This is a genomic window from Nocardia sp. NPDC050378, from assembly GCF_040655675.1.
Taxonomy (GTDB): Bacteria; Actinomycetota; Actinomycetes; order Mycobacteriales; family Mycobacteriaceae; genus Nocardia; species Nocardia coubleae.
Map to the genome: position 1 here is coordinate 56,189 of NZ_JBFAKI010000019.1, position 51,316 is coordinate 107,504.

The following is a 51,316-nucleotide window of genomic DNA, read 5'->3' on the forward strand; positions in this document are numbered from 1 at the left end:
TTCGGCTATGTGTGGTTCGGTTTCGCGGGCGCCTTGATCGCCACCGTCACGGTGTTCGTCATCGGGACGACGGGACGGGGCGGGCCGACCCCGGTGACTCTCGCGCTGGCCGGCGCCGCCGTCAGCTACCTGCTGCAAGGACTGATCTCGGCAGTGGTGCTGTTCGACACCGACGTCACCGATATCTACCGTTTCTGGAAGGCCGGGTCGCTGGCCGGAACCAGCCTCGACTTACTCGGTAAGGCAACACCTTTCGTCGTCGCCGGGATCGTGCTCGCGCTGGCCAACACCTCCGCGCTCAACGCGCTCGGCCTGGGTGAGGACACCGCCCGCGCGCTCGGCCATCGCGTCACCCTGGCCCGCACCGTCGGCATCGGCTCGATCGTGCTGCTCACCGGCGCGGTGGTGGCGATCGCCGGCCCGCTCGGGTTCGTCGGACTCGTTGTTCCGCACCTCGCGCGCGGCATCACCGGACCCGACTACCGCTGGCTGGTTCCGGTCGCCGGGCTGCTCGGCGTGATCCTGGTGCTGGTCGCCGACATCGCGGGGCGAGTGGTGCTGGACAAGGGCGAACTGCCCGCGGGCATCATGCTCGCCTTCGTCGGCGTGCCGTTCTTCATCGTGCTGGTCCGTCGCCGGAAGCTGGTGACCGTATGAGTACCGTGCGGGCGGTCCGGCTGGGGCCGGTGTCCTGGCAGTTGCGGTTGCGCACCACGGCGGTCCTGTTGCTCGGCGTGGCGGTGCTCGGTGTCACCAGTTGTGTCGCGCTCGCACTCGGCACCTACACGATGCCCGACGGCGGCCCGGTCACGCCGCTGGATGTGCTCGCGGTGCTCACCGGTGGTGGCGACGACGGGCTGGCATACGTGGTGTGGGATCTGCGACTGCCGAGGATTCTCACCGGTGCGCTGGTCGGCGCGGCGCTCGCGTTGTCCGGTGCGATCACCCAGGGCATCGCGCGAAACCCGTTGTCCAGTCCCGATATTCTCGGTGTCACCGCGGGCGCGAGCGTCGCCGCGGTCGCGGTGATCGCGCTGTCGGGCAGCCGTGGGCAGGTCAGCGGCGCGGTGGCCGAGATCGGGGTGCCGGTGGCGTCCATGCTCGGCGGACTACTCGCCGCGCTGGGAGTTTTCGTGCTGGCCTGGCGCGGCGGGATCGAAGGCTATCGACTCGTACTCGTCGGCCTCGGCGCCGGTTCGCTGCTGTCCAGCGTGACGTTCTGGCTGCTCAGCGTCGGGGAAGTCGATGTCGCGACGCGGGCGGTGACCTGGCTGACCGGCAGCCTCAACGGCAGCGGCTGGATCCAGGTGACACCGGTCGCGATCGCCTTGGCCGTCCTGGTGCCGGTGGTCCTCGCGGGCACCCACCTGCTCGGCGCCCTGCACTTCGGTGACGACACCGCCCGCTCGCTCGGCATCCGGCTCAACACCGCCCGCCTGACGCTGCTGGTGCTGGCGGTACTGCTCGCCGGGGTCGCGACCGCCTCGGCGGGGGCTGTCATCTTCATCGCCCTCGCGGTGCCGCAGGTGGCGCTGCGGCTCACCGGTTCGGCCCAGCCACCGCTGCTCACCTCGGCGATGCTCGGCGCGGCCTTCACCGTCGGGGCCGATCTCGTCGCCCGCACGCTGCTGCCCTCGGGCGAGCTGCCCGTGGGGGTGGTCACCGCCGTGCTCGGCGCCCCCTATCTGATCTATCTGTTGATGCGGCGCAATCGTGCCGGGAAAGCGGGCGCGTGATGACCGTTCGGCTCCAGGCCGACGCCTTGACCCTCGGCTACGGGACGACCACCGTCGTCGACGGGCTGGATCTCGAGGTCACCGGTGGCACGATCACCGCGGTGATCGGACCAAACGGTTGCGGAAAATCCACGCTCCTGCGCGCGATGGCCCGGCTCCTTCGGCCCACCGGTGGTCATGTGCACCTCGACGGCAAACGCATCGACCGGATGTCGACCAGGGACGTGGCGCGCGTACTCGGCATCCTGCCCCAATCCCCGCTCGCCCCGGACGGTCTCACCGTCGCCGACCTCGTCGCGCGGGGCAGGCATCCGCACCAGCGGTGGTATCGCCAATGGTCCCAGGACGACGAGTCCGCCGTCACCGAGGCGCTCACCTGGACCGATATGGTCGAGTTCGCCGACCGCTCGCTCGACGAGCTGTCCGGCGGGCAACGCCAGCGCGCCTGGATCTCGATGGCGCTGGCCCAGAACACCGACCTGCTGCTGCTCGACGAACCGACCACCTTCCTCGACCTCGCCCACCAGATCGAGGTGCTCGACCTGGTCCGGCGACTGCACGCCGAGGCGAACCGCACGGTGGTGATGGTGCTGCACGACCTCAATCTCGCCGCCCGCTATGCCCATCGGCTGGTCGCGATGCGGGCCGGACGCGTAGTTGCGGCGGGCACGCCCGCCGAAGTGCTAACCGAGGACGTGGTGGCGCAGGTGTTCGGGCTGCGCGCGAAGGTGATCGAGGATCCGGTCACCGGCACCCCGCTGGTGGTCCCGATCGGACCCGTCGAGGCCGCCACCTCGTAGGGTCGTGGGGTGACATCTGGGCGCACTCGGCACAATTACACCGGCACTTCGGTCGCCGAGCGACAGGTCGAGCGTCGTGCGCTGTTCATCGAGGCGGGCCTGACCGTCTTCGCCGAGAAGTCGTACGCCAACAGTTCGCTCACCGATGTGTGCGCGGCGGCGGGGCTGTCCCGGCGGCAGTTCTACGAGCAGTTCGCCGGTCGCGAGGAACTGCTCGTCGCGGTGTACGACGTGGTGCAGGGCAGGGCGCGCGAGGCCGTGATCGCGGCGCTCGCGGCGGTCGGCACCGACGATCTGCGCACCCTCATCGAAGCCGCGCTGCGGGCTTACACGACAGCCATCACCGACGATATCCGGGCGGCCAAGGTGGCGTTCGTCGAGATCGTCGGGGTGAGCGCCTCGGTCGAGGAACACCGGGCTCGGGTCCGGGATCAGTGGGGCGAGGTGGTCGCCACCGTCGCGTCCGCCCGCGACGGTGTGCGCACGCCGCCGGGCGGTTGGCGGATGGCGATGGCGGCCTTCATCGGCGCCGTCAACGGCGCCGTGCACCAGTGGAGTCTCGACGACCCCCGACCCCCCGTCGACGACCTCGTCGATGTCTTCACCACCTTGCTCAACGCCCTGACCTCGCCTGCCTGACCCGCGGCCGATTGCGATCCACACCACACTCGTGCCATAGTAGCCGCCATTGAGACGAAGGCGTCTCAATTCCTGTGAGGACTGTGCACGATGAGATCTCCCCTGATTCCGCGCTGGCTCGCCCTGGCTACCAGCGTGCTCGCGGCGGCAACGGTGGTGGCGGCCGGTCCGGTCGCAGCCGAGCCGGCGGCGATCCCGCCCGCCCCGGTGATTCCGCTGCCACCCGAGCTCGACCCGGGTTTCTACCTCCCGCCCGCCGATGTGGTGGCGGCGACCGAACCCGGCGCGATCATCGCGGCCAGGCAGGTCACCATCGCCGACTTCGGCGTGCTGCCGGTCGACGTCGACGCGTGGCAGGTGTCCTACCGCTCCAACAACAGCCGCGACGAAGCGATCCCGGCCGTGGCCACGCTGATCAAGCCACGCGGACAGGCGATCTCACCGCGCAAGCTGCTCTCGGTCCAGCTGGCCGAGGACTCGACCGCGGGCTATTGCGCGCCGTCCTATGCGCTGCAACATCTTTCGGTCGCCCCGGTGGCCGGACAGATCGTGGTGCCCGCCGAATTCCTGTTCGCGCAGGCGGCGCTGGCGCAGGGCTGGGCGGTCGTCGTGCCCGACCATCAGGGTCCGTACTCGGCCTATGCCGCCGGACCGCTGGCGGGTCGGATCACCCTCGACGGCATTCGCGCCGCGACCGGATTCGCGCCGCTCGAGGTGGGGTCCGACGCACCGGTCGGCCTCTACGGGTACTCCGGCGGGTCGATCGCGACCGGTCACGCCGCCGAGCTGCACGCGAGTTACGCACCCGAACTGAACATCGTCGGCGCGGCCGAGGGTGGGGTCGGCGCGGATCTGGGCGCCGCCCTCACCATGGCGAACAACCAGCTCACCTCCGGCCTTGTCTTCGCCGCTGTCCTGGGCCTGACCCGCGAATACCCTGAATTCGCAACCTATCTCGATCAACGACTGAACCCGCTCGGCAGGGGGCTGATGGCGGTCAAGTCGCCGTTGTGCGTGCAGTACCAGTCGGCGCTGCTGCCGTTCCTCGACCTCACCGGCATGATCGGTTCCGACGGCAACCCGCTCGACGATCCGCCCGTGGCGGCCATGCTCGACGACACCCGCATGGGCGAGTCAGTCCCCGATATGCCGCTGTTCCTGTGGCACTCCGCGTGGGACGAGATCCTGCCCCTCGCCGCGACCGACGCCCTGGTCGACACCTACTGCCGCGACCCGAACACCTCCCTGACCTACACCCGCGACCACGCCAGCGAACACATCGTCGCCGAGGTCGTCGGCGGCCCCGCCGCCCTGCTCTGGCTGCGCGACCGGCTCGACGGCATCCCCGCCGCGCAGGGCTGCACCACCTCCGACGCAGGCACCATGGCCGCCACACCCGGCGCCCTGTCCTTCCTCGGCGACACCCTGTCCGCCAAGTTCGCCACCTTCTTCGGAGCCCCGCTGGGCAGCCGCTGAGGCATCGGATGTCGTGGCGGCGTGTGCTACACCGCGCCGCGCGACGCCCGTGCGCACCGCTCCGCCGACCCTGCTCAGCCGACTTCCCGGTGGCGAGGCAGGGCACGGTGCTGCAGGACCTGTTCGAAGAGTGCCACGTCGAGGGTGATGCGCCGAAGTCCAGCGCAACCGTGGTCGCGGTCTTCTCGGCATGGCGGCCGGGGTTGTCGACCCCCGAGCAGCACGAGCACCAGCACCAGCGACACCGCGAGTATCCGGGCGAAAGTCAGGTGTCGACTTGCACTGCCCCGGGTGCGCGGTCAATCCGGGACAGCGTGAGAACGGAATTCGTGCATTGATCTCGACATGCCGGAAATCAATGGGGCTTTCTATGTCGGAAAGCTCACCGCTCACACCGTAATTCGGTGACGGCGCCGAAACCCTGATGCGGAAAGGAATTTCGCTCCCCGGACCGCTTCAAGTGGCGGATCGACACTTATTCCCCGGCGAGAATACCGAGGACCTGGTCGGAGTAGTAGAAGGGTTCGAGGCGTTCGCGCAGGAGTTGGGCGAGGACACCGTTGCGCTTGGCCGCTTCGATGACGGCCGGGCCGTAGCGCAAAATTTCGGTGCTGATGTCGTCGGCGTTCAGGCCGAGTTCGGGGAGCATCGAGGAGAGGGTGTGGTCGGCGTAGCGGGTGTAGAACACCTCGACGCATTCGCGGACCAGCAGGCCGAAGTATTCCTTCTCCCTCGTGGTGACCGCGATTTCGTAGCAGATCTGGACCAGTTCGTTGAGATCCTTCTGGGTGAGGTATTCGCGCAGGCCCGCCACCGGTTCGTCGGCGTGCAGGTCCCAGAATTCCATCGCCGCCGAGTGCACGGGGGCGTCGCGCAGCATGTCGCGAATGGCGTTGTTGGTGCGCTTGAGCGCGAACAGCGCGCCCTTGCCCGCGAGGTCACCGACGAAGGTGCTGTCGGCGGCGACCTTCTTGGCGCGGTTGGCCGCGGACTGACCGAGCGACATCAGCGAGGACACACCCGGAATCTTCTCCGCGCGTTCCCGATTGGCCTGCATGAAATCGCCGATCAACTTGTCGACGAAACGCGACGCGACAGTCGCCACCAGCGGGCTCTCGGTGAGCCGGTCCAGAATGCGTTCCTGGGCCTGATGCATGCCGAAGATCTTCTCCAGCAGCGCTTCCACCGGCTCCCGGTCGACCACATCGCCGAGGGTGTAGTCGGTGTTGGTGGCGATGTGGTCGTAGATGGCGTCGGAGAACATCCCGACCGTGTCGGCGATGACGGGCGAACCGCCGATGCGGTCGAATACCCGAGCCACCGTCTCCTCGCCGTCGGCCAGGGAGACCACATCACCGAAGCGGATGGTGTCGCCGACGGCGAGTACGGCCGCCACGTCGCGGGCGATCACCTCGGCGAACCGTTCGCCGGTCACCTCGCCGAGCAGGTAGTCGACCTGCGCGTCGAGCAGTCGTTCGGCGATCTGGCGCGCCTGCGTCATGTATGTCCACCCAATCACGGTCGTCGCTCGGTTGGGAGGACGCGAGGCTAGGCGCCGGAATCGTTGTCCCGCATCGCCTTCCGGATCTGATCCAGACGCTCGCGCGCGGCCTTGCCCCGCGCCTCCCATTGTTCGTCGGCGCTGCGGCCCGCCGGGGTCTGCCGGTCGAGTTCACCCATGCCCTTGGCGGTGCCGAAACGCTGCTCGACCTTATCGCGAACCGCGTCGAATGTCGGCACTCCAGAAGTGGAATATCCGCCGGTCACAGCGTTCGCGGCGGGTCCGGAACCCCCGAACGGTACCGGCGGTACCGCATGACCATCTCCGACCTGCTCCGATGCGACGGGCTCCGCGTCGAGGATCTCGGCCTCGGTGTCGAGCATCACAGGCGGGCCGACCTCGGCATGACCGGCCTCCACCTGAGCCAGCGCGGCGGCGACGGCGCCGAGCCCCGGCCTGCCCGCCACCGCCGCGCGCAGCAGCGATACCAGCTCGGCGTCGGGCAACGCGGCCAGTCGGCCGAGGATCTCGCTCGTTTCGCTCATACCGCCAGGCTACGCAGCCGAGCTCACCTGTCGAGGAACTCACTCCATTGCGCGATGAGCTGTGGCCAGCGCGATCCGAGCGTGTCGATGACATCGTTGTGGCCCGCCCCGGGCACCACGATCAACTGCTTGGGCTCGTTCGCGGCCGCATACAGGCGTTCGGCATGGCGCAGCGGCAGCAGTTCGTCGTGTTCGCCGTGCATCATCAGCACCGGCACTCGCAACGCGGAAATGCGGCGCAGGTTCGGGTAGGCGTCGGGAACCAGCGGTGCGGGCAGGAACGGATAGACCGAGCGGGCGGCGTCACGCATACCGCTGAAGGTCGACATCAGGATCATGCCCGCGGGCGGGTGCTCACCCGCCAGCTCGAGCAACACCCCACCCCCGAGCGATTTGCCCAGGTAGACGACCCGTGCGGGGTCGACCTCCGGCTGTTCGAGCAGAGCGGTGCGCGCCGCACGCGCATCCAGGTAGGTGCCGTGCTCGCCGGGTGCCCCGGTGCTGTGCCCGAAACCGCGGTAGTCGAAGGCGAGCACGTCGAAACCGGCGGCGACCAGCAGCGCGATGATCGACACCCGGTCACCGATGGTCCCGGCGTTGCCGTGGGCGTAGAGGATGTGGGCGCGCGGGCGTTCGGCACGCACGAACCAGCCGTGCAGATCGATGCCGTCCGCCGTACGCATGTGCAGATCGCGGTAGTCCAGGCCGAGCGCGGCCGGGGTCTGCGCGAGGTGCCGCTCGGGGTGGTAGACCAGTGCGTTGAGCACCCTGGTCGCCGGATGCCGCATCACTTTCCGCGTCCCGCTTGAAAACCGAAGTCCCAGTTGTAGAGTCGCGCGATCTCCATCACGCCGCCACCCGGCTGCCCGGCGGGTGGCCGGACGAAGACACCTTCGCGGCGCACCACGAGTTCGCCGTTCACGTTCTCGAGCACCGCGAGCACGGCGTCGCGGGAATTGTCGGTGCACCCGTCGAGCGTCATTTCGATCGGCGCCGAATTCACCGGGTGCAGGGTCACGGTGGCGTGGACGTTGCGGAAATCGCTTGCCCCGTCGTAGATCGAGGCGAACACGAGGATGCGGCGGAAGAACCCGGTGTAGTCGAGATTGATCGACAGGTTCTCACCGGTGATGCTCGCGCCGGTGCGGTCGTCCTGGTCGAGGTGGATGAACGGCGGTTCGTAGAGCGCGCCGAAGCGCCGATCCAGCGCCCGGACGGACCCGATCGCGCCGTTGACCAATTCGAAGAAACAGCACAGGTCGAGGTCGATGTTCTTGCCGCGCAGTTTGCCGAAGATGCGGCCGGTGGCGGCCATCGACGTCCAATTGAGATTCACCCGCATCACGCCGCCGGTGGCGCCGTGCTTGGTGAGCGAGACGCTCGGGGATTCCTTCGTGAGGGAGACTTTCGCGAGGTTCACCGGAGCTTGCCCGGATGGTGTTGCAGGCGAGGGGAATCGAGCGCCCGGATGCGGTTGGTTCGGCGCGGCGAAAGGTTGTCCCGGCGGTGCATACTGCCCGGGCTGGACCGGTTGTGGTCGCCCCTGCGGCGGCGCGTAGGGCTGGGTCGGTGGCGGTGCCGGCTGCTGCGGTTGAACAGCCGGAGTCGGCCGGCTCGGGGGCGGAGTGAAGGGCTGGTCGACCGGGGCATCGTCGACAGTGATACCGAAATCCGTTGCGAGCCCGGCCAGTCCGGTGTCGTACCCCTGGCCCACCGCGCGGAACTTCCACGCACCCTGGCGGCGATACAACTCGCCGAGGACGAACGCGGTCTCGGTGGTGGCGCCGGTGCTGTCGAATCGGGCGACCTCCCCACCGGTCGCCGCGTCGAGTACCCGGATGCAGAGGTCGCGGAACTGCCCGAAGGTGCCGCCGTCGGCGGAGGCGGCCAGCATGATCTTCTCGATCTGCGGCTCCACCTGCGCCAGCTGCACCGACAGGGTGTCGACTACCGTCGGGCCCTGGCGTTTCCCGACGTGGCGCACTGCCCCGGAGGGGTGCACCGCCTGGTTGTAGAACACGAAGTCGTCGTCGGAGCGCACCTTCGTCCCGGCGAGCAGCAGGGCGGACGCATCCGCGTCGGGCACCCCCGGCCCCGCCTGCCAACTCACTTCGACCCGGACCTCGGCGGCGGGCACCACGACATTGGCGCCTTTCATCATCGACACGCTGCCAACCTATCCCGCCCCGCCACCGGCCCACCACCGATCCGGCTACGGCTCGGCGAACTCGGTGATGAGCACCGGGTACTGCTCGGCCCCCGTGACCGGCGGCGATCGCCTTTCGGCCATCGCCTTCCACAACGGAAAGGCCGCCCGGCGGCACCGGACGGCCTTTGTCTCCGCTGGAATCAGGCGCGCAGTTCGGCGCCGACCGCGGCGGTGGCCGAGGCGACGGCGGCATCGCGCGCCGCACTCGCCTCGTCCTCGGTAAGGGTGCGGTCGGGAGCGCGGAAGCGCAGCGCGTAGGTGAGGGACTTGCGACCCTCTCCCGCCTGGGTGCCCTCGTAGACGTCGAACAGGGCGATGTCCTCGAGCAGGTCACCACCGCCGGTGCGCAGAGCAGTCTCGACCTGAGCGGCGGGCACGGCCTTCTCCACGCTGATCGACACGTCCTGCAGCACGGCAGGGAACGCCGAAACCGTTGGGGCAGGACGGGATTCGATCAAGGGAAGCGCGTCGAGGTCGAGTTCCAGCGCGCAGGTGCGCGGGGGAAGACCGGCGCGTTCCAGCACGGCGGGGTGCAGTTCGCCCGCGTGGCCGACGACCACGCCGTCCACCAGCAGTTCGGCGCAGCGGCCGGGATGCCACGGCAGGTAGGCGGCGGCGCGGCGCTCGATCACCACACCTGCGGCGTCGGCCACCTCGTCGACCAGCGCGAACGCGTCGGCGGCCTCGGCCGGACGACCCGGGCCCCACGGTCCGCGCGGATCGCGCTTACCGCTGAGCACCGCCGCGACGTGCACCGGCTGGGCGGGCAGCGAGGCGTTCAGCTCGGCGATCTGCTCATCGGTCGGCCGGCGATCCACCGGCAGCGCCTCCACCGCACGGGTCTGCTCGCCAGGTAGGACCACCTGGGCGATGCCGTAGATGGTGAGGTCGCGTGCACCGCGAGAAATATTGCGGGCGGCGACTTCCAGCAGACCGGGCAGCAGCGTTGTCGCCAGTTCCGGCCGCTCGGCGTCGAGCGGGTTCAGCACGCGCGTGGTGTTGCGGCGCGGATCGTCGGCATCCAGCCCCCACACGTCGAACACGCCACCGGGCAGGAACACCGGTGCGGGAACTTCGACGGCACCGGCGAACGCCAGCGCCCGGCTCACCGCACGACGACGCTTCTGCTGGGCGGTCAGGCCGCGACCGGCGGGCGCCGACGGCAGCACCGACGGGATCTGCTCGAGTCCCTCGAGGCGCAGCACCTCTTCGACCAGGTCGGCGGGCTGGGACAGATCGGGACGCCAGCTCGGCGGAGTCACCAGCAGCTGGGTCTTGCCCGCGTCGTTGACCTCGATATCGACGTGCGCACCGATCTGGGCCAGCCTGCGCACGGCGGTGCCCGCCGGGTAGGTGACGCCCGCGACCCGGTCGGGCAGGTCGATGTCCATCGCGATCGGCGCCGCCGCTTCCAGCGGCACCCGGATGTCGGTGAGCGTGGATTCGATGGTGCCGCCGGTGATTTCGGCGAGCAGTGTGGCTGCACGATCGAGGGCGACGATATTGATCTCGGGATCGACGACCCGCTCGTAGCGCTTGGCGGCCTCCGACGACAGCTTGTGCCTGCGCGCGGTCCGGTAGACGCGCAACGGATTCCAGGTGGCGGCCTCGAGGATCACGTCGGTGGTGTCGGCGCCGACCTCGGTGCTCGCGCCACCCATCACACCGGCCAGCGAGATGACACCGGAATCGTCGGCGATCACCACGTCCTCGGCGTCGAGGGTCCGCTCGGTGTCGTCGAGGGTGCGCAGGGTCTCGCCCTTGTGCGCGGAGCGAACGACCAAGCCGCCGTTGAGTTTCGCGGCATCGAAGGCGTGCAGCGGCTGCCCCAGTTCGAGCATCACGTAATTGGTGACGTCGACGGCCGGGGAGATCGGGCGCATACCCGCCAGCATCAGCCTGCGCTGCAACCACAGCGGGCTCACCGCGTTCGGGTTCACCCCGGTGACGCGCCGGGCCCCGAAGCGGGTGCATTCGGAGTCGGCTTCCAGTCGCACCGGCCAGGCCTCGGCCTCGCCGTCGGGCAGCGTGCGCACGGCGGGGTCGGCGTATTCGAGGTCGAAACCGCAGGCCAGCTCGCGGGCCAGACCGCGCACCGAGAAGCAGTAGCCCCGGTCCGGGGTGATGTTGAGCTCGATGATCGTGTCGTCGGTGCCGAGCAGCACATTGGCATCGTCACCGGGCTGCGCGGAACCCGGCTCGAGCACCAGGATGCCGTCGTGATCCTTGCCGATGCCGAGCTCGGCGACCGAACAGATCATGCCGTTGGAGGTGTGGCCGTAGGTCTTGCGGGAGGAGATCTTGAACCCACCGGGCAGCTCACCACCGGGCAGCACGACCACGACCAGGTCGCCGACCGCGAAATTGCGGGCGCCACAGACGATTTCCTGCAACTCCGGGTTGCCGACATCGACCTTGCAGAAGCGGATCGGCTTCTTGAACTCGGTGAGTTCGGTGATCTCGGCGACGCGGCCGACGACCAGCGGCTTGTCGATGTCACCGCCGATCGGGGTGAGCTTGTCGACCTCTTCGACCTCGAGGCCGACCCGGACGAAGCCCGCGTCGAGTTCCTCGGCCGACACCGACCACTCGGGGGTGGTGCGCTGCAGGATCTCGGTCAGCCAGGACTGTGCTACTCGCACGTTTTCGCTCTCTCTCTACGACCGGATACCGAAGGGCAGGGTGAACCGCACGTCACCCTCGACGATGTCGCGCATGTCGGGAATCCCGTTGCGGAACTGCAGGGTTCGCTCCATGCCCATGCCGAACGCGAATCCGGAATACACCTCGGGATCGATGCCGCTGGCGATGAGGACCTTCGGGTTGACCATGCCGCAGCCACCCCACTCGACCCAGCCCGCGCCGCCCTTCTTGTCCGGGAACCACACGTCGACCTCGGCCGAGGGCTCGGTGAAGGGGAAGTAGTTGGGGCGCATGCGGGTTCGGGTGTCGGGACCGAACAGGGCGCGCGCGAAGGCGTCGAGCGTGCCGCGCAGGTGGGCCATGGTCAGGCCCTTGTCGATCGCCAGACCCTCCACCTGCGAGAACACCGGGGTGTGGGTGGCGTCGAGCTCGTCGGTGCGGAAGGTGCGACCGGGGCACACGACGTAGATCGGCAGCTCACGTTCCAGCATCGAACGCACCTGCACCGGGGAGGTGTGGGTGCGCAGCACCTGGCGCGACCCCTCCGGGGCGATGTGGAAGGTGTCCTGCATGGTGCGCGCCGGGTGGTCGGGCAGGAAGTTCAGCGCGTCGAAGTTGAAGTGCTCGGTCTCGACCTCGGGGCCCTCGGCGACCTCCCAGCCCATGCCGACGAACACGTCGGCGATCTGCTCGGAGATGACCGTGATGGGATGCCGGGCACCGGCCGGGCGGCGACGAGCGGGCAGGGTGACGTCGATCTTCTCGGCCACCAGCACGGCCTGATCGCGCTCTTCCAGCAGCGCCGCGCGGCGCGCCTCGAAGGCATCGGAGACCCGCTTGCGCGCGAGATTGACCCGCTTGCCCGCGTCGGCCTTCTCTTCCTTGGGCAGACGACCCAGCTCACGCTGCGCCAGCGCGATCGGCGACTTGCCGCCGATGTAGTCGGTCTTGGCGACCGCGAGCGCGTCCAGATCGGCCGCCGCGGCGAACGCCTTCTCGGCCTCCGCCGCCGCTGCCGCGAGTGCCTCCTCGGTCAGTTCGGCGCCCAACGGGCCTGCGCCCTGCTCGACTCCACTGTTGTCGTCGGCCACGATTGTTCGACTCTCCCCTGGGGATCGGTTCACGGGTGCGTCATTGCCTACCCGTATCGGTGCTGCATAAATCCTATGGGATGGGGTTCGCTCGGTTCATCCGGATTACCGGGGGCCACTACCGGACCGCACCCGAGGTCGCTATCAGGACCGACAAGTCCAGGTCAGGCCGGGTTTCGGCGGGTTTTCACCAAGATCACCACGGAACCGAAATTCGAGGGAACCGAATCGCCCCGAGTTCCGTCCAACCGTTCAAACACATCCGCCGTGTTCGACGCGAGACAGGACGACTCGATGCCTGAACAGACCTGCGACTCCACCCCACCCCAGGACAGGCGCATGCGACGCACCGCCCCGGGCAGCGGACTGGCACTGTGCGGCCTCGGCATCCGCCCCACCCGCCCCCGCCCGTTTTCGCGTGCGGGCGGACTGTGCCCCGAGGGAAACACACAATCCCACCAGCCCGAAACCCCACCCGACCAAGACTAGGGGGATGCCGGTCTCGGACCATCGATCGCGGAGTCGAACCGGGTGGCGCCCGGGCGAGGATGCATCACTCGATGCTCTTGACCTCCCGTGCGGGCACACCCGCGACCAGGGTGCGGGCAGGCACGTCTCGGGTGACGACCGCACCGGCAGCCACGACGGAGCCCGCACCAATGGTCACGCCCTGGGTGATAACGGCGGCCGCGCCGATCCAGACGTCGTCCTCGATCACGATGGGGGCGCTGGTGACGTACTCACGTCGCTCGGCCACCGGGAGTGGATGCCCACCGGTGATGAGGCTGACCTTCGGAGCGATCATGACGTTGTCGCCGATGCTGATGCCGCCGTTGTCCATGAAGGTGCAGCCTTGGTTGACGAAGACGTTCGTTCCGAACGTCGTGCCGAGCCCGTGTGGCCGTCGCCGAGGCCGGACAGTTCCAGGCGGCGGCCGACGAGCTCGGGATCAGCCAGCAAGGAGTCTCCAAGCGGATTGCGGGTTTGGAGAAAAGCCTCGGGGTCGCACTGCTGGTGCGCACCTCGCGTGGTTCGCGGTTGAGCCTGGATGGGCAGGCCCTCCTCCCTTACGCCAGAAAGGTCCTGGTGGCACTCGAGCAGGCAGAGCAGGCGGTGTGCCCCGGCCGCCGACCCCTGCGCGTGGATGTCCTCAACCGGCGCATCGCTCCGGCCCAGGCTGTCTACCGCTACTACCGATCCCGCCCCGGTATCGTCTTGGACACCGTCACGCTCAGCGACGCGAACGCCGCCCACGCAGCCCGGGCCGTGCTCGATGGCAGTCTCGACGCCACTTTCCGTGCTCTGCCGGGCGACCAGGTCCCCGTCGGCATCAGAGCCGAACGGCTTTTGGACGTGCCATTGCAACTGCTGGTAGGACCCGCCCACCCGTTCGCCGGCGAGAACCACGTCAGGCCCACCGACCTTGCCGGTCATCGCATCTGGATTCCCGGTATCCGACCGGGGACGGAGTGGGAACGGTACTACCGGTCGCTGTCGCAGGCCTTCGGACTGAGCATCGACGCACTCGGCCCTCACTTCGGCGACGAGGCACTCATGGATGCCCTGGCAGACTCGGCCTCTCTCGCAACCCTGGTCGGCAGCAGCGACCGGTACTTGTGGCCCGCGAACTACGACCTGCGACGCATCCCGCTGCGCGAGCCGACGCCCCTATACCCACACATACTGCTCACGCGCTCCGACCACGAGCATCCGGTGCTGACCGGGCTGCGTGACTACCTGCGAGCCTCCAAGCCGGAGGACACCGACGACATGTGGGTCCCGGACTGGGCGACCTGCTGATCGCCCAGTCCGATTCGCCGGACTTCCGGACTTGTCGTGGGCGCCGTCAGCCCGGGTACCCGCCTGAATCAGGCAGGAGTTCTGGTGTGCCGGGGCAGGAAGGCGGCGATGATCGCGGCGGCGGCGACCAGGGCGGCGCCTACCCAGACTGCGGGGATCAGGCCGTCGACGTAGGACTGGGGGTCGGTGTAGGAGCCGGCGGTGGCGAAGACCGAGGCGAGGACCGCGATGCCCATCGCGACGCCGACCTCGCGGACGGTGCTGTTGATGCCCGAGGCCATGCCCTGGTCGGCGGGCGAGGCACTGGCCATGACGATGGTGGACGACGGCGCGAAGGTGAGACCCATGCCGATGCCGCCGAGGACGAAGGGCGCGACGAAGGAGATGTAGGGGACGTCCGTGCTCGTGATCAGCGCCATCCAGGCCAGGGACACGGCAAGGCAGACCTGGCCGGTGGCGATGAGGACGCGCGGGCCGACCCGGTCGACGACGAGTCCGGCCAGCGGGGCGACGACCATCGGAACCATCGTCCACGGCATCGTGCGGATACCGGATTCCAGCGGCGAATACCCCTGCACCACCTGGAAGAACTGCGCGAGCAGGAAGATGGCACCGAACACACCGGCGGAGAACCCGAACGACACGAGGTAGCTCAGGCTCAGGCCCCGGTTGGCGAACATACGCAGCGGCAGCATCGGTTCGGCGGTGCGGTTCTCCCAGGCGACGAACGCGACCAGCAGCGCGCTACCACCGACCAGGGCGGCGAGCACCTGCGGCGCGGTCCAGCCGTCCTCGGCACCGTGGATCACCCCCCACACCAGCGCGAGCACGCCGACGGCGGACAGGACGAGACCGAGCAGGTCGAGTTTGCGTGCGGCACCGCGCGATTCGCTCAGCACGCGAGCGGCGAAGGGCAGCGCGAGCAGGCCGACAGGCACGTTGAGCCAGAAGATCCACTGCCAGTTCAGCCCCTCGACGACGGCACCGCCGACCACCGGCCCGACCGCGACTCCGAGCCCCGCCAGACCTCCCCAGATCCCGATCGCGGCGCTGCGCATCCGCTCGGGCACGGCCGCGGCGAGCAGCGTCAGCGACAACGGCATCACGGCCGCGCCACCGGCACCCTGGATCGCCCTGGCGAGAATGAGCATCCACGGCTCGGTAGCCAGCGCGCACGCGGCCGACGCGACGACGAACACGGCGATGCCCGCCAGGAAAACGCGGCGGCGGCCGATGCGATCGCCGAGCGCCGAGGCGGTGAGCAGCAGCGCCGCGAACGACAGCGTGTAGGCGTTGACGAACCATTGCAGGTCCGAAAGCGACGCTCCCAGTTCGGTTTTGATCACGGGCAGGGCGTTGGTCACCACGAGGTTGTCCAACGTGACCATGAACATCGGGATGCCGACGGCGGCAACGACCGCACCGAGCGGCTTGGCCTTGGCGCCGCCGGGTGACGGCGCGTCGGCGAGAACGGCATCGCCGGGATCGAGTGTCTGAGTCATGATCCACCCTTGTTGTAATCCACTGATAACTTGAATCCATGGTTATGCATCCGCTGATAACATGTCAAGAGGAATCCGCGTACCGACCGGAGGCGAATGCATGAGCGAGACGACGAGAACCCGGATGACCGCGGCCGAGCGCAGCGCCCAGGTCCTCGCCGCCGCCGTCGACGCCTTCGCCGAATCCGGGTACGCCGCGACGAAAACCGATGAGGTGGCCCGCCGCGCGGGGGTCTCCCAGCCGTACGTGATCCGGCTCTTCGGCAGCAAACAGCACCTGTTCGTGGCGGTGCTGCAGCATGTGTGCGCACGCATCGAGGACGTGTTCCGCAGCGCCGAGATCGCGCCCGACGCCGACACCGCCGAAGCGCTGCGCAGCCTCGGCACGAACTACGATGTCTTCCTCGCCGAACGCCAGCTACCGCTCGTGCTGCTGCACGGCGTCGCCGCCAGCGCCGACCCGGAGATCGGCGATCACGTGCGCGAACACTTCGGCCGCATCTATCAGCTGATCGTCGACCGCACGGGCGCCGACACCCTGCACGCCCGCCGCTTCCTCGCCACCGGCATGCTGCTCACCATCATGACCGCGATGCAGGTGGCAGGCCCCGACGCCATCGAGCTCCCCTGGTCGAGGGCCCTCCTCGACGAACTGCAGTGCGCCGTGGAACTGTGAAGACCTACTTCGCGTGCTGGACGCGGGCGTTGGCGTAGAGGCAGATCGCCGCTGCCGCGGCCAGATTCAGGCTTTCGGCGCGGCCGTGGATGGGGATGCGGATGCGATGGTCGGCACGGGCGGCGACGGCGGGGTCGAGACCGTGGGCCTCGTTGCCGAAGAGCCAGGCGACCGGCCCGGTGAGGATGTCGTCGGCGTCGTCGAGGTCGACCTCACCGTGAGCGGTGGTCGCCAGCAGCGTGATTCCGGCCGAGGACAGCGCGTCGAGGGTGGCGTCGATACTGCGGCTGCGCGCGATCGGGACGTGGAACAGGCTGCCCGCGCTGGCGCGGACACATTTGCCGTTGTGCGGGTCGACCGCGTCACCGGCGAGCACGACACCATCGGCACCGACGGCGTCGGCAACCCGGATGAGGGTGCCCGCGTTGCCGGGTTCGGCGATCTCCACGGGCACCGCGAGCATGCGGGGTGCACCGTCGAGGATCTGGCCGAGGGGAACATCGAGCTGCTCGCACACGGCGACCAGGCCCGGCGCGGTGACGGTTTCGCCCAGGTGCTCGGCGGCGCGATCGCTCACCAGCGTGGTGCGCACACCGTCGGCGTCGGCACCGGCGATCAGCGCGACATCGCGCTTGGCCGCGGCGAGCGAGTAGAACAGCTCACGCACCCGGCCGGTCTCCAGCGCGGCGGTGACGGCATTGGCGCCTTCGGCCAGGAACAGGCCGGTCTTGCGGCGGTGCGCGGCGCGCTGGAGCTTGACAGCCGAAACGACCCGTGGGTTGCGCTCGGAGAGCGCGTCCACGGGTCGTTCCGGCAGATCGTTGTGCGTCGTCAAGCTCAGGCAGCCGAGGCCGGGGCGTTGACGTCGGCGGGCAGCGCGGCCTTGGCGACAGCGACGAGACCGGCGAAGGCCTCGGCGTCGGAGACGGCGAGCTCGGCGAGGATCTTGCGGTCCACCTCGACACCAGCGGCCTTGAGGCCCTGGATGAAGCGGTTGTAGGTGATGTCGTTCAGACGCGCGGCGGCGTTGATACGAGCGATCCACAGCTTGCGGAAGTCACCCTTGCGCGCCTTGCGGTCGCGGTAGGCGTAGGTCAGCGAGTGGAGCTGCTGTTCCTTGGCCTTGCGGTACAGGCGCGAACGCTGGCCCCGGTAGCCCTTGGAGGCCTCGAGGATGGAACGGCGCTTCTTCTGAGCGTTGACAGCCCTTTTGACGCGTGCCACTTTTCAGTCCTTGATCATCTGGGGGGCGCGGCGGCGCCCGAATTCGGTAGTTGTCGGCGTCCGGTCATCCCGGCCGCGCAGTCGTCGGGTTGCGACGGTCTGCCGGAGAATCAGGCGAGACCGAGCAGCCGCTTCACGCGGGGGGCGTCGACGTCGGCAACGGACTCCGTGCCTTCCAGGCGACGAGTCCGGCGGGACGACTTGTGCTCCAGGAGGTGGCGACGGTTCGCCTGCTCGCGAAGCAGCTTGCCCCGGCCGGTCACCTTGAATCGCTTCTTGGCGCCGCTGTGGGTCTTGTTCTTCGGCATGGATTCCTCTATCTAGTCGGTGAAATCGGTGTTACTGCGGGTCGGCCTGCGCCTGCTCCGCGGGCGCGGCCTGCTCGGCGGCGGCCGGAGCGGTCGGCTGCGCCGGTGCCGGGGCGGTCGGCTCGGCCGGACGCGGGGCCGGTGTCGAGTCCTGCTGCGCCTTCACCCGCGTCTTCGCGCCCTTGTGGGGGGCGAGGACCATGGTCATGTTGCGGCCGTCCTGCTTGGCCGAGGTCTCGACGAAGCCGAGTTCGGCGACGTCGGAGGCCAGCCGCTGCAGCAGCCGGAAGCCGAGTTCGGGGCGCGACTGCTCACGACCACGGAACATGATCGTGACCTTGACCTTCGACCCGGCTTCGAGGAAGCGAACGACGTTGCGCTTCTTGGTCTCGTAGTCGTGGTCGTCGATCTTCGGGCGGAGCTTCTGCTCCTTGATCACGGTCTGGACCTGGTTCTTGCGGGACTCGCGCGCTTTCTGCGCGGTCTCGTACTTGAACTTGCCGTAGTCCATGATCTTGCAGACCGGCGGACGGGCATCGGGTGCCACCTCGACCAGGTCGAGATCGGCTTCGAGCGCGACGCGAAGTGCATCTTCAACACGCACGATCCCAACCTGTTCGCCGCCGGGTCCGATGAGTCGAACCTCGGGAACTCGGATGCGATCGTTGATGCGGGTCTCAGTGCTGATGGGGCCTCCTAGGTCAAGCGGTGTCGTCTTAACGACCGCACGCAATAACTGCAACCCCTGATTCAACGCGAAAGCCCCGTTGCGGTATTTCTCCGCGACGGGGCCCGAGTCGACCGATCATCGGACACCACGCCCGAGGGCACGGTGTCGACCCCCGCGCGAACAACACGCGAGGAACCCGCCACAACGAGCGGGTGACCGGGACCGTTTGTCCAGTACGATTGCTCGCCGGCAACGGTGGGAGTCGGGCTCCACTTATCTGCCCCAGGAAGTGCATGACACGACCAGGGGCGGTCGTCAGCGAAAAGTCTAGCATCGCATTCCGCTATCGCCGAATCGGCCCGGCGACGGTGGCCCGCACGAGCTGGCGATAGCCTGATCCCCATGACTGACGAGCTCGATCCTCCCGTGCGCGACCTGGCCGACATTCCCGCGGTCGAGGTGATCAGCCGGGCCGCCGTGATGCTGATGAGTTCGGCGGCGGAGAAGCTCGGCCTGGCCGAGGAGAACCCGAACACCGGCGCCAATGTCGACCTCGACGAGGCGCGCCGGGTCATCACCGCGCTGGCCGGCCTGGTCACCTCGTCGGTGGAGTACCTGGGGCCGCACGCCGGGCCGATCCGCGAGGGCCTGCAGGCATTGCAGCGCGCCTTCCGTGAGGCGTCGTCGGTGCCGGACGCGCCGGGTGCTGGCCCGGGCGAGAAGTACACCGGCCCGGTGCACTGAGCCCCGAAACGCGAAGATCCGCCGGCACCTGCGTGCCGGCGGATCTTTTTACGTCGTGAGCGCCGCTCAGACCGTAGGGGTCGGAGTCGGCGGCTGACCGGGGGTGACCGAGACGGCCGAGCCGGAGGAGATCATGTTGGCGAGGGCGGTGAAGATGGCCGCGCTTCCGGTGTCCATTGCTGGTGGTCCTTTCGGGGCTGCCGGGTCAGGCAGTCGGCGTCGTGGGCTCGTAGGCCAGCGAGGACCCGCCACTGAGGAAATTCAGAATCTGGCCGATGAGCGCCATCGTGGCTTCATCCATGGGGACGTTCCTTTCGTACTGCACGACATCCGCGACCGCGCTGCCCACGCCGCGCGTGACACCACTGGATGCCGATCGACAAACCGCTACTGACCGGTCTTCCGGCGACGGCGAGGCGAATGTTACCTACAGCCGTTTCACTTCGTAGGGTTTTCGGGAAGTCCCGGGCGGAACGGTAACCCGTCCCGCCCCGGCGCACACCCCGGTCAGCGCAATGCGGCCGCTTTCCTGGCCAGCCGCTTGGCCGTCGCTGTCTCGGCGGGCGGCTTCTTCGCCGCCGGCGCGGCCTTCTTCTTCGCCGCGGGCTTCTTCGGAGCCGGTGCCGCGAGGACTTCCTTCAGGAACTGGCCGGTGTAGCTGTCGGCGACCTGCGCCACCTCCTCCGGAGTGCCCGTGGCGACCACGGTGCCACCGCCCGAACCACCTTCCGGACCCATGTCGATGACCCAGTCGGAGGTCTTGATGACATCGAGGTTGTGCTCGATGACGATCACCGTATTGCCCTTGTCGACCAGGCCGTTGATGACCTTGAGCAGCTTGCGGATGTCCTCGAAATGCAGACCGGTGGTCGGCTCGTCGAGGATGTACACCGTGCGCCCGGTCGAGCGTTTCTGCAGCTCGGCGGCCAGTTTCACACGCTGCGCCTCACCGCCGGACAGGGTCGGGGCACTCTGGCCGAGGCGCACGTACCCGAGACCGACCTCGACGAGGGTCTTGAGGTACCGGTGGATCGAGGTGACCGGTTCGAAGAACTCGGCGGCCTCGTCGATCGGCATGTCGAGGACCTCGGCGATGGTCTTGCCCTTGTAGTGCACCTCGAGCGTCTCGCGGTTGTAGCGGGCGCCGTGGCACACCTCGCACGGGACGTACACATCCGGCAGGAAGTTCATCTCGATCTTGAGCGTGCCGTCACCCGAGCACGCCTCGCAACGGCCGCCCTTGACGTTGAAGGAGAACCGGCCCGGCTGGTAACCGCGAACCTTGGCCTCGGTGGTCGAGGCGAACAGGGTGCGGATCTTGTCGAAGACGCCGGTATAGGTGGCCGGGTTCGAGCGCGGGGTGCGCCCGATCGGTGACTGGTCGACCTGCACCAGCTTGTCGAGCTGGTCGACGCCGTTGATCCTGGTGTGCCTGCCGGGCACCTGCCGCGCACCGTTGAGCTTGTTCGCCAGCGTGGTGGCCAGGATGTCGTTGACCAGCGTCGACTTTCCGGAACCCGAGACGCCGGTGACCGAAGTGAGCACACCGAGCGGGAACGCCACGTCGATACCCTGCAGATTGTGCTCGGTGGCACCGACCACGGTGAGCTTGCGCTTCTTGTCCACCGCGCGGCGCACCAGCGGCAGCTCGATCTGCTCGCGGCCGGAAAGATAAGCGCCGGTGAGGGATTCGGGCTCGGTGAGCAATTCCTGATAGGGACCCGAATGCACCACCCGACCGCCGTGCTCACCCGCGAGCGGACCGATGTCGACCACCCAGTCCGAGGCGCGGATGGTGTCCTCGTCGTGTTCGACCACGATCAGGGTGTTGCCCAGCTTCTTGAGCCGCAGCAGGGTTTCGATGAGCCGGCGGTTGTCACGCTGATGCAGACCGATCGACGGCTCGTCGAGCACGTAGAGCACGCCGACCAGACCGGAACCGATCTGGGTGGCCAGCCGGATGCGCTGCGCCTCACCACCCGACAGTGTCGCCGCCGCGCGCGAGAGCGTGAGGTACTCGAGGCCCACATCGAGCAGGAAGCCGAGCCGGGCCTGGATCTCCTTGAGCACCTGACCGGCGATCGCGGCCTCGCGCTCCCCCAGCGTCAGCGAGTTGAGGAAATGCGCGCACTCCCCGATCGACAGGTCGCTGACCTCGGCGATCGACCTGTTCTTGCCGTCGGCGGCCAGCGTGACGGCCAGGATCTCGGGGCGCAGCCGGGCACCGTCGCACACCGGGCACGGCACGTCCCGCATGTACCCGTCGTAGTGCTCCTTCATCTGCTCGGACTCGGTGTTGTCCATGCGCCGCTGCAAGAACGGCATCACGCCTTCGAAGTCGGCGTAATAGGACCGCTTACGTCCATAGCGGTTGGTGTAGGAGACGTGCACCTGGTCGGAGCTGCCCTCGAGGACCGCCTTGCGTGCCTTCGCCGGGAGTTCACGCCACGGCGTGTCCATCGAGAAGCCGATGGCCTCGGCCAGACCCGACAACAGGCGATTGAAGTACTCGGCCGTCTGACCGCGCGACCACGGCGCGATCGCGCCCTCGGCCAGGCTCAGATCGGGATCGGGGACGACCAGCTCGGGGTCGACCTCCTTGCGGATACCGAGACCGGTGCAATCGGGGCAGGCGCCGTAGGGCGAGTTGAAGGAGAACGAACGCGGCTCGAGATCCTCGATATCGAGCGGGTGGCCGTTCGGGCAGGCCAGGCGCTCGGAGAAACGACGCTCCCGGTCGTGCGCGTGTTCGTCGCGGTCGACGAAATCGAGCACGACGATGCCGTCGGCCAGCCGCAACGCGGTCTCGATCGAATCGGTCAGCCGCTGCTTGGACGCGGCCTTCACCGACAGCCGATCGACGACCACCTCGACGTCGTGCTTCTCCTGCTTCTTGAGCTTGGGCGGATCGGTGAGCGGGTACACCACGCCGTCGACCCGCACACGCGAGTAACCCTGGGTCTTGAGCTGGTCGAACAGGTCGACGAACTCACCCTTGCGGGTACGCACCACCGGCGCGAGCACCTGGAACTTCAAGCCCTCGTCCATGGCCAGCACCTGGTCGACGATCTGCTGCGGGCTCTGCTTGGCGATCAGCTCGCCACAGACCGGGCAGTGTGGCGTCCCCGCGCGGGCATACAGCAGGCGCAGGTAGTCGTAGACCTCGGTGATCGTGCCGACCGTCGAACGCGGGTTGCGGTTGGTCGACTTCTGGTCGATCGACACCGCGGGCGAGAGGCCCTCGATGAAGTCCACATCCGGCTTGTCCATCTGCCCGAGGAACTGGCGCGCGTACGCCGACAGCGACTCGACATACCGGCGCTGTCCCTCGGCGAAGATCGTGTCGAAGGCCAGACTCGACTTACCCGAACCGGACAGACCGGTGAACACGATCAGGCTGTCGCGCGGCAGATCGAGGTCCACACCTTTCAGGTTGTGTTCCCGAGCTCCGCGCACAGTGAGGCGTTCCGCCACCTGGTGAATCCCTTCTCCATCGTCATCCGCTCGCCGGACATGAACCCCCACGAACAATGCTAGGTGGCCCCACCGACAAGAACGCTCGAGCGCTTGCGCCCCGGGAGGTACTGGCTGTGTTTTCGGAGCGCTGGCGCGCTCGAGCGCGGCCCCTGGAGGGCCGCGCGAACAGCGCTCGAGACTCGCGCTTCGCGCATGCGCTTCGAGCGCTGTTCGCGCGGCCGGGCCGCTGCGCCGCTGCGCGGCGGACCCTCCTCGAGGTCGGGTCGTGCGGGGCTGGGAATGCGGTCATGGCGGCCGCGGCGTGTTCTGTGAGCAGTCCAACTACGTAGTGTCGTAGGTCATGCGGCACAATGGGCGCATGGGTTTCTTTGATCTGCGGTCTGTCGCGAGTCGGTTTCGGTTCTTCGCGGTGCTCGAGGCCATTTCCTGGGTGGGTCTGCTGCTCGGGATGGCGTTCAAGTACCTGCCCGAGGAGGGCAACGAGATCGGTGTGAAGATCTTCGGTCCGGTGCACGGTGGCATCTTCGTGCTGTTCGTGCTGACCGCGCTGCTCACCGCCCGGGAGCTGAACTGGAACTGGAAGACCACGGTTCTGGCGCTCGCCTCGAGCATCCCGCCGCTGTTCACTGTGATCTTCGAGGCCTGGGCCGTGCGCACGGGCAAGCTCGGCGAGCTGAGTGCGAACAGCAAGGGCGCCGCGGCTGCCACGTCCACCGCTTCGTGACAAACTGGAAACCGTGACTCGACCCGCTTCCCGTCGTCCTTCGCCCGCCGTCGCCGCTGCCATGTCAGGGGCGGTGGATCTGTCCGGTCTCAAGCAGCCTGCCGCCGCTCCGGGTGGCGCGGGCGCGCCGGGTGACCATTCGGTCACCGAGGCCGACTTCGAGACCAAGGTCATCCGACGCTCGATGCAGGTGCCCGTGGTTGTCGCGCTGTACTCGCAGCGCAGCCCGGGCAGCGTCGAGCTGGTCCGCACCCTGGAACGGCTCAATGCCGACGACCGTGGTGCGTGGGATCTGGCCGCGATCGAGGCCGAAGCCAATATGAACATCGTCCAGGCGCTGCGGGTGCAGGGCATTCCGACGGTGATCGCGGTGGCCGGTGGGCAGCCGTTGGCCGACTTCGAAGGCGCTCAGCCCGAACCGCAGGTGCGCCAATGGCTCGACGCGGTCGTCGAGGCGACCGCGGGCAAGCTCGAGGGCAACGGCGCGCAGGCCGAACCCGAGAACGACGACCCGCGCTTCGTGGCCGCCGAGAACGCGCTCGCCGAAGGTGACATCGCCGGTGCCGAAGCCGCCTACGAGGCCATCCTGGCCGAGGAACCGAACAATGCCGAGGCCAAGGCGGCGCTGCGGCAGCTGAGGTTCCTGACCAGGGCCCAGCAGATCGACCCGGGCGTGGTCGCCACCGCCGACGCCGATCCGGGCGATCTGGATGCCGCCCTCGACGCCGCCGATGTGGAACTGCTCGAACAGCGCCCCGAGGCCGCGTTCGACCGGATCATCGCCGTGGTCAAGCGCACCGCGGGCGACGACCGTGACCGTGCCCGCACCCGCCTGCTCGAACTCTTCGAACTGTTCGATCAGGCCGAGCCTTTCGTGATCGCCGCGCGTCGCAAACTGGCCGCCGCGCTGTACTGACACCCATCGACCACGGGCCGCCCGGCAGAATGCCCGGGCGGCCCGTCGCATATCCGGTCGCGGAGGCGGCCTCAGCCGGGCGCGCTCAACCAGAGGGCGCTGTGGGGGGCCAGGCGCACGGTGGCCGAGGCGGGGTGGCCGTGCCAGGGGGTGTCCTCGGCCGTGACGGCACCGAGATTGCCGATACCTGAACCGCCGTATCCGGTGGCGTCGGTGTTGAGGATCTCCGACCAGGAACCCGTGTGGGGCAAGCCGATCCGGTAGTTCTCGTGGGCGGCGCCGGAGAAGTTGAACACGCACGCGACCGCGCTGCCGTCACTACCCCAGCGCAGGAAGGCGAAGACATTGGCGGCGCTGTCGTCGGCCTCGATCCAGGAGTGTCCGCCGGGGGTGGTGTCCTGCGACCACAGTGCCGGATGTGCCACGTAGGTGCGGTTGAGATCGGCGACCATGGTCGAAATGCCCTGGTGCAGTGGGTTTTCCAGTTCGTACCAGTCGAGGCCGCGATCGTTGTCCCATTCGCGGAACTGGCCGAATTCCTGGCCCATGAACAGCAGTTGCTTGCCGGGGTGGGACCACATGTACGCGAGCAGGGCCCGCACGCCGCTCGCCTTGGCGAAATCGTCGCCGGGCATGCGCGTCCACAGCGTGCCCTTGCCGTGCACGACCTCGTCGTGACTGATCGGCAGCAGGTAGTTCTCGCTCCAGGCGTAGACCAGGGAGAACGTCATCTCGTTGTGGTGCCAGGCGCGGTGGATGGGGTCGCGGCCCAGGTAGCCGAGGGTGTCGTGCATCCAGCCCATGTTCCACTTCATGGTGAAACCGAGGCCGCCCACGTCGGTGCCGCGGGTGACACCGGGCCAGGTGGTGGATTCCTCGGCGATGGTCACCACGCCGGGGTGGGCGCCGTGCACGGTGTCGTTGAGTTCCTGCAGGAAGTCGACGGCTTCCAGGTTCTCGCGCCCGCCGTAGATGTTCGGTTCCCAGCCGCCCGCCGGACGTGAGTAGTCCAGGTACAGCATCGAGGCGACGGCGTCGACGCGCAGGCCGTCGATGTGGAATTCCTCGATCCAGAAAGTGGCATTGGCGACGAGGAAGTTGCGTACCTCGTTGCGGCCGAAGTCGAAAACATAAGTGCCCCAGTCGAGTTGTTCACCGCGACGCGGGTCGGGGTGTTCGTAGAGCGGGGTGCCGTCGAAGCGGGCCAGCGCCCACTCGTCGCGCGGGAAATGGGCGGGCACCCAGTCGAGCAGCACACCGATGCCCGCGTTGTGCAGGTGGTCGACGAAGTAGCGGAAGTCGTCGGGGGTGCCGAAACGCGAGGTCGGCGCGTAATAGGAGGTGACCTGGTAGCCCCAGGAACCGCCGAAGGGGTGCTCGGCCACCGGCAGCAACTCGACATGGGTGAAACCCGCTGCCCGGACGTAATCCGCCAGTCGCTCGGCGAGTTCGCGGTAGCCGAGGCCCGGACGCCAGGAGCCGAGGTGCACCTCGTAGACGCTCATCGGGGAGCGGATGGCGTCGGTGCTCGCGCGCCGGTCCAGCCAGGCGTTGTCACCCCAGATGTGGTCGGCGCGGGTCACGACCGACGCGGTGGCGGGTGGCACCTCGGTGGCGAAGGCGAGCGGGTCGGCGTGGTCGACTACGCGACCGTCGGCACCGTGCACCCGGTACTTGTAGCGCGTGCCCGGACCGACACCGGGCACGAAGACCTCCCACACCCCGGAAGTGCCGAGCGCGCGCATCGGCGCCGATTGCCCACCCCAGTGGTCGAAGTCGCCGAATACCGTGACGCCACGCGCGTTCGGTGCCCACACCGCGAACGACGTGCCGTCGACATCGCCGTCGAGGGTGGTGTAGTGGCGGGGATGCGCGCCGAGCACCTCCCAGAGCCTGGTGTGCCTGCCCTCGCCGATGAGATGCAGGTCGAATTCGCCGACGGTCGGCAGGAAGCGGTAGCCGTCGGCGGTGACGACCGTCGGGCCGCCGGGGTACGCGGTGCGCACCCGGTAGTCGTCGATCCGTGGGTACGGCAGAACGGCCGCGAAGATGCCGTGCCCCAACGACTTCAGCCGATGTTCGGCGTCGCCGACGAGGACGGTCACCGTGTCGGCGTGCGGGCGAAGCACGCGCACGGCGGTGCCGTCGGGGTGGGGATGGGAGCCGAGAACGGTGTGCGGGTCGGGATGGGTACCCGCCGCAAGCAGCATCAGGTCGCGGCGCTTCATCTAGAAGCTCCGCCGGAAGGCGAGGGCCGTGCGGGCTTCGGCGGGCACCGCGGGCAGGGCGATGATGTGGGCGACCGCGCGCGCCGGGTCGAGCCGCACCCAGTTGCGCTGGCCCCAGTGGTATTCCTCGCCGCTCACCTCGTCGAACACCACCGGGTGGTCGTGCCATTCGCGGCCGATCGCCGGCATGTCCAGGCTGACGTGACCGTCCTCGGCGGCGTAGGGGTTGAGGTTGACGATCACCAGCACCGCGTCGCCGCTGACCGGATCGAATTTCGAGTAGGCGATCAGCGCGTCGTTGTCGACGTGGTGGAAGTGGATGCAGCGCAGCTGTTGCAGCGCGGGGTGATTGCGGCGGATCTCGTTGAGCCGGGTGAGCCACGGTTCCAGCGACTCACCGCGGTCGAGGGCGGCGGCGAAGTCACGCGGGCGCAGTTCGTACTTCTCCGAGTTCACGTACTCCTCGCTGCCTGGGCGCACGGCCTCGTGCTCGAACAGCTCGTAGCCCGAGTACACGCCCCAGGTGGGGCTGAGGGTGGCGGCGAGGGCGGCGCGCAGGGCGAACATGCCGGGGCCGCCGTGCTGCAGGCTCTCGTGCAGGATGTCGGGGGTGTTCACGAACAGGTTGGGCCGGGCCTCGTCGGCCTTGGCGGCCAGCTCGTAGCCGAACTCGGTGAGTTCCCACTTGTGCACGCGCCAGGTGAAATACGTGTAGGACTGGGTGAATCCGCGCCGCGCCAGGCCGTAGAGGCGCGCCGGGCGGGTGAAGGCCTCGGAAAGGAAGATCACGTCGGGGTCGGTGCGGCGCACCTGCGCGATCAGCCACTCCCAGAAGTCGGCGGGCTTGGTGTGCGGGTTGTCGACGCGGAAGATGCTGACGCCCAACGCGATCCAGTGGCGCACCACCCGCAGCACCTCGGCGTAGATGCCGTCGGGGTCGTTGTCGAAATCGACCGGGTAGATGTCCTGGTACTTCTTGGGCGGGTTCTCCGCGAAGGCGATGGTTCCGTCGGGCAGGGTGGTGAACCACTCCGGGTGCTCGATGACCCAGGGGTGGTCGGGGGCGCACTGCAGGGCCAGATCGAGGGCCACTTCGAGGCCGAGTTCGGTTGCTCTGGCGACGAACTCGGTGAAATCGGCCTCGGTGCCGAGCCGGGGGTGGATGGCGTCGTGACCGCCGTCGGCCGAGCCGATGGCCCAGGGCGAGCCGACATCGCCGGGCTCGGTGGTCAGGGAGTTGTTGCGGCCCTTGCGGTTCACCGTGCCGATGGGGTGGATCGGGGGCAGGTAGACCACGTCGAAGCCCATGCCCGCGATGCGGGGCAGGTCGCGGGCGGCCGTGGCGAACGTGCCGTGCACCGGGTTGCCCTCGGCGTCGCGGCCACCGGTCGAACGGGGGAAGAACTCGTACCACGAGCCGACGAGGGCGCGACGGCGTTCGGCGAGTACCGAGAACTGCTGACCGCGCGTCACCATCTCGCGCAATGGGGTGGCTCGCAGGATCTCGGCGACTTCCTCGGTGAAGGCAGGCGCCACGCGCGCCGGGAGTTGTTCCTCGCTGCGCAGGGCGTTCGCGACGGCGTGCAGCCGCTCGAACTGCCGCTTCGGCACCGCCTGGGCGGCGCGCTCGAACAGGCGGGCGCCGATCTCGAGATCGTTGGCGAGATCGGCGGCCGACTGACCGACCGACAGCTTCGCCTCGACCGCCGAGCGCCAGGTGGCGAGGGGATCGCTCCAGCCCTCGACCCGGTAGGTCCACACGCCGGGCACGTTGGGGGTGAACACCGCGTTGAACACGTCGGGTTCGTAGTCGGGCGTCATCCGGATGCGGGTGACGCGCGAGGATCCGGGCGCGCGCACGGCCAGGCTCGCGGCAACCGCGTCGTGGCCTTCCCGCCAGACGACTACCCGAACGGGAAAAACCTCGCCGACCACGGCTTTGGCCGGGCGGCCGCCTGCGATGGACGGGGCAATGTCATCGATGGCAATCCGGCCGCTCACCCATGCCAAGGTACTGCACACCGCGCCCGATCGCCGGGACGAGCGCGCGAGGTCAGGGCAGGGGAGCGCGCAGACCGGCCAGGAGGCGGTCGAGGGCGGTGAGAGCGTCGGGCAGGGCGCCGGGATTGGTGGCCAGCCAGAGGGCTGCCTCGTTCATGGCGCCGGAGAGCAGATGGGTGAGCGGGGTGACCGGCTGTGGGGGCAGCGTGCCCGCGTCGACGAGGGTTTGCAGCGCCTCGCCCAGGTGGCGGGCGGAATTGGCCTCGTCGAGGGCGCGCCACTCGTGCCAGCCGAGTACCGCGGGGGCGTCGACCAGCATGATGCGCTGGATGTGCGGGTCGGCGCAGGCGCGCAGGAACGCCGCGCAGCCGGTGGTGAGCTGGGTCCAGGGGTCGGGTTCGGCGTCGGCGGCGCGGGCTACCTGCTCGCCGACCTCCTGCTGCACCTGCGCGAGGACGGCCTTGAACAGGTCGGCCTTGCTCTCGAAGTGGTGGTACAGCGCGCCTTTGGTGACACCGGCTGCGGCGACGATTTCCGAGAGGCCGACGGCCGCATAGCCTTTCGCGGCGAACAGCTCCCTGCTCACCCGCACCAGCAGGCGTCTGGTCTCCTCGCGCTGCTGCGCCCGTGCCGTCGAAACCATCGCCGTCCTCCCATTGACCTACCACCGGTATGTGAGCTAGCCTACGACACATACCATCGGTATGTGAAAGGTGAACACCATGCGGCTCAGCAGCTGTTACCCCGTCCTCGCCACCGGCCGGATCGCGGAATCGCGCGACTTCTACACCACCTGGTTCGGCTTCGAGATCACCTTCGAAGCCGACTGGTACGTGAGCCTGCGCCGCCCCGCCCGCGACGGCGAACCGTCCTGTGAACTGGCCCTTCTCGACCCGACCCACCCGACCGTCCCGCCGGGATACGGCAAGCCCGTCCAGGGCCTGCTGCTGAACTTCGAGGTCGACGACGTCGACGCCGAATGGGAACGAATGGTCGTCACCGGTGGCCTCCCCGCCGAACTCGACCTACGCACCGAAGACTTCGGCCAACGCCACTTCATCGTCGCCGACCCATCAGGCGTACTCATCGACATCATCACCGAAACCCCACCCACCCCCGAGTTCGCCACCCAGTTCACCCCAGGCGCCACAGCAACCGACTGAGCACAGGGAACAACCGGGCCTACGCTGATCCGCGACTCCGCCTGGCCGCCGACGCAAAGTCCCCCCACGCCCGAGTCCGGCCAGAATCTCCGGCGCAGCAGGCGAGCACATGGGTAACTCCCCGGGAACGGGCTCACCCAGCCACCTACCCAAAGCTTGCCGCGTCCCCAACTCACCCCGCACCTGAGTCTGGCCAAAAGACGCGGAGAGGCGGGACCGGCTAGTGTTTGGCGGGTGAAGGCACTTCGTCGGTTCACTGTCCGTGCCCATCTGCCGCAGCGGCTCGCCGCACTGGCTGAGTTGTCGACGAACCTGCGGTGGTCGTGGCACGGCCCGACGCAGGATCTGTTCGCCGACCTGGACCGGGAGCTCTGGCGCACGGTCGGCCAGGACCCGGTGCGGATGCTGGGGGAGGTGCCCGCCGAGCGGCTCGACGAGCTCGCCGCCGACCCCGCCTATCTCGCGCGCGTCGACGCGGCCGGCGAAGGCCTGCGTGACTATCTGAGCAGGCCGCGCTGGTTCCAGGAGCAGCACACCACCCGGGTGGCCGGGATCGCTTACTTCTCGATGGAGTTCGGTGTCACCGAGGTGCTGCCCAACTACTCGGGCGGGCTCGGGATCCTCGCCGGTGACCATCTCAAGGCGGCGTCGGATCTGGGGTTGCCGCTGATCGGTGTGGGGCTGCTGTACCGGTCCGGGTACTTCCGGCAGTCGCTGTCGGCCGACGGGTGGCAGCGTGAGCACTACCCGGCGCTCGACCCGCAGGGTCTGCCGCTGCGCCTGCTCACCAGTGACGGTTCGCCGGTGCTGATCCATGTCGCCATGCCGGAGGGTCGGGTGCTGCGGGCGCGGGTGTGGATCGCCCAGGTGGGCCGGATCCCGTTGTTGCTGCTCGACTCCGACATCGCCGAGAACGATCCGGAGCTGCGCGCGGTCACCGACCGTCTCTACGGCGGCGATCAGGATCACCGGATCAAACAGGAGATCCTCGCGGGTATCGGCGGGGTGCGTGCGGTGCGCGCCTACACCCGTGCCAACGGTCTGCCCGACCCCGACGTGTTCCATATGAACGAGGGTCACGCCGGTTTCCTCGGGGTGGAACGCATCCGCGAATTCGTCGCGGACGGACTGGATTTCGACACCGCGCTGGCGGCCGTGCGGGCCGGGACGGTGTTCACCACCCACACCCCGGTGCCCGCCGGTATCGACCGGTTCCCGATGCCGTTGGTGCGCCGGTACTTCGGCGGCGCCCACGGCGAGACCGAATCCGCCTTGCTGCCGGGGCTTTCCGTCGACCGGATCCTCGCCTTCGGGCGCGAGGCCGATCCGTCGGTGTTCAATATGGCGCACATGGGTCTGCGGATGGCCCAGCGCGCCAACGGAGTCTCGCGGTTGCACGGTGAGGTGAGCCGCGACATGTTCGCCGGGCTCTGGCCGGGATTCGACGCCGTCGAGGTGCCGATCGGTTCGGTCACCAACGGCGTGCACGCGCCGACCTGGGCCGCCCGGGAATGGATCGACAAAGCACGCGAACTCGTCGGCCCCGAACTGGTGGAGGAGGCACGCGGCTGGGAGAAACTCAGCGACGTCGACCTCGAGCAGCTGTGGACCACCCGGAACACGTTGCGCGGGGTACTGATCGAGGAGGTCCGCCGCAGGCTGCGCGAGTCCTGGTTCCAGCGCGGCGCCGCCGAGGCCGAATTGGGCTGGGTGGACGACGTTTTCGACCCGAACGTCCTCACCATCGGTTTCGCCCGCCGGGTGCCGACCTACAAGCGCCTCACCCTCATGCTGCGTGACCCCGACCGGCTGCGCGCCCTGCTGCTCGACCCCGAACGTCCGGTGCAGCTGGTGGTCGCGGGCAAGAGTCACCCCGCCGACGACGGCGGTAAGGCGCTCATCCAGCAGGTCGTCCGCTTCGCCGACGATCCGGCGGTGCGGCACCGCATCGTGTTCCTGCCCGATTACGACATGTCGATGGCCCGCTACCTGTACTGGGGTTGCGACGTGTGGCTGAACAATCCGCTTCGCCCGCTCGAGGCATGCGGCACCTCGGGCATGAAGTCGGCGCTCAACGGCGGGCTCAACCTGTCGATCCGCGACGGGTGGTGGGACGAGATGTACGACGGCGAGAACGGCTGGTCGATCCCCACCGCCGATGGTGTGCGCGACGAGGTGCGCCGCGACGACCTCGAGGCGGCGGCGCTCTACGACCTGGTCGAACGCACCGTCGCACCCCGCTTCTACGACCGGGACGCGAACGGCGTGCCGGTCCGGTGGACCGAGATGGTCCGCCACACCCTGCAGACCACCAGCCCGAAGGTGCTCGCCTCGCGCATGGTCCGCGACTACGCCGAGCAGTACTACGGTCCGGCGGCCGCGGCGTTCGCGACCGCCTCGGCCGACGACTACGCGGGCGCGGCGCGGGTCGCCGAGTACCGGCGGCGGGTGGAGGCCGCGTGGCCTTCGGTGCGCGTCACCCAGGTGGACAGCGCGGGCCTGCCCGACACCCCGGTGATCGGTGCCGAGCTGTCGCTGGACGCGCGCGTGGAACTCGGTGGGCTCGCGCCTTCGGATGTGGTGGTGCAGGCGGTTCTCGGGCGGGTGTCGCCCGACGACGACCTGTCCGACACCACGACCATCGAGATGCGGCACACCGGCAGCGACGGCGCGACGGAGCTCTACGAGGTGCACGCGCCGGTCCCGCTCTCGGGTGCGGTCGGGTACACGGTTCGTGTGCTTCCCCACAATCCCCTGCTCGCCACCGACGCCGAACTCGGCGTGGTGGCCGTCGCGGGCGCGTGACCCTACACCCCGGGGTGATCGCGGGTTCTTCGATTCAGTGAACTTTCCGCTACCGTTCCGGGGCATCCTTCTTCTTTGAATCCGCGGACTGGAGAGTCATGGCCAGCGATGTCGTAACCCGCGCCCGGCGGCGCATCGACGGATACTTCGGTATCACGTCGACCGGGTCAACCTTCAAGCGCGAGGCGATGGCGGGCACGGTCACGTTCCTGGCGATGTCGTATGTGCTCGCGGTGAACCCGTCGATCCTCGGCGACGAAGGTGCGCTGGGCGACAAGGGCATTCCCATGCAGGCCGTGTTCACCGCGACGGCCGTCGCCGCCGTGTTCGGCACGCTGGTGATGGGTCTGTGGGCCAAGTATCCGATCGCGCTCGCGCCGGGTATGGGGCTCAACGCCTTCTTCGCCTACACCGTGGTGTTGAGCATGGGCATTCCGTGGCAGGTCGCGTTGTCGGGCACCTTCCTGTCCGGCGTCATCTTCTTCGTGCTCGCGATCACCAAGGTCCGCGAGCGGATTCTCAACGCCATCCCGTTGCAGATGAAGTTCGCCGTCGGCGCGGGTATCGGGTTGTTCGTCGCGTTCCTCGGGCTCAAGAACGCGGGCATCGTCGTCAACAACGAGGCGACTCTCGTCTCGCTCGGTGATTTCACCAAGGGCACCACCCTGCTCGCGCTGTTCGGCCTGGTGGTGACCGTGATCTTCCTGGTGATCGGCTGGCACGGCGCGGTGCTCTACGGCATCGTCGCCACCACGATCGTCGGCATGGTCTCGGGCCTGGTGAAGGTGCCCGACGGCATCGCCGAGATGCCCAAGGGGCTGGACGAGACCTTCGGGCAGGCCATCATCCATCTGCCCGACGCGTTCACCGGGCAGATGATCGTCGTCGTACTCACCATGCTGTTCGTCGACTTCTTCGATGCCTCGGGCACGCTGATCGGTGTCGCGAATCAGGCGGGCCTGCTCAACAAGGACGGCACGCTGCCCCGTGCGGCGAGTGCGATGGCCGCCGACTCGGTCGGCACCACCGCGGGCGCGATCATCGGTACCTCTACGACCACGGCCTACGTGGAATCGACGGCGGGTGTGTCGGCCGGTGGTCGGACCGGGCTCACCGCGGTGACCACCGCGGGCTGGTTCCTGGTCGCGATGTTCTGCTATCCGGTCTTCTCGGTGATCGCGGGTTCGGCCGAGGTCACCTCCGCCGCGCTGATCGTCGTCGGCGTGCTGATGGCCCGCGCGCTCGGCGATATCGACTGGCAACATCTCGAGTACTCGGTGCCCGCGTTCATCACCGTCATCATGATGCCGCTGACGTATTCGATCGCCAACGGCCTGGCGATGGGCATGATCTTCTACCCCGTCGTGATGGTGGCCAAGGGGCGGGCAAGGGAAGTGCACCCGGCGATGTGGGCGCTGATGGTGCTGTTCCTCGCCTACTTCTTCTTCCTGGTCGAGTAGGTGCTCCGGGCGTAGGTATGTCTATACTCAGCCTAGGCTTGCCTAACTTGAAGGAGATTTACCTATGAAGCGCTCGTTCGCTGCCGCGTCCCTGGCGGTTGCCACTCTCTTCGCGCCGGTCACCGCTGCCGTCGTCGCCACCGCGCCCGCCGCGATCGCCGCCCCGGCGACCCCGTCGGCCGGTGAGCTGCAGGGCAAGCTGCAGGCCGCCATGAACGGCTCGGCCGCCGAGCTCGAGTCGGGCAACCCGGGCGGTCTCGCGGTCGTGAACCAGACGGTCAACCGCATCCCCGGCTACAGCTGGAGCGTCTCCGGTCCGGTCACCGTCGAGGGCGACACCCTGTCGGCCACGCTGAACAGCACCCTCGGTGACTACACCTTCCCGATCCCGGTGACCTGGAAGGATATCGACGGCACCTGGAAGCTGTCGCAGGAGTCCGAGAGCACGCTGGTGAGCTACGCGACCATGGCCTGGTGAGCTGAAAGTTCCCGATGGAAGGGTCGTCCCGATTGGGGCGGCCTTTTCGCATTTTTGTGATGAGGATCACTCCGTCCGGGGGACTGGCGTGAAATAGTGGTCCCGGCCCTAGAGGTTGTGACCCGGTGGGCAATCGGACTCCAGTCCGGTTGCGAGATTTTTCGAATCGCAGATGAGGACACGCCATGACCGACACCGCCACGCGCATCGCTCCGAGTGCTACCGCTACTACCGACGAAGCCACCGCGACCAGCATCGGCCTGCTGGTTCTCCGCGTCAGCTTCGGTGGCCTGATGGCCGCCTACGGCACCCGGAAACTCTTCGGCTGGTTCAACGGAATGGGGTGGCAGACCACCGCCGACAGCTTCACCGCCATGGGGTACAACCCCGGCGAATTCTTCGGCACGCTGGCCGGTGTCACCGAACTCGTCGGTGGCCTGCTGCTGGTGTTCGGCCTGTTCACCCCGCTGGCGGGCGCCGTCGTGCTCGGCACCATGATCAACGCGATCAACGTGATGTGGGCCGGTGGCCTCTTCCCCACCGATCCCGCCGTCCCGGGCTTCACCACCCCGCTGCTGTTCGCGCTCGTCGCGGGCGCGCTGGCCTTCACCGGCCCCGGCCGGTTCTCGCTCGATGCCGGTCGTCCGTGGGAGCGCCAGGGCGTGGTGTGGGGTGCGGCGGCCGTCGGCATCGCGGTCGCGGCGGCTGTGCTGACGCTGATCCTGAAGGCTGTGCTCTGACATAGCTGTTCCGGCGGCGCGGTGACTTCGGTTGCCGCGCCGCTTTTTCGTCATGCGCTGGTCACTTTTTCGATGCCGTGGGTTGCCCGGAGTGTGCGCGGGTGTCGGCGGGGGCGGATAGTCTCGTCGGCGATACCGCTCGCACGGTGTCGACCATCGTCCGCGCGTCGAAGAGGAGAGCTGCGATGAAGGCCTATGACCTGGGGTTCGGGGATTCGGCGGACAAACTGGCCGAGACACCGGGTGGTGAACCGCTCGAGCTGGTCTCGCCGGTGCGCGCCGGGTGGATCGGTAGCGAAGGTCCCGGCATCGATCCGGCGACGTGGCCGCGCGGACCGGTCACCGGGCTGCCGATGATGCACGCGCTCACCCTGCGGCTGCCCGCCGACTTCCAGCGGCGCGGACCCGGCTTTCCGGCGATCGCGTTCTTCCAGGGCGAGGGGCAGTTCGCCGACGCGACCGCCCCGGTCGAGGCCGACGCCGGCTCCGACGACCCGCTGGCACGCGACCTGGTCGCCACCCGCCTGCACCCGCGACTGAATCTGCTGCACGACGAGATCGGCGGGGTGTTCGCGCTGATCTGGTTGACCGAGAAGGAGTTCGAGGCCGGTCCGGTGGCGCCGCCCGCCGATATCCGTCCGCCCGGCTCGCCCGCCGCGAGCGACGAGGGCTGTAATGCCTGGGACGACGTGCACCCGACCATCGGTGTGTGGCTGGCCGAGCGCGTCGACGATCCCAATGTCGGCATCCCGCCCGTGGAGTACGTGCCCGACACCGCCTACCAGGACCCGCTCACCGACGACGCGGGCTGGACCCCGTGGGCCGAACCGCTGTTCGGCCGTTCCCATCTCGGCGGCACCGCTTTCCCCGTGCAGGCGTTGCCCGAGGGGCTCACGCCCTATTACCTCGAGATCGAGGAGGTCTCGGGCATGAACTTCGGCGGCGGCAACGCCCAACTCGACTTGGAGTCAGGCGTTTTCGACTGGGCGTGCGGGTAGCTTCCCCGGAATCAGCACGGTGTCGACGGCTGTGGTCGCAGGTGAAATGCCTTCGGCCACAGCCGGTTTCGTCCTCCCTCGATACACGTGGACGGCAATGCCCGCGAGCACGATCAGGTAGATGACGACGTAGATGTTCAGCAGCACCTGGTGGAAGGGCCACCACGGCGGCAGCAGGAAGGTGCCGACACTGACCCAGGTGGGTGTGTAGGTGTAGGTCCAGGCGGCGACGGCCAGGTAGAGGCCGGCGGCGGCGAGGAACCACGGCAACCGGGTCTGGGCCCGGTGGACCAGGTACACCAGCAGCGGCACGAACCAGACCCAGTGGTGGCCCCACGAATAGGGCGATATCGCGCAGGCGGTGAGGCCGCCGAGCGTCACCGACAGCAGGGGTTCGTCGCGGCGCACGAGCGCGGCCGCCAGCCACAGCGCGACCAGCGCCACCGGCACCGCGATCAGCAACCACAACCACACCGGCGCCGGGTCGTGCAGCAGATGGGCGATCGCGCCGCGCAGCGACTGGTTCGACGGGTGTACATCGGGGGCGATCCGGCCCGACTGGAAGAACGTGGAGGTCCAGTACTGGTAGGAATCACGCGGCAGGATCAGGCCGGTCACCCCGATCGTCGCCACGAAGGTGAGTGCGGCGGTCAGCGCCGCCCGCCACCGGCGCTGCGCCGCGTACTGGGCGATGAAGAACAGCGGGGTCAACTTGATGCCCGCCGCGATACCGACGCCCAGGCCACGCAACGTGCTGTCGGGCCCACGGGAGAAGTCCCACAGCACAAGCATCATCAGCCACAGATTGATCTGCCCGTAGTACAGCGTGGTCCGCACCGGCTCGATGAAGGTGCAGGCCAGGCCGATGAGCATGCTGACCACGACCAGGCGCGGAGTCACCCGGTAGCCGAGCATCCGCCAGCTCTGCAGCACACACACCACCAGAACCACCAGGTTGAGCACCAGCCAGACCGAGGTGACCAGGTCCCACGGCACGAGGAGCAGCGGCAGGAACACCAGTGCCGAGAACGGCGTGTAGGTGTAGAGCAAGCCGTAGTGGGTCGGCTCGATGTAGAGCGCCTTGTCGTGTAGCGCTCGCCAGCCGCCGTCGCGGTAGATGTGCACGTCCAGACCGCCGGCTAGGATGCCGCCGCTGTTCATGTGCGGGTCCATGGTGGTGAACAGCAGCGTCACGCCGAGGGCTGCGGTACCGAGTAGCAGGATGAGCGTCAGGGTGATGCGCGGCAATTCCGCGCCTCGAGATCTCTCCGCCACGGCCGTGCTACCGGCCGGCTCGCGTCGTATGCACGACTAAGAACCTACCGCGCCGGTCCCCGAGGGTCGCCCTCGGTAGGCACCGTCTATCAATTGGACGCCGTAGAGTCGCTCTGACCTGCGTTTCACGCGTGCAGGGTGAGCATGGTGTCGGCGCCGTGATGGAACTCGTAGCGAGTCCTGCGTAACGAGGTCCGGATGCCCTTGTCGTGCAGTTCGGTTCGCAGGTGGGCGATCAGGTCGTCGAGCGGGGCACCGGTGTAGTCGAGCAGTGGGTACACCCTGGTCTCCACCGTGGCCACCCGGCTGAGTTCGAGCAGAGCGGCCAGATGGAAGTCGGCGTCGAGCCGGTCGGCGTAGCTGAACAGCAGGTGCGAACTCAACGCGAGATCGAAGGCGCCGTCGGCGCACGGCAGCGAGGGCAGGCGCCCGGCGAGGTAGCGGTGCGGTGCGGCGCACACGTCGACGGCGAAGCGGGCGGCGGCCGCGCGGCGCATCGCGGCCTGCTCGGCGGTGCCGCCGTACCAGTCCCAGCGGTAGCGGCCCGCGTGGCGGTGCGTCCACGCCACCGCGCGCTCGGTTTCGGGGGCGGCGCGGGCGGCCAGCTCGCCGGGCTCACTCGCGTAGATGGGGTCGATCGCGATGACCTCGGCGCCGAGGGCACTGGCCTCGGCGGCGAAACTCGCCGCGCCGCCGGGGCAGTCGAGGATGCGTCGGCCGGACAGGTCGTCGTCGGACAGGCAGAACATCGCGCGGTACTCGGCCAAAGATCTTGCGCTGACCAGAAATTCGTCGAGTACCTCGCCATCGGCGTGGTGCGTCATCACCCAACCGTCTCACGGGTCACATTCAGCTGGTAGTGATTTCGCTGGTGTGGTCACCCGGATTGCACGACTCGCGGTGAAAAACTGTGCCGCTCAAGCGGATGCGGTGAGTCTGCGCAACGCCTTGGCTACCACCTGCGGGTCGGTGGTCTCCCAGTACGGCGGCAGCGAGGCCCGCAGATAACCGCCGTAACGGGCAGTCGCCAGGCGCGAATCGAGAATGGCGACGACCCCGCGGTCGTCGACACTGCGCAGCAACCGGCCGGTGCCCTGGGCGAGCAGCAGCGCGGCATGATTGGCCGCCACCGCCATGAACCCGTTGCCGCCACGCGACTCGACCGCACGCTGCCGGGCGGTGAGCAGCGGATCGTCGGGGCGCGGGAACGGAATGCGGTCCAGGATCACCAGACTCAGCGACGGGCCGGGCACGTCGACGCCCTGCCAGAGGGTCAGGGTGCCGAACAGGGACGTGGCCGGGTCGTCGGCGAACTTGCGCACCAGCGCGCCCATCGAATCGTCGCCCTGGCACAGCACCGGGGTGTCGAGCCGTTCACGCAGCGCCTCGGTGGCCGCCTTGGCCGCGCGCATCGAGGAGAACAGGCCGAGCGTGCGCCCGCCCGCGGCGGTGATGAGCTGCTCGATCTCGTCGAGGTAGGTGGGGGAGAGGCCGTCACGGCCCGGTGCGGGCAGATGCTTGGCGACGTACAGGATGCCCGACTTGGCGTGGTCGAACGGCGAACCGACGTCGAGGGAGCTCCAGCGCACCGACTCCACGTCCGCCGGTGGAGTCGCGCCGTTGGCCAGTGCCGGATCGGTCTTGCCGGAGGACTGCGAGGGCAGGCCCCAGGTGATCGCGAGACCGTCGAACGATCCACCGATCTGCAAGGTCGCCGAGGTGAGGATGACGGTCGCGGTGCCGAAGAGCCTGCTGCGCAACAACCCGCCCACCGACAGTGGTGCCATCCGCAGGGTGCGTCGCGCGACACCGCGCACCTCGTCGGCCGAGAGCCAGATGACATCGTGGCGCGCGGCCGGATCGGACTCCTCGAACGCGGTGAGCGCGCGCACCGCCGCGTCGTGCACCTCGTCGAGCGCGGCGACGGCCAAGGTCTTGGCGGCGGCGTTGTCCGGGTCGTCCTGGGTTTTCACGCTGCCCTGCGGTGCGAGCGCGGTGCGCGCGTTCCAGGCGGCATCGCGCACGAGCGCGAGGACGGGGGCGATGCCGTCGGGCAGCTGGTCCCAGCGACCGGCAGGCAGGTCCTCGATGGCCTGGTGAAAGGCTTCGGCCGCGCCCTCGAGCCGGTCGACCTCGCGCTCGTCGATCAGTTTGGTGCAGCGGCGGGCGGCGGCGCTGATGGCGGTGGCGGCCAGTTCGGCGGTGGCGACGCCGGTGACCCGGTCGACCAATTCGTGCGCCTCGTCGATGACGACCACATCGTGCTCGGGCAGGATCTGGATGCCGCTGATGGCGTCGATGGCCAGCAGCGCGTGATTGGTGACGACCACATCGGCCTGCGCCGACTCCGCGCGCGCCTTCTCGGCGAAACAGTCCTGACCGAACTGGCAGCGGGTCTTGCCGAGGCACTCGCGCGAGGACACGCTCACCTGGCGCCAGGCCCGATCGCTCACACCGGGGGCGAGTTCGTCGCGGTCGCCGGTCTCGGTGTCGGAGGCCCACTCGTTGAGGCGCTGCACCTCGCGGCCGAGGCGGGAGATGGCGAAGGCGTCGAACAGCTCCGCCTCGCCGCCGGTGTCCTCGGGGATCACGCTGTTGATCTTGTTCAGGCACAGATAGTTGTTGCGGCCCTTGAGAATCGCGAACTGCGGGACGCGACCGAGCGGCTTGGTGAGCGCCTCGGCCAACCGGGGCAGATCGCGGTCGACGAGCTGACGTTGCAGCGCGATCGTCGCCGTGGACACCACGACCGTTCGCCCGGTGCGCACCGCGTGCCGCAAACTCGGCACCAGATAGGCCAGCGACTTACCGGTGCCGGTCCCCGCCTGCACGGCCAGGTGCTCCTTGGTGTCGATCGCGTGGTCGACGGCGGTGGCCATGGTGGTCTGCCCGGTGCGTTCGGTGCCGCCGAGGGCATGCACGGCGGTGGCGAGCAGGTCGGCGACGGGGGGGAGTTCGGGCACGGGGGCAGCTTATCGGTGGGGTCGGACAGGTTCGCTCGTGAGCATCGCCTCGGCTCAGGGTTCGCGGATGAAGTCGTGCAGGTTTGCCCTGATGTAGTCGAGGACTCGTTGTTCGAAGTCTTCCGGTTCGTTGATGTCGTAGATCTCGTCGGGGTCGTCGGCGCGGTCGCCGGTGGGGCGGCGGATCTGATCGGGTTCGGCGAGGGTGCGGTGTTCGTCGTCGAAGAAGCGGTCGAGGGGGTCGTCGGGGGAGTTGGGGGCGGCGTCGCGGGCGGCGAGGATCGCGGCGGCGGCCAGGCGTGGCATGCCTGCGGCGCGCAATGCTCTTGTCGCCCAGGGGAGTTCGGTGCGGCGGGTGCGCAGGTAGGTGCTGAAACCGGAGTCCAGGACGGTGGAGTGCAGGCTGGACAGGGCCAGCAGGTGGGCGAAGGCGGGTGGTAGTTCGCCGAAGGCGCCGATTCCCGTGCGGTGCAGGTCGTCGGTGGCCGGGTTGGCCCAGAAGACGATGTCGGCGGCGTCGTGGATGCTGTCGACCTCGGCCAGCGCCTCGGTCAGCCTGTCGCGCGCCTGCGCCGGGAAGCGGTAATCCATGCGAGCAGGGTAGTCGCGGACTAGGCGGGCACCTCACCGCTCAGCTCGACACCCGCCGCGCGCAGGGCGGTGAGTGCGGTGGCGGTGGTTTCCGGGGCGACGCCCGCGGTGAGGTCGAGCAGGATGGTGGTGTCGAAACCGGCGGTGCGGGCGTCGAGAGCGGTGGCGCGCACGCAGTGATCGGTGGCGATGCCGACCACGTCGACGTGATCGATGTCGCGGGCGCGCAACCAGTCGGCGAGGGTGGTTCCGTCGGCCGACGCGCCCTCGAAACCCGAATAGGCGGCGCTGTATTCGCCTTTCGAGAACACCTCTTCGACCAGTCCGGTATCGAGAGCGGGATGGAAATCGGCGCCCGGCGTACCGACCACGCAGTGCGGCGGCCAGGAGTCGACGTAGTCGGGGTTGTCGGAGAAGTGGGCGCCGGGGTCGACGTGCCAGTCCCTGGTCGCCACGATCGCGTCGTACTTCTTCGCCGCGACATGGGAGCTGATGGCCGCCGCGACCTTCGCGCCGCCGCGCACGGCCAGCGACCCTCCCTCGCAGAAGTCGTTCTGCACATCCACGATGACCAACCCGCGCATCACACCGTCCTCCCGATCATTGCGTCCACATCATTGTCCCCTCGTGTTTGCCAGGTGTCAGCCGAGGAAGGTGGTCGGGATGGCGGGCTCGCCGTCGGAGAGCTTGAGGCCCTCCCACGGCAGGCTCACCAGACCCTGCGCCACCAGCTCCCGGCTGCGCGCCAGCGTCGCGACGCCGTCGACCGTCTCACCACCGCGCACCAACGGAACCTGGAGCTCACGCACCTGGAAACCGTTGGTGGACGGCACTTCTCCCGCAGCCGGGTAGACGATCTCCTCGACGATGGTCCCGGTGGCCCGCGCCAGCCGCACCGCCTTCTTCGCCCCGCCGCGCGACTCCTTGTGGCTGCTGCGTTTGGCGACCGGGATCCCGTCGACCTCCACGAGCTTGAACACCATGCCCGCCGTGGGCGCACCGGAACCGGTGACCAGGGAGGTGCCGACGCCGTACACGTCGACCGGTTCGGCGCGCAGGGCGGCGATGGCGTACTCGTCGAGATCACCGGAGACGACGATGCGGGTACCGGTGGCGCCGAGCGCGTCGAGCTGATCGCGCACCTGGCGGGCCAGCACACCCAGCTCACCGGAGTCGATTCGCACACCACCCAGTTCGGGCCCGGCCACCTCGATGGCGGTGGCGACGCCTCGGGTGATGTCGAAGGTGTCGACCAGCAACGTCGTTCCGATGCCGAGCGCCTCGATCTGGCTGCGGAAGGCGGCCGCCTCGTGTTCGCCGTCGGCGCCGCTGTGCAGCAGGGTGAAGGCGTGCGCGCTGGTGCCCGCGCCCGGCACGCCGAAGCTGCGCACCGCCTCGAGGTTGGACGTCGCGTCGAATCCGGCCAGGTAGGCGGCCCGCGAACTCGACGGCGCGGCCAGTTCGTGGGTGCGCCGCGAACCCATCTCGATCATCCGGCGCCCGGCCGCGGCGCTGACCATGCGGGCGGCGGCAGAGGCGATGGCGCTGTCGTGGTTGAAGATCGACAGGACCAGCGTCTCGAGCACCACGCATTCGGCGAAGCTGCCGCGCACGGTGAGGATCGGCGAACCGGGAAAGTACAGCTCGCCCTCGGCGTAGCCGTCGATATCGCCGGTGAAGCGATATTCGCGCAACCAGTCGACGGTGGCCGGGTCGAGGAATTTCTCGGCGATGGTCAGCTCCTCGGCGCCGAACCGGAAGCGGGTGAGGGCATCGAGCAGCCGCCCGGTGCCCGCGACGACACCGTAGCGGCGGCCGTGCGGCAAGCGTCTGGCGAACACCTCGAAGGTGCACCGCCGCCGCGCCGAACCGTCGGCGAGCGCGGCGGCGAGCATGGTCAGTTCGTACTGGTCGGTCAGCAGCGCGGTGCTCGCTGACCCGTCACGGATCTGCACACCCGAAACTCTAGTCACGGCGGGTGTTGTATCCGGGTGGCCTCGTCGTACCCTGGGGTTTATGGCCCTGTGCAATTCCGTTCGAGCCGGCGCCGTCACCGACGCCGTGAACGCCGCACTGTCGGCGCCACAGGCGACGCCGGAGGCTACCGAATACACCGAGATCCTGGAGGCCGAAGACCGGCCGTGGGTGACCGTGGTGTGGGACGACCCGGTGAATCTCATGCACTACGTCACCTACATATTCCAGAAGCTCTTCGGCTACAGCAAAGCCAAGGCGACCGAATTGATGCTGCAGGTACACAACGAGGGCAAGGCCGTTGTGTCCTCGGGTTCGCGCGACAAGATGGAACAGGACGTGCGCCGCCTGCACGCGGCGGGCCTGTGGGCAACGATGCAGCGCGACGACTGAGCCTGAGTAACCTGGCCCTGTGCGCAAGTGGAGCAGAAAGAACTCACTCGGTGGTCTCAAGCTTCGATCCGAAATGGACGAGCACGAGGCCACGGTGTTGCGCTCCCTGGTCGCGGCGGTCTCCGGACTGCTCGCCGACCGCGCCGCCGAGTCGCCCGAGGACGAACTCGCGGCGCTGACCGGGCTGCGCACCGGCAACACCACCCCGCCCGACGACCCGCAACTGCTGCGCCTGCTGCCCGACTTCCACCGCGCCGAACCCGGTTCGCCCGACGCCAAGCGCGCCGACCTCAACAGCGCGCTGCGCAGCCTGCACGAACCCGAGATCATCGACGCGAAACTGGCCGCGGGGCGGGTGGTGATGGACAGCTGCCCCGAGGACGGCGGCAAGATCGTGCTCACCCCCGAACAGGCCGACGCCTGGCTCACCGCGCTCACCGACGTGCGTCTGGCCCTGGGCACTCTGCTCGACATCGACGACGACACGCCCGACCACTTCGACCCCGATGATCCGCGCGCCCCGCATCTGGACGTCTACCACTGGCTGACCTGGATGCAGGATTCGCTGCTGCAGGCATTGGCGCCCTGATGCGCGGCGTTCCCGGTCCACGCAACGCGATCACCGACGTCACCGGTGTGCTCGTCGGCCATCATCATGTACTCGACGACGAGGTGAGCCTCGGGTCGGGTGCGGCGACGGGGTGCACGGTGGTGCGGTTGCCCGGCGGTGCGGTCGCCTCCGTCGACGTGCGCGGCGGCGGCCCGGGAACCCGCGAAACCGACCTGCTCGACCCGGCCAACACCGTGCGCCGCGTCAACGCGGTGCTGCTCACCGGCGGCAGCGCCTACGGTCTCGCCGCCGCCGACGGGGTGATGCGCTGGGCCGAGGAACACGGCGAGGGCATCCCGATGAGCCCGACCGATCCGAGCCGGGTGGTGCCGATCGTGCCGGGCGCGGTGATCTTCGACCTGCCGGTCGGCGCGTGGGACATCCGGCCCGACGCGGACTTCGGTTTCCGCGCCGCCGAGGCCGCCTCGACCGACTTCGCGCGGGGAACCGTGGGGGCCGGGGTGGGCGCGCAGGCGGGTGCGCTCAAAGGCGGAATCGGTTCGGCCAGTGTGGTTCTCGACAACGGGGCCACCGTCGGCGCGATCGTCGTCGCCAATCCGGTCGGTTCGGTGGTCGACCCGCGCACCGGTCTGCCGTGGGGTACGGGCACCGACGGGCCCGACTTCTTCGGCCTGCGGCACGGCACGCCCGCCGAGCTCGCCGCCCTGGCCGCACTGCCGGGTAAGAGCACTGTGCTCAACACCACGATCGGCGTCGTGGCCACCGACGCGGTGCTCGACCCGGTCGGTTGCCGCAGGCTGGCGGCCACCGCCCACGACGGCCTGGCCCGCGCCATCCGGCCGGTGCACTCGCCGCTCGACGGTGACACGCTGTTCGCGGTCTCGACCGGTGCCGTTCAGGTACCTTCGGGTCCGCTACCTGCGGCTTTCCCATCGGATCTGCTGCTGCTCGACGAGTTGTGCACCGCCGCGGCAGTGGTCGTGGAACGGGCCGTCGTCGATGCCGTCCTCGCCGCCACTCCCGTCGCGGGCATCCCCTCCTACCGCGATCTCTTCCCGCGCTGAACCCGGCGCGCAGGCGGGACCGGAATTCGGACCGGCGGAATACCCGAATAGGGTGTGGGCGTTGTGCCGGATTGTGGAAAGGGTCGACAAGTGCTGGTGATCAGAGCCGATCTCGTTGACGCGATGGTTGCCCACGCGCGCGCCGACCACCCCGACGAGGCCTGCGGTGTGATCGCGGGCCCCGAAGGCAGTGATCGCCCCGAACGCTTCGTCGCGATGATGAACGCCGAACGCTCCCCGACGTTCTACCGGTTCGATTCCGGGGAACAACTACGGGTATGGCGGGAGATGGACGACGCGGACGAGGTGCCCGTCGTCGTGTACCACTCGCACACCGCCACCGAGGCCTACCCCAGCCGCACCGACATCTCCTACGCCGGCGAACCGGACGCGCACTACGTGCTCATCTCCACCCGCGATCCGCACGAGCACGAACTGCGCAGCTACCGCATCGTCGACGGCGAGGTCACCGAGGAACCGGTGCGCATCGTCGAGTCCTACGACGCCTGACAACCCCAGAACAAGTCACCACCCCGAGGAGTCCCCATGCCGGTAACCGTGTCCATCCCGACCATCATGCGTGGTCTCACCGGAGGTGAGAAGCGAGTCCAGGGCGAAGGAGACACCCTGTCGGCGCTGATCGACAACCTCGAGGCCAACCATCCCGGGCTGGCCGAACGGCTGCTCAAGGACGGCAAGCTCAACCGCTACGTCAACATCTACGTCGACGACGAGGACGTGCGGTTCGCGGGCGGGCTCGACGCCGAGGTTCCGGCGGGCGCGTCGGTGACCATTCTTCCCGCGGTCGCCGGCGGCGCGTGACCTCGTGGCCCGCTACGAATCGCTGATCGCGACCCTCGGCAACACGCCGCTCGTCGGACTGCGCACCCTCTCACCGCAGTGGGATGGTGACGACCACGTCCGGCTGTGGGCCAAGCTCGAGGACCGCAACCCCACCGGGTCGATCAAGGATCGCCCCGCGTTGCGGATGATCGAACAGGCCGAGGCCGACGGGCGGCTCACGCCCGGCTGCACCATTCTGGAACCCACCAGTGGCAACACCGGGATCTCGCTGGCCATGGCGGCCAAGCTCAAGGGGTACCGGATCGTCTGCGTGATGCCGGAGAACACCTCGGTGGAGCGGCGTCAGCTGCTCACCATGTTCGGCGCCGAGATCATCGATTCCCCGGCCGCCGGTGGCTCGAATCAGGCGGTGGCGCTTGCCAAGCAGATCGCCGAGGAGAACCCGGACTGGGTGATGCTGTACCAGTACGGCAATCCGGCCAACGCGCTCGCGCACTACGAGACCACCGGCCCCGAGCTGCTGGCCGACCTGCCTGAGATCACGCATTTCGTGGCCGGACTCGGAACCACCGGCACGCTGATGGGTACCGGACGGTATCTACGCGAGCAGGTGCCGGACATCGAAATCGTCGCGGCCGAGCCGCGCTACGGCGAACTGGTCTACGGCCTGCGCAACATCGACGAAGGCTTCATTCCCGAGCTCTACGACGAGAAGGTGCTCACCACCCGCTTCTCCGTCGGCCCGTACGACGCGGTCCGCCGAACCAGGGAACTCGTCGGCGAGGAAGGCATCTTCGCGGGCATTTCGACCGGCGCGATCCTGCACGCGGCGCTCGGGATCGCGAAGAAGGCGCAGAAGGCAGGCAGTCGCGCCGACATCGCCTTCGTGGTCGCCGACGGTGGCTGGAAGTACCTGTCGACGGGGGCTTACGACGGGACGCTCGACGAGGCGGAGGAGAAGCTCGAAGGGCAGCTCTGGGCGTAGTCCGATGGGGCGCGGAGCCGGGTGCGTTTGTGAACGTACCCGGCTCTTTCCGTCGGTTCGATGGGATCTACCGGAGCAACGCGAAGGGCGTGCGGCGGTACCCTCGTGGGGTGGGCGACGTCGGCCCGGCCGTTTGGAGGCGATGACAGTGAGCGGTGGGGTTGGGGCCTCGTTCGATCCGGAGCGCGTTCGGGGACTGCGCAGTGGCGGTTCGCCCGGGCGCCGGGGCGGGTCGGTGGTATCGGCCGCGGTGGGGATCATCGGGTTCGTGGTGGCGCTGTTCGTCATCGAGGGCGTCGACATGGTGCTGTCCTACGATCGGCCGCCGGGGGCCGCGAACGAACTCGACGGTGCGGGGATCGAACCGCGTGCGGTGAGTGGGCTCGACGGGATCCTGTGGGCGCCGCTGTTGCACGGTGGGTGGGACCATCTGCTGGCCAACAGCCTGCCCTTGCTCGTGCTCGGGTTCATCGTGCTGCTCTCGGGGATCGGGCGCGGTATCGCCGCCACGGCGATCATCTGGGTGATCGCGGGGGTGGGCACCTGGCTGACGGGGCAGACCGGAAGCGTGCACATCGGTGCGTCCTCGATCGTGTTCGGGTGGCTCACCTATCTGATCTGCCGGGGATGGTTCGCGCGCAATGTCGGGCAGATCGTGGTGGGGCTGGTGATCTTCCTGATCTACGGGTCGATGCTGTGGGGCGTGCTGCCCACGGACCCCCGAATTTCTTGGCAGGGGCATCTTTTCGGGGCGGTGGGTGGAGTGCTGGCGGGCTGGGTACTCTCTGGTGATGAACGTCGACGCCGCCGTGAAGCATCGGTCGGCCGCGCACTACCAACGCGGTAACCGGGGATCCGGTCTGGAGAATGGGGGGATCCTGCAGTGAGTACCAGCCCGTCGTGGCAGCATGAGGGCATGCGCCTTACCGTCCTCGGGTGCTCGGGCAGTGTGTCCGGCCCGGACTCCCCAGCGTCGGGGTACCTGTTGACCGGCCCGGATATGCGTCCGACCGTCATCGACTTCGGGCCGGGCGTGTTCGGTGCACTGCAGAAGCACCTGAACCCCGGCGATGTCGACATCTTCCTCACACACCTGCACGCGGATCATTGCCTCGACCTGCCTGCCCTGCTCGTGTGGCGTCGCTACCACCCCAATCCGCCGACCGGCAAGGCCCTGGTCCGAGGCCCGTCCGATGCGGCCTTACGTATCGGCAACGCCTCGGCCGAGATCGGTGGCGAAACCGACGACTGGTCCGACGTGATCGACTCCCAGGCGTGGACCGAGAACGTCCCCGTTCCGTTCGGCCCGGGTCACACGGTCGAAGCGCGCCGGATGTACCACCCGCCGGAGTCCTACGGTCTGCGCATCACCGCCGCGAGCGGCCGCGTGTTCGTCTACACCGGTGACACCGCCATGTGCGACGCCGTCGTCGAACTCGCCACGGGCGCCGACGTGCTGATGGCCGAGGCGTCCTGGACCCACGATCCCGCGAATCGTCCTCCGGGCATTCACCTTTCGGGCACCGAGGCGGGCGAGATCGCCACCCGCTCGGGCGCCAAGGAACTGCTGCTCACCCATATCCCGCCGTGGACCTCACGCGAAGACGTCATCGCCGAGGCCAAGGCGGCCTTCGCGGGACCGGTCCACGCGGTCGCACCGGGCGAGACCTTCGACCTGTAGCGCCACGGCCCCAGCACCTCGATGAGGGGCCGCGAACACGGACGCACGCCGACGGGCATAATCCCTACCGTGTCGAGACGAGCCGATGGTAGGGCGGATGACGAACTCCGCGAGGTCAAGATCACCCGAGGATTCACCTCGCACCCGGCCGGGTCGGTGCTGGTGGAATTCGGGCAGACCAGGGTGATGTGCACCGCCAGCGTCACCGAGGGGGTGCCGCCGTGGCGGCGCGACTCGGGCCTGGGCTGGCTCACCGCCGAATACGCGATGCTGCCCGCCGCCACCCACACCCGCAGCGGGCGTGAGTCGGTGAAGGGCAAGGTCGGCGGCCGCACCCAGGAGATCAGCAGGCTGATCGGACGTTCGCTGCGCGCGTGTATCGACCTGGCCGCGCTCGGCGAGAACACCATCGCGCTGGACTGCGACGTGCTGCAGGCCGACGGCGGCACCCGAACCGCCGCCATCACCGGCGCCTACGTCGCGCTCAGCGACGCCGTCACCTACCTGGCCGCCGCGGGCAAACTGGCCGACCCGCAACCGATCTCGTGCATGATCGCCGCGGTGAGCGTCGGCGTCGTCGACGGACGGGTGCGGCTGGACCTGCCATACGAAGAGGATTCGCGTGCCGAGGTCGACATGAACGTGGTCGCCACCGACACCGGAACCCTCGTCGAGATCCAGGGCACCGGCGAAGGCGCCACCTTCCCCCGCTCCACCCTGGACAAGCTGCTCGACTCGGCGCTGGTCGGCTGCGAGGAGCTGTTCGCGATCCAGAAGGCCGCCCTCGCCCTGCCCTACCCGGGCGAGCTGCCCGAACCGGCGGGGAAGAAGTAGCCGTGGGCACGCGCGTGCTGGTCGCCAGCCGAAATGCCAAGAAGCTGAAGGAACTGCGCCGCATCCTCGACGACGCGGGCGTCGCCGGGATCGAACTGGTGAGCCTCGACGACGTGCCCCCCTACGAGGAGGCCCCCGAAACCGGCGCCACCTTCGAGGAGAACGCGATCGCCAAGGCGCGTGACGGTGCTGTGGCGACCGGATTGCCCTGTGTGGCAGACGATTCCGGTATCGAGGTGGATGCCCTCAACGGGATGCCCGGCGTGCTGTCGGCCCGTTGGGCAGGCCGCCACGGCGACGACGCCGCCAACAACGCCCTGCTGCTCGGTCAGCTCGGCGACGTCCCCGACGAACGGCGCACCGCCCGCTTCGTCTCGACCTGCGCCCTCGTCCTGCCCGACGGCACCACCACCGTGGTCCGCGGTGAATGGCCCGGCACCATCGCCCGCGAACCGCAGGGTGCGGGCGGCTTCGGCTACGACCCGCTCTTCCACCCGGACGGCGGTCCACGCAGTGCCGCCGAACTCACCCCCGCCGAAAAGGACGCCGCCTCCCATCGCGGCCGCGCCCTCGCACAGCTCCTCCCGGCACTGGCCGCCCTGGCCTGATACAAGATCACCACGCTCTGATGGCGGACGCTACTCGCGAAATGCCGCTACCGGAGCGTGGTGATCGGCCGTCCGGGGTCAGAGGTTGTATCGGGCTTTGACGTCTTTGGCGTTGCGGTGCTCGACGAAGAAGGAGAGCAGGGGGATGGTGCCCGCGATGAGGGTGCCGACAGTGCGGGCGATGGGCCAGCGGACCTTGACCGCGAGGTCGGCGGTGACCAGCAGGTAGGCGAAGTACACCCAGCCGTGCACGAGCGCGATCCAGCGCGGGGTGTCCATGCCGAAGCCGTACTGGGCGATCATCTCGGCGGTGAGCAGCAGCAGCCACAGGCCGGTGAACCAGGCGAGGGCGCGGTAGCGCAGCAGCGCGGAGGCGATCTTGGCGTTGTCCGCCGGTGCGCCGGTAGCCGGTTTGTCCAGCGACGGTGCGGTGGTGTTGTTGTCGGTCACCCGGCGTTCCTCTCAGGGGCGTGCAGACCGGCGGCGCGGGTCTGCGCATCGATATCGCTGGCGTGCAATCGCGCCAGGTACTGGTTGTAGGCGGCGGTCTCCGGGTCGTCCGCGGTGGCGGCCTTGGGCCGTTCGGGCAGGATCCCGGCCGGAATCTCGCGCGGCGCCTCGGCCTTGCTCGCGCGCGGCGCGGCGGGCTCGACCGCCTCGCGTTCGAGACGCACGAACCTGACGTAGGCGAACACCGCGAACGCCGCGAACAGCGGCCACTGCAGCGCGTACCCGAGGTTCTGCCCGGTTCCGGTCGCGGAATCGAACCGTTCCCACTGCCACCAGGCCAGTGCGAGACAGCCGAGCGCGACCACGATGACCAGCGCGATCAGCGCGGGCCGGTTGTACGCCGGGCGGGAAGGTCGATCGGACACACACCCACGGTACCCGGCTGTGTTTTTGGAGCGCTGGCGCGCTCGAGGTTCGCGGCCCCGCAAGTCCCGACGATCAGGTGCCGTGGCTTGCTCCTTCGTCGCCTACGCCACGGCACCTGGCTTTTGCTGACTCTATCCACCGAT

Annotated in this window: 50 protein-coding genes (1 of these 50 only partly in view); 26 read left to right on the forward strand and 24 right to left on the reverse strand. The window is 68.6% G+C overall.

Translation table 11 applies throughout. The annotated features are described in order from the left end of the window. The 5 genes from AB0I35_RS28240 to AB0I35_RS28260 all read left to right on the forward strand — a co-directional run. A protein-coding gene (locus AB0I35_RS28240) for an iron ABC transporter permease (protein WP_357399386.1) crosses the window boundary here: on the forward strand, positions 1-657 show its 3' portion. It extends 375 nt beyond the left edge of the window; only the last 657 of its 1,032 coding nucleotides appear in the window; the start codon falls outside the window, past its left edge; it ends in the stop codon at positions 655-657. After that, a complete protein-coding gene (locus AB0I35_RS28245) occupies positions 654-1,736 on the forward strand; it encodes an iron chelate uptake ABC transporter family permease subunit (RefSeq protein WP_357399387.1) in 1,083 nt (360 codons plus the stop codon). The genes AB0I35_RS28240 and AB0I35_RS28245 overlap by 4 nt, the downstream gene beginning before the upstream one ends. Next, positions 1,736-2,536: an ABC transporter ATP-binding protein gene (locus AB0I35_RS28250; RefSeq protein ID WP_067498488.1), complete on the forward strand. Its 801-nt coding sequence runs from the start codon at positions 1,736-1,738 to the stop codon at positions 2,534-2,536. The genes AB0I35_RS28245 and AB0I35_RS28250 overlap by 1 nt, the downstream gene beginning before the upstream one ends. Positions 2,537-2,545: 9 nt before the next feature. Continuing rightward, positions 2,546-3,175: a TetR/AcrR family transcriptional regulator gene (locus AB0I35_RS28255; protein WP_357399388.1), complete on the forward strand. Its 630-nt coding sequence runs from the start codon at positions 2,546-2,548 to the stop codon at positions 3,173-3,175. 90 nt (positions 3,176-3,265) lie between these two features. Next, positions 3,266-4,651 carry a lipase family protein gene (locus AB0I35_RS28260; RefSeq protein WP_357399389.1) on the forward strand — a complete coding sequence of 462 codons (1,386 nt, stop codon included), beginning with the start codon at positions 3,266-3,268 and terminating at the stop codon, positions 4,649-4,651. 475 nt (positions 4,652-5,126) lie between these two features. Here AB0I35_RS28260 and AB0I35_RS28265 read toward each other — a convergent pair whose 3' ends face one another. From AB0I35_RS28265 to AB0I35_RS28295, 7 genes are all read right to left on the reverse strand, one after another. Then, a complete protein-coding gene (locus AB0I35_RS28265; protein ID WP_357399390.1) occupies positions 5,127-6,152 on the reverse strand; it encodes a hypothetical protein in 1,026 nt (341 codons plus the stop codon). Between the two features lie 47 nt (positions 6,153-6,199). After that, positions 6,200-6,697 carry a hypothetical protein gene (locus AB0I35_RS28270; protein WP_357399391.1) on the reverse strand — a complete coding sequence of 166 codons (498 nt, stop codon included), beginning with the start codon at positions 6,695-6,697 and terminating at the stop codon, positions 6,200-6,202. Positions 6,698-6,720: 23 nt separating this feature from the next. Then, positions 6,721-7,485 (reverse strand): alpha/beta hydrolase, encoded by a 765-nt coding sequence (locus tag AB0I35_RS28275; RefSeq protein ID WP_357399392.1) that lies wholly within the window; start codon positions 7,483-7,485, stop codon positions 6,721-6,723. Continuing rightward, a complete protein-coding gene (locus AB0I35_RS28280) occupies positions 7,485-8,858 on the reverse strand; it encodes a TerD family protein (RefSeq protein WP_357399423.1) in 1,374 nt (457 codons plus the stop codon). The genes AB0I35_RS28275 and AB0I35_RS28280 overlap by 1 nt, the downstream gene beginning before the upstream one ends. Positions 8,859-9,046: 188 nt before the next feature. Further along, on the reverse strand, positions 9,047-11,548 hold the full coding sequence (gene pheT, locus AB0I35_RS28285; protein WP_357399393.1) for a phenylalanine--tRNA ligase subunit beta: 2,502 nt from the start codon (positions 11,546-11,548) through the stop codon (positions 9,047-9,049). 15 nt (positions 11,549-11,563) lie between these two features. After that, complete coding sequence (pheS, locus tag AB0I35_RS28290; protein ID WP_357399394.1) at positions 11,564-12,640, reverse strand: phenylalanine--tRNA ligase subunit alpha; 1,077 nt, start codon at positions 12,638-12,640, stop codon at positions 11,564-11,566. A 553-nt stretch (positions 12,641-13,193) separates the two neighbouring features. Continuing rightward, complete coding sequence (locus tag AB0I35_RS28295) at positions 13,194-13,481, reverse strand: DapH/DapD/GlmU-related protein (RefSeq protein ID WP_357399395.1); 288 nt, start codon at positions 13,479-13,481, stop codon at positions 13,194-13,196. Positions 13,482-13,537: 56 nt separating this feature from the next. On the opposite strand from AB0I35_RS28295, the gene AB0I35_RS28300 reads away from it, so the two are divergent. Beyond that, on the forward strand, positions 13,538-14,440 hold the full coding sequence (locus AB0I35_RS28300) for a LysR family transcriptional regulator (RefSeq protein ID WP_357399396.1): 903 nt from the start codon (positions 13,538-13,540) through the stop codon (positions 14,438-14,440). 68 nt (positions 14,441-14,508) lie between these two features. Here the strand turns inward: AB0I35_RS28300 and AB0I35_RS28305 are convergent, their stop codons facing one another. Next, positions 14,509-15,942 carry an MFS transporter gene (locus AB0I35_RS28305; RefSeq protein WP_357399397.1) on the reverse strand — a complete coding sequence of 478 codons (1,434 nt, stop codon included), beginning with the start codon at positions 15,940-15,942 and terminating at the stop codon, positions 14,509-14,511. Between the two features lie 100 nt (positions 15,943-16,042). Here AB0I35_RS28305 and AB0I35_RS28310 point away from each other — a divergent pair, with 100 nt between their 5' ends. Next, positions 16,043-16,618, forward strand: a complete 576-nt coding sequence (locus AB0I35_RS28310) for a TetR/AcrR family transcriptional regulator (RefSeq protein WP_357399398.1) — start codon at positions 16,043-16,045, stop codon at positions 16,616-16,618. 4 nt (positions 16,619-16,622) lie between these two features. Here AB0I35_RS28310 and AB0I35_RS28315 read toward each other — a convergent pair whose 3' ends face one another. The 4 genes from AB0I35_RS28315 to infC form a co-directional block, all read right to left on the reverse strand. Beyond that, the gene (locus tag AB0I35_RS28315; RefSeq protein ID WP_067644845.1) at positions 16,623-17,420 is read right to left on the reverse strand and encodes an RNA methyltransferase; all 798 of its coding nucleotides are present in this window, start codon (positions 17,418-17,420) and stop codon (positions 16,623-16,625) included. 35 nt (positions 17,421-17,455) lie between these two features. After that, on the reverse strand, positions 17,456-17,842 hold the full coding sequence (rplT, locus tag AB0I35_RS28320) for a 50S ribosomal protein L20 (RefSeq protein ID WP_067498536.1): 387 nt from the start codon (positions 17,840-17,842) through the stop codon (positions 17,456-17,458). 110 nt (positions 17,843-17,952) lie between these two features. Further along, positions 17,953-18,150: a 50S ribosomal protein L35 gene (gene rpmI, locus AB0I35_RS28325; protein WP_067498539.1), complete on the reverse strand. Its 198-nt coding sequence runs from the start codon at positions 18,148-18,150 to the stop codon at positions 17,953-17,955. 31 nt (positions 18,151-18,181) lie between these two features. Further along, a complete protein-coding gene (infC, locus tag AB0I35_RS28330) occupies positions 18,182-18,892 on the reverse strand; it encodes a translation initiation factor IF-3 (RefSeq protein WP_357399424.1) in 711 nt (236 codons plus the stop codon). A 330-nt stretch (positions 18,893-19,222) separates the two neighbouring features. Between infC and AB0I35_RS28335 the strand changes: the two genes are divergently transcribed. Continuing rightward, positions 19,223-19,564: a DUF1844 domain-containing protein gene (locus AB0I35_RS28335; RefSeq protein WP_067498543.1), complete on the forward strand. Its 342-nt coding sequence runs from the start codon at positions 19,223-19,225 to the stop codon at positions 19,562-19,564. A 507-nt stretch (positions 19,565-20,071) separates the two neighbouring features. Here the strand turns inward: AB0I35_RS28335 and uvrA are convergent. Further along, positions 20,072-23,038 (reverse strand): excinuclease ABC subunit UvrA, encoded by a 2,967-nt coding sequence (gene uvrA, locus AB0I35_RS28340; protein ID WP_357399399.1) that lies wholly within the window; start codon positions 23,036-23,038, stop codon positions 20,072-20,074. A 361-nt stretch (positions 23,039-23,399) separates the two neighbouring features. Here uvrA and AB0I35_RS28345 point away from each other — a divergent pair, with 361 nt between their 5' ends. Together AB0I35_RS28345 and AB0I35_RS28350 are read left to right on the forward strand one after the other, a co-directional pair. Further along, positions 23,400-23,765, forward strand: coding sequence for a DUF3817 domain-containing protein (locus AB0I35_RS28345; protein WP_357399400.1), 366 nt, complete (start codon positions 23,400-23,402; stop codon positions 23,763-23,765). Positions 23,766-23,826: 61 nt separating this feature from the next. Further along, positions 23,827-24,681 (forward strand): tetratricopeptide repeat protein, encoded by an 855-nt coding sequence (locus tag AB0I35_RS28350; RefSeq protein WP_357399425.1) that lies wholly within the window; start codon positions 23,827-23,829, stop codon positions 24,679-24,681. Positions 24,682-24,752: 71 nt separating this feature from the next. On the opposite strand, the gene glgB is transcribed toward AB0I35_RS28350, so the two are convergent. The 3 genes from glgB to AB0I35_RS28365 are packed head-to-tail and all read right to left on the reverse strand — an operon-like array spanning position 24,753 to position 29,553. Further along, positions 24,753-26,909: a 1,4-alpha-glucan branching protein GlgB gene (gene glgB / locus AB0I35_RS28355; RefSeq protein ID WP_357399401.1), complete on the reverse strand. Its 2,157-nt coding sequence runs from the start codon at positions 26,907-26,909 to the stop codon at positions 24,753-24,755. Further along, positions 26,910-28,910, reverse strand: a complete 2,001-nt coding sequence (locus AB0I35_RS28360) for a maltotransferase domain-containing protein (RefSeq protein WP_357399402.1) — start codon at positions 28,908-28,910, stop codon at positions 26,910-26,912. A gap of 52 nt (positions 28,911-28,962) precedes the next feature. Next, on the reverse strand, positions 28,963-29,553 hold the full coding sequence (locus tag AB0I35_RS28365; protein WP_357399403.1) for a TetR/AcrR family transcriptional regulator: 591 nt from the start codon (positions 29,551-29,553) through the stop codon (positions 28,963-28,965). Between the two features lie 79 nt (positions 29,554-29,632). Between AB0I35_RS28365 and AB0I35_RS28370 the strand changes: the two genes are divergently transcribed. The 6 genes from AB0I35_RS28370 (at position 29,633) to AB0I35_RS28395 (ending at position 36,554) form a co-directional block, all read left to right on the forward strand. Next, on the forward strand, positions 29,633-30,073 hold the full coding sequence (locus tag AB0I35_RS28370) for a VOC family protein (protein ID WP_357399404.1): 441 nt from the start codon (positions 29,633-29,635) through the stop codon (positions 30,071-30,073). Between the two features lie 234 nt (positions 30,074-30,307). Beyond that, positions 30,308-32,878, forward strand: coding sequence for an alpha-glucan family phosphorylase (glgP, locus tag AB0I35_RS28375; protein ID WP_357399405.1), 2,571 nt, complete (start codon positions 30,308-30,310; stop codon positions 32,876-32,878). Positions 32,879-32,976: 98 nt separating this feature from the next. Further along, on the forward strand, positions 32,977-34,338 hold the full coding sequence (locus AB0I35_RS28380; RefSeq protein ID WP_357399406.1) for an NCS2 family permease: 1,362 nt from the start codon (positions 32,977-32,979) through the stop codon (positions 34,336-34,338). A 64-nt stretch (positions 34,339-34,402) separates the two neighbouring features. Next, the gene (locus tag AB0I35_RS28385) at positions 34,403-34,816 is read left to right on the forward strand and encodes a hypothetical protein (RefSeq protein WP_357153218.1); all 414 of its coding nucleotides are present in this window, start codon (positions 34,403-34,405) and stop codon (positions 34,814-34,816) included. A gap of 185 nt (positions 34,817-35,001) precedes the next feature. Continuing rightward, entirely contained in the window at positions 35,002-35,556 is a 555-nt protein-coding gene (locus tag AB0I35_RS28390) for a DoxX family protein (protein ID WP_357399407.1), read from the forward strand. Between the two features lie 185 nt (positions 35,557-35,741). Further along, positions 35,742-36,554 (forward strand): hypothetical protein, encoded by an 813-nt coding sequence (locus tag AB0I35_RS28395; RefSeq protein WP_357399408.1) that lies wholly within the window; start codon positions 35,742-35,744, stop codon positions 36,552-36,554. Here the strand turns inward: AB0I35_RS28395 and AB0I35_RS28400 are convergent. From AB0I35_RS28400 to AB0I35_RS28425, 6 genes are all read right to left on the reverse strand, one after another. Then, positions 36,525-37,802, reverse strand: coding sequence for a glycosyltransferase 87 family protein (locus tag AB0I35_RS28400; RefSeq protein ID WP_357399409.1), 1,278 nt, complete (start codon positions 37,800-37,802; stop codon positions 36,525-36,527). The two genes, AB0I35_RS28395 and AB0I35_RS28400, sit on opposite strands and share 30 nt — an antisense overlap. A 152-nt stretch (positions 37,803-37,954) precedes the next feature. Further along, positions 37,955-38,653: a hypothetical protein gene (locus AB0I35_RS28405; protein ID WP_357399410.1), complete on the reverse strand. Its 699-nt coding sequence runs from the start codon at positions 38,651-38,653 to the stop codon at positions 37,955-37,957. A 93-nt stretch (positions 38,654-38,746) separates the two neighbouring features. Continuing rightward, a complete protein-coding gene (locus AB0I35_RS28410; RefSeq protein ID WP_357399411.1) occupies positions 38,747-40,792 on the reverse strand; it encodes an ATP-dependent DNA helicase in 2,046 nt (681 codons plus the stop codon). Positions 40,793-40,846: 54 nt separating this feature from the next. Further along, positions 40,847-41,383 carry a hypothetical protein gene (locus tag AB0I35_RS28415; RefSeq protein WP_357399412.1) on the reverse strand — a complete coding sequence of 179 codons (537 nt, stop codon included), beginning with the start codon at positions 41,381-41,383 and terminating at the stop codon, positions 40,847-40,849. Between the two features lie 20 nt (positions 41,384-41,403). Beyond that, the gene (locus AB0I35_RS28420; RefSeq protein ID WP_357399413.1) at positions 41,404-41,967 is read right to left on the reverse strand and encodes an isochorismatase family protein; all 564 of its coding nucleotides are present in this window, start codon (positions 41,965-41,967) and stop codon (positions 41,404-41,406) included. A gap of 57 nt (positions 41,968-42,024) precedes the next feature. Beyond that, a complete protein-coding gene (locus AB0I35_RS28425; RefSeq protein ID WP_357399414.1) occupies positions 42,025-43,338 on the reverse strand; it encodes a nicotinate phosphoribosyltransferase in 1,314 nt (437 codons plus the stop codon). A gap of 61 nt (positions 43,339-43,399) precedes the next feature. Between AB0I35_RS28425 and clpS the strand changes: the two genes are divergently transcribed. From clpS to rdgB, 10 genes are all read left to right on the forward strand, one after another. Then, positions 43,400-43,750 (forward strand): ATP-dependent Clp protease adapter ClpS, encoded by a 351-nt coding sequence (gene clpS, locus AB0I35_RS28430; RefSeq protein WP_067498269.1) that lies wholly within the window; start codon positions 43,400-43,402, stop codon positions 43,748-43,750. 19 nt (positions 43,751-43,769) lie between these two features. Continuing rightward, positions 43,770-44,339: a DUF2017 domain-containing protein gene (locus AB0I35_RS28435; protein WP_067645003.1), complete on the forward strand. Its 570-nt coding sequence runs from the start codon at positions 43,770-43,772 to the stop codon at positions 44,337-44,339. Then, entirely contained in the window at positions 44,339-45,385 is a 1,047-nt protein-coding gene (locus AB0I35_RS28440) for a P1 family peptidase (RefSeq protein WP_357399415.1), read from the forward strand. The genes AB0I35_RS28435 and AB0I35_RS28440 overlap by 1 nt, the downstream gene beginning before the upstream one ends. A gap of 90 nt (positions 45,386-45,475) precedes the next feature. Then, complete coding sequence (locus tag AB0I35_RS28445; protein ID WP_357399416.1) at positions 45,476-45,895, forward strand: M67 family metallopeptidase; 420 nt, start codon at positions 45,476-45,478, stop codon at positions 45,893-45,895. A gap of 36 nt (positions 45,896-45,931) precedes the next feature. Beyond that, complete coding sequence (locus AB0I35_RS28450) at positions 45,932-46,207, forward strand: MoaD/ThiS family protein (RefSeq protein ID WP_067498283.1); 276 nt, start codon at positions 45,932-45,934, stop codon at positions 46,205-46,207. Between the two features lie 4 nt (positions 46,208-46,211). Next, positions 46,212-47,174 (forward strand): cysteine synthase, encoded by a 963-nt coding sequence (locus AB0I35_RS28455; protein WP_357399417.1) that lies wholly within the window; start codon positions 46,212-46,214, stop codon positions 47,172-47,174. A 142-nt stretch (positions 47,175-47,316) separates the two neighbouring features. Further along, positions 47,317-48,021: a rhomboid family intramembrane serine protease gene (locus AB0I35_RS28460; RefSeq protein WP_357399418.1), complete on the forward strand. Its 705-nt coding sequence runs from the start codon at positions 47,317-47,319 to the stop codon at positions 48,019-48,021. Positions 48,022-48,090: 69 nt separating this feature from the next. Then, entirely contained in the window at positions 48,091-48,855 is a 765-nt protein-coding gene (locus AB0I35_RS28465) for a cyclic nucleotide-degrading phosphodiesterase (RefSeq protein WP_357399419.1), read from the forward strand. A 69-nt stretch (positions 48,856-48,924) separates the two neighbouring features. After that, a complete protein-coding gene (gene rph, locus AB0I35_RS28470; RefSeq protein ID WP_067498292.1) occupies positions 48,925-49,689 on the forward strand; it encodes a ribonuclease PH in 765 nt (254 codons plus the stop codon). 2 nt (positions 49,690-49,691) lie between these two features. Continuing rightward, positions 49,692-50,297, forward strand: coding sequence for an RdgB/HAM1 family non-canonical purine NTP pyrophosphatase (rdgB, locus tag AB0I35_RS28475; RefSeq protein ID WP_357399420.1), 606 nt, complete (start codon positions 49,692-49,694; stop codon positions 50,295-50,297). Between the two features lie 78 nt (positions 50,298-50,375). Here rdgB and AB0I35_RS28480 read toward each other — a convergent pair whose 3' ends face one another. Together AB0I35_RS28480 and AB0I35_RS28485 are read right to left on the reverse strand one after the other, a co-directional pair. Further along, the gene (locus AB0I35_RS28480; protein ID WP_357399426.1) at positions 50,376-50,717 is read right to left on the reverse strand and encodes a DUF3817 domain-containing protein; all 342 of its coding nucleotides are present in this window, start codon (positions 50,715-50,717) and stop codon (positions 50,376-50,378) included. A 26-nt stretch (positions 50,718-50,743) separates the two neighbouring features. Then, positions 50,744-51,172 (reverse strand): transcriptional regulator, encoded by a 429-nt coding sequence (locus AB0I35_RS28485; protein WP_357399421.1) that lies wholly within the window; start codon positions 51,170-51,172, stop codon positions 50,744-50,746. Positions 51,173-51,316 lie beyond the last annotated feature (144 nt).

Excerpts from the sequence above, each read along its gene's own strand:
- AB0I35_RS28245 (WP_357399387.1), top strand. The coding sequence starts at position 654 with ATGAGTACCGTGCGGGCGGTCCGGCTGGGGCCGGTGTCCTGGCAGTTG.
- AB0I35_RS28250 (WP_067498488.1), top strand. The coding sequence starts at position 1,736 with ATGACCGTTCGGCTCCAGGCCGACGCCTTGACCCTCGGCTACGGGACG.
- AB0I35_RS28260 (WP_357399389.1), top strand. The coding sequence starts at position 3,266 with ATGAGATCTCCCCTGATTCCGCGCTGGCTCGCCCTGGCTACCAGCGTG.
- AB0I35_RS28265 (WP_357399390.1), bottom strand. The coding sequence starts at position 6,152 with ATGACGCAGGCGCGCCAGATCGCCGAACGACTGCTCGACGCGCAGGTC.
- AB0I35_RS28270 (WP_357399391.1), bottom strand. The coding sequence starts at position 6,697 with ATGAGCGAAACGAGCGAGATCCTCGGCCGACTGGCCGCGTTGCCCGAC.
- AB0I35_RS28275 (WP_357399392.1), bottom strand. The coding sequence starts at position 7,485 with ATGCGGCATCCGGCGACCAGGGTGCTCAACGCACTGGTCTACCACCCC.
- AB0I35_RS28280 (WP_357399423.1), bottom strand. The coding sequence starts at position 8,858 with ATGATGAAAGGCGCCAATGTCGTGGTGCCCGCCGCCGAGGTCCGGGTC.
- AB0I35_RS28295 (WP_357399395.1), bottom strand. The coding sequence starts at position 13,481 with ATGGACAACGGCGGCATCAGCATCGGCGACAACGTCATGATCGCTCCG.
- AB0I35_RS28305 (WP_357399397.1), bottom strand. The coding sequence starts at position 15,942 with ATGACTCAGACACTCGATCCCGGCGATGCCGTTCTCGCCGACGCGCCG.
- AB0I35_RS28310 (WP_357399398.1), top strand. The coding sequence starts at position 16,043 with ATGAGCGAGACGACGAGAACCCGGATGACCGCGGCCGAGCGCAGCGCC.
- rpmI (WP_067498539.1), bottom strand. The coding sequence starts at position 18,150 with ATGCCGAAGAACAAGACCCACAGCGGCGCCAAGAAGCGATTCAAGGTG.
- AB0I35_RS28335 (WP_067498543.1), top strand. The coding sequence starts at position 19,223 with ATGACTGACGAGCTCGATCCTCCCGTGCGCGACCTGGCCGACATTCCC.
- AB0I35_RS28345 (WP_357399400.1), top strand. The coding sequence starts at position 23,400 with ATGGGTTTCTTTGATCTGCGGTCTGTCGCGAGTCGGTTTCGGTTCTTC.
- AB0I35_RS28350 (WP_357399425.1), top strand. The coding sequence starts at position 23,827 with ATGTCAGGGGCGGTGGATCTGTCCGGTCTCAAGCAGCCTGCCGCCGCT.
- glgB (WP_357399401.1), bottom strand. The coding sequence starts at position 26,909 with ATGAAGCGCCGCGACCTGATGCTGCTTGCGGCGGGTACCCATCCCGAC.
- AB0I35_RS28365 (WP_357399403.1), bottom strand. The coding sequence starts at position 29,553 with ATGGTTTCGACGGCACGGGCGCAGCAGCGCGAGGAGACCAGACGCCTG.
- AB0I35_RS28370 (WP_357399404.1), top strand. The coding sequence starts at position 29,633 with ATGCGGCTCAGCAGCTGTTACCCCGTCCTCGCCACCGGCCGGATCGCG.
- AB0I35_RS28380 (WP_357399406.1), top strand. The coding sequence starts at position 32,977 with ATGGCCAGCGATGTCGTAACCCGCGCCCGGCGGCGCATCGACGGATAC.
- AB0I35_RS28385 (WP_357153218.1), top strand. The coding sequence starts at position 34,403 with ATGAAGCGCTCGTTCGCTGCCGCGTCCCTGGCGGTTGCCACTCTCTTC.
- AB0I35_RS28390 (WP_357399407.1), top strand. The coding sequence starts at position 35,002 with ATGACCGACACCGCCACGCGCATCGCTCCGAGTGCTACCGCTACTACC.
- AB0I35_RS28395 (WP_357399408.1), top strand. The coding sequence starts at position 35,742 with ATGAAGGCCTATGACCTGGGGTTCGGGGATTCGGCGGACAAACTGGCC.
- AB0I35_RS28405 (WP_357399410.1), bottom strand. The coding sequence starts at position 38,653 with ATGACGCACCACGCCGATGGCGAGGTACTCGACGAATTTCTGGTCAGC.
- AB0I35_RS28415 (WP_357399412.1), bottom strand. The coding sequence starts at position 41,383 with ATGGATTACCGCTTCCCGGCGCAGGCGCGCGACAGGCTGACCGAGGCG.
- AB0I35_RS28420 (WP_357399413.1), bottom strand. The coding sequence starts at position 41,967 with ATGCGCGGGTTGGTCATCGTGGATGTGCAGAACGACTTCTGCGAGGGA.
- clpS (WP_067498269.1), top strand. The coding sequence starts at position 43,400 with ATGGCCCTGTGCAATTCCGTTCGAGCCGGCGCCGTCACCGACGCCGTG.
- AB0I35_RS28440 (WP_357399415.1), top strand. The coding sequence starts at position 44,339 with ATGCGCGGCGTTCCCGGTCCACGCAACGCGATCACCGACGTCACCGGT.
- AB0I35_RS28450 (WP_067498283.1), top strand. The coding sequence starts at position 45,932 with ATGCCGGTAACCGTGTCCATCCCGACCATCATGCGTGGTCTCACCGGA.
- AB0I35_RS28460 (WP_357399418.1), top strand. The coding sequence starts at position 47,317 with ATGACAGTGAGCGGTGGGGTTGGGGCCTCGTTCGATCCGGAGCGCGTT.
- AB0I35_RS28465 (WP_357399419.1), top strand. The coding sequence starts at position 48,091 with ATGCGCCTTACCGTCCTCGGGTGCTCGGGCAGTGTGTCCGGCCCGGAC.